This window comes from Pilosibacter sp. NGB245 (assembly GCF_057397225.1).
The window spans coordinates 722,501-780,171 of sequence record NZ_CM171584.1; the positions used below are offsets into that span (position 1 = coordinate 722,501).

Below are 57,671 nucleotides of genomic sequence, written 5' to 3' on the forward strand. Positions count from 1 at the left end.
ACCGAAGCTCAGGAATGTATTTATACATTGGTAGAGGAGCATTCTTAAAGGGGCGAAGCAGTACCGATAAGGAGCTGTGGACTTTTAAGAAGAGAGAATGCCGGAATGAGTAGCGAGATGGAGGTGGGAATCCTCCAGGCCGAATATCTAAGGTTTCCAGGGTAAAGCTGATCTGCCCTGGGTAAGTCGGGGCCTAAGGCAAGGCTGAGAAGCGTAGCTGATGGACAACAGGTTTAGATTCCTGTACCACATGATATCAGAACTGTGGGGACGCAGAGGGATAAGATGACCGGGGAACAGAACCCCGGGCAAGCGTAGGAGGTGTCAGGCAGGCAAATCCGCCTGATAAGCCAAAGACGTGACGCGGACCGAACTAAAGTAGGGAAGCATCCGATTCCAGCTGCCGAGAAAAGCCGCTATTGTGTATCATGTGCCCGTACCGTAAACCGACACAGGTGGATGAGGAGAGAATCCTAAGGCCGGCGGGAGAAGCATTGTTAAGGAACTCGGCAAAATGACCCCGTAACTTCGGGATAAGGGGTGCCAGAGAGATCTGGCCGCAGAGAATAGGCTCAAGCAACTGTTTAGCAAAAACACAGGTCTATGCGAAACCGTAAGGTGATGTATATGGGCTGACGCCTGCCCGGTGCTGGAAGGTTAAGAGGAGAGGTTAGAGCAATCGAAGCTTTGAATTGAAGCCCCAGTAAACGGCGGCCGTAACTATAACGGTCCTAAGGTAGCGAAATTCCTTGTCGGGTAAGTTCCGACCCGCACGAAAGGCGTAATGATTTGAGCGCTGTCTCGACAATGCACCCGGTGAAATTGAAATACCAGTGAAGATGCTGGTTACCTGCGCCAGGACGGAAAGACCCCATGGAGCTTTACTCCAGCTTGATACTGGGATTCGGTAATGCATGCACAGGATAGGTGGGAGGCTACGAGTACGGAACTCCGGTTTCGTATGAGCCGCTGTTGGGATACCACCCTTGCGTTACTGGGTTTCTAACCATGGTCCATGATCTGGATCGGGGACAATGTCAGGTGGGGAGTTTGACTGGGGCGGTCGCCTCCGAAAGGGTATCGGAGGCGCTCAAAGGTTCCCTCAGAATGGTTGGAAACCATTCGAAGAGTGCAAAGGCAGAAGGGAGCTTGACTGCGAGACCGACGGGTCGAGCAGGTAGGAAACTAGGACTTAGTGATCCGGTGGTATGAAAGTGGGATTGCCATCGCTCAACGGATAAAAGCTACCCTGGGGATAACAGGCTTATCACTCCCAAGAGTTCACATCGACGGAGTGGTTTGGCACCTCGATGTCGGCTCATCGCATCCTGGGGCTGAAGTAGGTCCCAAGGGTTGGGCTGTTCGCCCATTAAAGCGGTACGCGAGCTGGGTTCAGAACGTCGTGAGACAGTTCGGTCCCTATCCGGCGCAGGCGGAGGATATTTGAGAGGAGCTGTCCTTAGTACGAGAGGACCGGGATGGACGGACCGCTGGTGTACCGGTTGAGCTGCTAAGCTCATGGCCGGGTAGCCAAGTCTGGCAGGGATAAACGCTGAAGGCATCTAAGCGTGAAGCCCCCCTCAAGATGAGATATCCCATTCGTTAAGAAGTAAGACCCCTTGAAGACGACGAGGTAGATAGGGCAGAGGTGGAAGTGCAGTAATGTACGGAGCTGACTGTTACTAATCGGTCGAGGGCTTATCCAGGAAGGTCAAGTGGAGATTCAAAGGTTGATGATGTTCAATATGTGGTTTTGAAGGTATGTTACCTATGCACGAGTGGCTCAGTGGTGGAGTATCGCCTTGCCAAGGCGAGGGTCGCGGGTTCGAATCCCGTCTCGTGCTCTCAATGATACAAAAAAGGAGATATCCGTTGGATACCTCCTTTTTTGTATGTTCGAGCCCTGCCGGGTTCGAACGGTTCGAATGTCTACGCTCCGCTCCGGTCGTCGCAGTCGAACGTCCCCCGGACGTTCTGCGACGTCTCGTGCTCTCAAAGAGATAGAAAAAAGAGTCATCCATTGGATGACTCTTTTTTCTATGTTCGAGCCCTGCCGGGGTCGAACGGTTCGAATGTCTACGTTCCACTCCGGTCGTCGCAGACGAACGTCCCCCGGACGTTCTGCGACGTCTCGTGCTCTCAATAAGATGTGAAAAAGAGGAGATATCCGATGGATACCTCCTCTTTTTTTCGCATGTTCGAGCCCTGCCGGGCTCGAACGGTTCGAATGTCTACGTTCCACTCCGGTCGTCGCAACAATTTCAAATGCTTGTAAAACATAAGATTGCATGGTATGATAAAATATGTTCGGAAATGCTGGTTGATGGCATAAATCCAATTCTGTTAATGACACGCAGGAAGGTTGGATCATTGCTTACGAGCTGATTAAAGGAAAAACAGACATGAAGAATATATTTGAGACGGATCCGGAAAGTCACTATCGATTTTCATGGAATTTCAAGGTGAGTGTCAATGTCTCCTGGCGGCAGTTTGCACAGGAAAAGTTCGTGCAGGATGTGTGTGATATTCTGGAGGAAGAATATTTTCCTGCCTCCAATCTGATCCTGGAATTGACGGAGCATTGTCAGGCGTTGGATGAACAGATCCTGAAATGGCATATTGCGGAATTTCACAAATATGGAGTTGGGATTTCGGCAGATGATTTTGGAAGCGGATATTCTTCTTTCAATCTGATGAAAACTCTGGATTTTGACTGCATCAAGATCGATCAAAGCTTTATCCGAAATATTCTGGTGCAGCCTGCCGATCAGATCATGGTCCAGTCGATCATTAATTTTGCAAAGGCACTTGGCGTATCGGTTTGTGTAGAGGGAATCGAAAGCGAAGAAATTTTTCGGTTTATCCGTGAGGCGGATCCGGGGATGTATCAGGGATATCTGTTTGCGCAGCCGCTGACGATCACAGAACTGGAGAAGTTTAAAAAAAAAGAAGCTTTTAATATGAATCATGAGAAAGGGGCATAGCTGTTTTAAGGCAGTTGTAAGCGTATGGGAAAACATAGGGATGGCTTTAAGAGCCGGACAGGATTTGTGCTGGCCTGCATTGGGTCGGCAGTCGGTATGGGGAATATCTGGAGGTTCCCATATATGGTATCGGATTGGGGTGGAATGACATTTTTACTTCCATATGTTCTATTTGTAGTTCTAATTGCGTCTACCGGCGTGATCGAGGAAATGGCGCTTGGCCGCGCGGCAAAGAGCGGACCGATCAGGGCATTTGGCAAATGTACGGAGATCCGCACCGGAAATAAGCGGACGGGTGAGGTGATCGGTGTGATTCCGGTTCTTGGCTCTCTGGCGTTGGCGATCGGATATACGGTGGTCGTAGGATGGATCTTTAAATACGCGTTTCTTGCGATCACTGGCGGGCTGTTCCGGATGGGACAGGATATGGACGCAATCGGCGGACTCTTCGATGGAACGGCATCGTCCTTCGGAAATAACCTTTGGCAGGTGATCGCTATGATCGTGACGGGCGTGATCATGGCTTATGGAATCGCAGGCGGAATCGAAAAAGCGAATAAGGTCATGATGCCCCTACTGTTTGTATTGTTTCTGGGACTTGGCGCCTACATTTTCACACTGCCGGGTTCCGGACATGGATACCGGTATATTTTTACATTGAATCCACAGGGGCTGTTGAATCCGAGATTGTGGATCTATGCTTTCGGACAGGCATTTTTCTCCCTGTCCATCGCCGGAAACGGAACCGTTATCTACGGCTCCTATCTGAGTGACGAGGAAAATGTAGTGAGTTCCGCGAGAAATGTGGCAGTTTTCGATACCCTGGCGGCGCTGCTTGCGGCTCTCGTGATCATTCCGGGAATGGCAGCCGGCGGGGCAGAGCTTTCTTCCGGCGGACCGGGTCTCATGTTTATCTATCTTTTAAATGTATTTAACGGGATGCCGGGCGGACGCATCGTGGAGCTGGTATTTTATATCTGCGTCCTGTTTGCCGGTTTAAGCTCTCTGGTAAACCTCTATGAGGCACCGGTGGAGATGATGCAGGAGCGTTTTGGATTGAACAGAAGAAGTGCCGTGATCGTGATCGCCGTGTTCGGAGGCGCGATCGCGCTCATGATCCAGGGAATCGTTTCCGGCTGGATGGATGCAGTGTCGATCTATATTTGCCCGCTCGGTGCCATGCTGGCGGCGATCATGTTCTTCTGGGTTGCCGGAGAGGACTTTGCGCTTACCGCGGTCAATAAAGGAACCAATAAACCGATCGGCGGCTGGTTTATCCCGTTGGGGAGATTTGTACTGGTGCCGGCGGCTTTTATCGCTCTTGTGGCGGGGGCACTGCTTGGGGGAATTGGCTGATAAGAGATACTTCCGTGTTTCGTCAGGAGAAATCTGAGGACGATACGTGGAAATTTAATTGAGGAGGTAATTTACAAATATGAGCAGATTAAACGAATTGCTCCAACAGGCGGGCAATATTGGGCGGAATGAAGACGGTTCGATCACACGGCTGGGATTTTCAGAAAAATATTTCCAAGTGCTTGAGTTTTTAAAAGGACGCATGCAGGAGCTGGGAATGCAGGTGGAGACTGACCCGGTGGGAAATCTTCATGGCGTATTGCAGGGGAGTGACCCGGAAGCAAAATCCATCGTGCTCGGTTCCCACATGGATACAGTTATGCAGGGCGGTGTTTATGATGGAATGCTGGGTGTGACCGGTGCCCTGGAAGTTGCGGCCCGCTTAAAGGAAGAAGGACGTACCCTGCGCCATCCATTGGAGATCTGGGGCTTTAACATGGAAGAATCCAGTATTCTTGGCGGCACATTTGGAAGCAGATGTGTGACAGGGATGCTCGATCCGGACATTCCCGGATATGCGGAAAAATTAGCAAAGTTTGGCTGCAGTCCGGAAAAAGCAAAAGCAGCCAAGAGAGATATCAGCAAGTATGAGTGTTATCTGGAATATCATATCGAACAGGGCGATAAACTCGATCATACGGGAATCGATGTGGGAGTTGTCAGCGGAATCGTCAGCATCATCGACTATAAGGTAACGGCAAAAGGCATGAGCAACCATGCGGGCACAACGATGATGGCTAACAGAAAAGATGCGCTTGTCGGAATGGCAAAGCTGATCGTAGCAGCAGAAGAGCGGGCAAGAGAACTGAACGACACGCTTGTATTTACGGTCGGAAAGATCTCTGTATCACCCGGACAGGAAAATGTAATTCCGGGACAGGCTGTGGCGAACTTTGAGATGCGTCATATGGACAAAGCTGTAACAGATCAGTTCTATGCAGATATTCAGGCACTCGCAAAAGAGATTCCGAACTGTGAGTTTGAATTTGTAAATACCGGTGCCAAATATTCCACACCGTGTGATCCGAGATTGATCAAACTGATCGACGATGTCTGCACGGAAAAGGGAATCAGCCATATCATCATGCCCAGCGGTGCAGGCCATGACGCAAATTCGATGGCCCACGAAGGAGTTCCGATCGGTATGATCTTTGTCCCGAGTGTCAAGGGTATCAGCCATCAGGGTGACGAATATACAAAACCGGAACATATCGATATGGGGGCGGATGTTCTGTATCAGACTGTGTTAAAACTGGATGAAAATGGATTTTAATTTTATAGATGATTGAATGAATGGACAAATTTGGAAAACTATATAAATGAATGCGCTCACAGCTGCAAAAAATAAGCTGGAAGAGGGCGAGAAGATCGTACAGATCATGCAGATTACAGTTTATGTAAACTCTGAGCCGGATTTTACAAAGCAGCCGAAGATCGCGGATTTCGCGTCTGAGTATTTCTGCGAGGAGCTTGGTGAATCTGGTGTTGGAAGCCGCGCGGCTGTCGGTGTTGCGGTCCTTCCGGGAGAAGCGCCGGTGGAGATTGCGATCATTGCGGGGGTAGGAAGTATAAAATATTAGATTAAGAAGGAAAAGCTGCTGCCAGAAAGTTGTGCAGCAGCTTTTTAACAGAAAATTTATCTCACAATAAATATAGAAAAACACTGTTTACAGAGAACTTCTTGGGAAAGGAAAACTTTCAATCACATTAGCGACACACTGGACAGACCGCATTATTTCGATGGTGGAGAACAGGGAGACAGACATCGGAATTACCCCGCGTGTCTTTTATTCGAAGGCGGTGGAGGCTGTGCCGATCTTTAGGGAACCGTTATTTCTGCTTAGTTCAAAAAGCGTTTCTGATTACCCTGAGGTTGTGCAAGCACAGCAGTTAAAGCGTTTCAATGAAATCTATTTTGATTGGGGAACGGGGTTTGTGGAGTGGCATGAGAAGCAGATGAACCCGTTAGACCTGCCGCTTATGGTGACGGATACAACGGAGCTGATACCGGAACTTTTACGGATTCCTAATTCTTTCAGTATTATTCCTGCATGCATTTTTAAAGAAAAAGGAACTGATTGAGCAGTTTGAAAAGGAATGTAAAGAATATATACGGACGGTTGAGGACGTTATAAGTATTTAGCCGGAAAACATCTCTGCCGCCAGATTCGTAAATTCTTCCATAGCCTTTGATACATATCTCTTTTTCTTCCACATAACAGCGATGTCACGGCTTACATCATCGGAGTCCAGTTTGTAAAAAACGACGGGTTCATCGTGGTCAGACATGCGGACAACGGTGTCAGACAGGAGTGTGACACCGAGACCGGCACCGCAGGAGCGGTAGGCGGTGGCGAGCTGATCTAACTGCAGGCGGATATTTGGGGCAAAGCCATTCTGGGCACAGAGCCTTACGGCGCGCTCGTAGGCAATGGTCTCCGGGCGGAGCAGCAGAAAAGGGGCCTTTGCGAAGGAAGAGAGGGAGACGGAAGGCGCAGCCGGATCTAAATGAACACCGCGGCGAATCTCATCGGCGGTGAATGCCGCAGGAAGAAGGTCTTTTTTTATTCCCATAGAGGCAAAGAAATTTGGAGCATCTGGGACAGCGAGGAGAAAGTGGTCTTCGAAGAGGATGACGGAGTCGAAGGTGTCACCCTGCTGGTCCACCGGATCCACGAGGATATCGAGCGCCTCATTCGCGAGACGCTTTTGTAATTCAAGAGATGGCGCTTCCTGAACGTCCAGAGAGATTCCGGGATAGCGGCGGCTGTATTCGGCAACGACCGGGAGAACGATGCTGGAGAGAAAAAAACTGGAGGCGCCGATCCTCAGAGCCCCTGTTTTGAGGTTTGAGAGGTCGTTGCAGTAGACCTTCAGATCCTCTTCAATGCGGTGGAGCTTTTCCACGGCATCGATGTAGGCGCGGCCGGCGTCAGTTAAAAGAAGACGGGAGGAAGAACGCTCAAAGATGGGCTGGCCTAACTCCTGTTCTTCTTTTTTTACTGCAATGCTGATGGCGGGCTGGGTGATGTAGAGGTTTTTGGCCGCGGCGGAGAAGCTGCCGCAGCGGTAGATCTCGTAGATGTAGTCTTTTGACTGGAACATGTGTGGGACTCCTTTTATGCATAAATATATTTAATGAAAAATATCAATATTATAAATTTGATTATATAGGAGAAACGTGATATATTCAAGACGATCTTGAGAGAGACTAAAAGAATTTATGTGCCGGGAAGAGAGCTTTTGACGGATCAAAATAACAGCAAATACGAACAGCAGAACAGCGGAGACAGTTTCCCGGAGATGATGAAAGAACGCGGGCTGTGCAAAAAGGGAGAAGGAAATGAGTTACTTAAAAACATTGCTTATCATCTGCCCGATCTTCTTTATTTCGGGTATCATTGATTCCATAGGCGGAGGCGGAGGCTTGATCGCACTGCCGACATACTTAATGATCGGATTGCCGGTCCGCTCGGCTTACGGCTGCAACAAACTGCAGGCGGGTCTCGGAAATCTGGTCTCGGCGATCAAGTATTTTAAAAACAACATGGTCGATCTGAGGATCGCACTGGTCTCAGCCATCACGGCGATGACGGGGGCATGGATCGGAACAAAGATCATCTTTCTCCTTCCGGAGGAGAGCATCCAGAAGGCCATCACGGTGGCACTTCCGGTGATCGCCCTCATCATGGTTCTCAGAAAGACTGATGCGAGAAACGTGATCATGAGAAGCGAGATCTCAAAAAAAACAGTTGTTCAGGCATTGATCGTCGGCGTGATCATGGGATTTTACAACAGTCTTTTCGGACCGGGGATCGGTACCGTAGCGATCATCGCATTTACGATGATCATGCACTATGATGCGAGATGCGCGTCCGGTAACGGTAAGGTCCTCATTGTACTTACGAACGCCATCGCTCTTGTAAGCTATGTGAAAACGGGAAATGTCGCTTACGAGATCGCATGTCCGGCAGCACTCTGTGCCATTGCAGGAAACCTCGTCGGCGTCAATCTGGCGATCAGGAAGGGCGAGAAGATCATCAAACCGGTGATGTTAGTCGTAGTGATCCTCACTGTGATCAAATTTGCCTGGCAGAATCATCTGTGGGGTTAAAGGCATAAAATTCAATAAGGTTTACCTGTTTTTGTTTACCCATATAAAAGGGCTGGTCCTATTGTGGACCGGCTCTTTTTATGTAACAGGAAATTCCGGGGAATTCCCTGTTACACAAAAGGCACGAACGTGCCAAGGATGCGCACAGGGTAAGACTGCCGGTATATTTGCAGGGGCCGGATTTCTCAGGGCTTGTTTTTAAGGCAGGAATGAGATAAGATAGTGTTAAAAGAATTCAGGAAAGAAGTGGAAAAACTATGTATGATGAGTTAACAAAAAATGATATAAAGAAGATGGAAGAGGAGATCGAATACCGGAAGCTTGTAGTCCGGAAAGAGGCGATCGAGGCAGTAAAAGAGGCGAGAGCCCAGGGCGACTTAAGTGAAAATTTTGAATATTATGCAGCGAAGAAGGACAAGAACAAGAATGAGAGCCGGATCCGGTATCTGGAGAGAATGATCCGGACGGCGAAGGTGGTCTCTGATGAGTCAAAAGACGATGAGGTCGGCCTCTACAACACGGTGGACGTGTATTTTGAGGATGACGATGAGACGGAGACCTATAAGATCGTTACGACGATCCGCGGAAATTCCTTAAAGGGACTGATCAGTTCCGAGTCCCCGCTTGGAAGGGCACTTCTGGGGCATAAGGTCGGTGACCGGGTACATGTGCAGGTAAATGACAGAGCGGGATATGATGTGATCATCAAGCGTCTGGAGAAGACCGTGGATGATGGAAGCGACGCGATCCGGAGCTTTTAAAAAAGACATTTTTAAAGAAGACAGAGAGAGGTTGAGTATGAAGGATTTTAAAGTGGCGGGGTTTCCGCTGCCATTGTATGTCCTTATTCTGGCACTGACGGCGGCATGCATGTTTACGGGCTGTGTCCCGAAGAGTCTGGTTCCGGCGTTTTTAGTGTTGATGGTATTCGGTGAGGGCTTAAATGCGATTGGAAATAACGTACCGGTGGTGAAGACGTATCTCGGAGGATCTGTGATCTGTATTCTCGGTTCTGCGATCCTCACGGCAGGCGGACTGATTCCTGAGCAGACGATTGAGACGCTCGATTATTTTGTCAATGACAGTGGCTTCCTGATCTTTTATATCGCGGCGCTGATCTGCGGCAGTCTCTTTAATATCGACCGGAATCTTCTGCTCAGGGCTACCGTGAAGCTTCTGCCGGTGGCGGTGATCTCTCTTTCTATGGGAATTCTGCTTTCAGGAATTATGGGGATCATCCTTGGGGAAGGTTTCTGGGGTGGGATCCTCTATATCGGAGTGCCTATGACCAGCGGTGGAATGACAGCGGGTACAGTTCCTCTTTCTGCCATGTACTCCCAGGCGCTCGGCGTGGAAGCGGCGGATGTGCTGACAAAGATGGCACCGGCCACAGTGCTTGGAAACTGTGTGGCGATTATTTTTGGCGGTCTTTTAAACAACTTCGGAAAAAAACATCCGGAGACGACCGGAAACGGTGTATTGGTGAATGATGGAAAAACGGTGAAAAAGACACCGCCATTGAAGCCGACATTTGCGTCTTTATGCACCGGGATGATCATTGCGTTCGCCTTTTATCAGCTTGGCGCGATCTTGCACAGGTTTGTTCCTGTGATCCCGACGTATGCGTGGATGATCATTGCGGTCGTGCTTGTGAAGGGAACCGGCATCATGTCCGAAGAGCTGGAGGATGCGGCGAGAGAGTGGGGGCAGTTTGCCATTAAGAGCTGGACGGCGGCGGCACTTGCGGGGATCGGTTTTACGCTGATCGATCTGAATACAATTTTAAAGACTCTGACACCGTTATATCTGATCACGGTGGTACTCATCGTGGGGATCATTACGTTTACGGCGTCAGTTCTTGGAAAGCTGGTTGGCTTTTTCCCACTGGAATCTGCCATCGCAGCGGGGATGTGTACAACAAATATGGGCGGTTCCGGCAATGTGGCTGTTTTGAGCAGTGCACATAGAATGGAGCTTCTGCCGTTTGCACAGATCGTTACAAGATCCTGCGGAGCGCTGATGCTGACGATTGGAGGAATATTAGTGCAGATGGTGGGGTAGGATCTGGATTCTGTATTGTGAGCAGCAGGCTTTTGCACCTGCTGTGCTTGTTTTAGTAAAGTATGGGATTTTTGCCCGTAACTGTGAGGCACTGAACAGTTACATTATGCATTACAAACGGGGGAGTGGCAAAGATGGAACTATATCAGCTTCGATATTTTGTATATGCGGCGAAATATGAAAATATCACGATGGCGGCGCAGGAATTGAATGTATCCCAGCCTTCCATCAGTAAAGCGATCCAATCACTGGAGCGCGAATTAAAAACAGAGTTGCTACGGAAAAACGGAAGATCCTGTGTGCTTACCCGTGATGGATATTTATTGCAGGAAAGGGTAGTTCCTTTGCTTGAGGAAATAGAACGGCTTCCGTTGGAATTCCACAATAGACAGAAGAAGAAACTGATCCGTTTGAATGTTTTGACCGGAGGACTGCTTGTTCCGGAACTGATTCGCGAATTCCGGGAGGAAAATCCGGATGTTTTTTTTCAGGTATTAGATCGCAGAGAGGCAACCAAATGGGATGTCTGCATTCGAAGTACACTGCCTCAGTATGTGTTCAGCAATGCAGTAAAATTGATGGAAGAGCCATTGTGTCTCGCGTTTCATAAAGATTCGTGGTTGAGAAATGTGGAAAAAGTCAGGTTGTCGGATATCAGAAATGAAAAATTTGTTATGTTGAGAAGTGGAGGAAGTATCCGGACGATTTCAGACGCAATATTCGAAAAAGAAGGGATTATTCCGGATATTGCATTTGAATGTGATACTGTTAATATTTTGAGGCGCATGGTGCAGGAGGGGCTAGGAATCGCCATTTGGCCAAGGTATTCCTGGAGAGATCACCTGAGAAGCGAGACAGATTTTGAAAATGTCTGTTATCGGCCGATCGATAACAACGAATTCAAGCGATCTCTGTATCTGATCCTGCAGAAAGATCTGAAAATGACAGAAGAATTGACGGAGTTCTGCAAATACACAGAAAAATACTTTAATAATATTAAAGAAGAATAAATAAAATTGTGCCAAATTCATTCGAAATGAGAATGTAAGTTATTCATGAATAATATTTGAACAATAAATATAATTAATATATAATTAACCTATAAAAGAAAGCGCATCTTTTTAAGAATCAGCCATATGAAGCTATGGTGAAGGCCTGAAAGACCTTCTTAAAAAGGAGCGCTTTTGTCGTGTTTATATCATTTTTGTTACCAGTAGTTGTTGATCACAAAAGGAGGATGAAGCATGTATCAGGTATCAGAGCGGGTAAAAAAACAGTTTGAATATACAATGAGTATTCCGTGTGTAAAGGAAGCTATGAAATTTATACAGGAAGATGAGAGGAATACGATTGAAGAGCAGAAAGAACTGGTTCTCATAGAGGCTCCGACTGGGGAGGAAGAAAAACGCGCAGCGGTCATGATGGAAAAATTTAAAGCGCTCGGTCTTGAAAATGTTCACATTGACCGCGGTGGAAATGTTGTTGGCCTTCGAAGAGGAAGCGGCAAAGGACCGAAGGTATTGATCGAGGGTCATCTGGATACAGTCTTTCCATTTGGAACGGTACATGGTGTAGAGGAGAGAGACGGATTCCTCTACGCACCGGGAATCGGTGATGATACGAGAGCACTGGCAATGCTGCTGGGACTTTTAAGAGCATTGAATCAGAACGAGATCAAGACATTCGGAGACATTGTATTTGTGGCAACTACCCGCGAGGAAGGTATGGGCGGCCTCGGCGGAATGAAAGATTTCCTGAATGATAATGATGACATTGATATTTCACTCACAATTGATAACAATGACATGAGTGTATTGATCTTCGAGGCGACAAGCGGAGAGACCTACGAGGTCAACTTTTATGGTATCGGCGGTCATGCGTTTGGAGCGTTTGGCGAGATGGCACAGCCGATCCATGCAGCAGCCAGAGCAGTTGCGAAGATCGCTGATTTTACAGTTCCATCAGATCCGAAGACAAGCTTCTGTGTCTCAAATTTCCACGGTGGAACTGCGACCGGAGTGCATGCGATCGCATCGCAGGCAACCATCAAATTTAATTTCAGATCAAATTCACCGGAGGAGCTTACAAAGCTTCGCACAAAAATCTTTAACGCGATCGAAGAAGCATGCCGGGAAGAAACAGAAAAATGGGGAAAAGATGAGATCACATGGGATAAAAAACTGATCAGTCAGGTTCCGGGCGGAGTTCAGGATTCCCATACACCACTGGTAGAATCCGCGTGGCTTGGTTTGAAGTCTCTGGATATTGAACCGGTATTCCATAAAGGCGGCTGCACAAATGCGAACGTAGCGGTTTCGAAAGGAATTCCATCGATCTGTCTTGGACGTGCGTTTGCACCGGATGAAAATAGAAAGAATATAATGAATCATAGTGTTCATGAAAAGTTTCCGATCACCGACTCATATAAGGCAGTTCAGCAGGCATTTATGGTATTGATGATGGCAGCAGGAATCGACGGAGAGACTAATTCTGTTGTGGAGGAAAAATAGATTATGAAGAAAATGACACTGATCGCTACAGGAGATGCGTTTATCACAAGAAGATTTCCGGAAGGCGGTTATGAAGGATTTGAGCAGGTCAGAGACGTGATCAGTCAGTATGATGTGAAATTTTCGAATCTGGAGATGACATTCCACAATGAGGAAGGATATCCGGCAGCATTTTCCGGAGGAACCTGGGCAATGGCAGATCCAAGAACCCTTGATGATATGAAATCGTTTGGTTTTAATCTGTTTAATACGGCAAATAATCATTCCTGTGACTACAGTCATGGAGGCGTTCTTGCGACCATCCGGAATCTTGAAGAGAGAGACATGATCTTTGCCGGAACAGGAAAAAATCTTTCCGAGGCATCAAAACCATGCTATCTGGAGACGAAAAACGGACGTGTTGCAATGATTGCGGTCTCTTCAAGCTTCCATGAGTCAGGAATGGCTGGTGGACAGAGCGCGGAATTGATCGGAAGACCTGGATTAAATCCGCTTCGTTATGAAACGATTTACCATGTCACAAAAGAGAATTATAAGAAAGCAGAAGAACTGGCGGCGCTTACAAAGATCAACTCAACGATGGAGCGGTCTGTAAAAAACGGATATAAGAATCCGCCGGCTTCCGGAACACTGCCCTTTGGAACATACAAATTTGTTCTGGATGAAAAAGACTGGATCGAGAGCGTTCCGTTCCCGGCTGATATGGAACGTGTCGAGAAGGAGATCATTGAGGCAAAAAAACAGGCAGATATCGTTCTTGTAAGCTTTCATGGTCATGAGACAGATGGGGAAGACACAACGGTTCCATCCATGTTCCTTGAGACATTTTCAAGAAGATGTGTGGATGCAGGAGCTGATGCGGTAATCGGACACGGACCGCATGAACTTCGTGGAATTGAGATCTATCACGGAGCGCCTATCTTCTACAGTCTGGGAAATTTCCTCTTTGAGACAGAAACTGTGGAAAAGCAGCCTTACGATGCATACATAAATAAAAAAATGCCGCTGGATACCAAGGTTGGTGCTTATATGGATGCCCGTAGTAAAAATGGCACGGCCGGATACGGAGTGCTTCCGGAGATCTGGTTATCCGTGATGGCAGGCTGGACCATGGAAGATGGACATTTAACAGAAATCAAACTGTATCCGATTTCTCTTGGAATGACAGAAAAAAGGCCGCAAAAAGGAGTTCCGGTGTTGACCGGTGATGAGAACGTACTGTCATACCTGGCAGAGCTTTCAAAACCTTACGGAACTGAGATGGAAATTAAAGACGGCGTAGGAACGATCAGACTTTAAACCTGAGCAAAATTGACCGGGACAGGGAAGAACTTGAAGAAAACGATCGGAATCGATATAATCAATATAAAGACAGCGCACCTGTGTAAGAATCGGCTCATCATCAGGTGCGCACAGAAAAAAGGAGGGGAGTACCCATGAACAAAATCACAAATGCGTCAAGATTTCTTTTTGAGGAACTTGTATCCAGAATACAGGAACGTTCCAACGCAGTGGGAATCGCGGTTGCGATCGTTGACCGAAATGGAAATACACAGTATGAAAAGTTTTTTGGATACCGGGATCAGGAGAGAAAACTGCCGATCGATGAGGATACGATCTTCGGATTAGCGTCTGTCACGAAATCCTTTGTGGCTTTATCGATCATGCAGTTAGTCGAAGCCGGAAAAGTAAATCTGGATGATCCGGTGAGCAAATATATTCCGGAATTTACAAACCGTAATCAGAAACCGGTAAAGGTATGGCACTTTTTATGTCACACAGCGGGCTTTTATCCGATGCACCGCACAATCATCAATGAGATTGCGCAGAAGGCAGGACTGGATGAGAATGAGACAGGGGATTTTGCGTTCTGTGAGAAGATCGCATTGGAAGGAACAAAGGCAGTCGCTGAGCTGCTGGATGCCCAGACAAAGGAAAACGGCGGTCTGATCGGAGATCCGGGAAACTACATGAGCTATTGCAATGATGGCTTTGGACTTTTGTCAGAGATTGTGCGCCGTGTCGGCGGGGAGAACAGCTTTGCGGAATATGTGAAAAAACATATTCTTGAGCCTCTTCACATGGAGCGGAGCTGCGGAGAGTATGTAAGACCGGCAGCAGATGCGAATGCGGCAATTCTTTACAAAATGCAAAAAGGTGTCATGACCTCCGGCAGAGATTACCATGACAATGCATTTTCTCTTGGCGGAGCCGGTTCCCTGAAATCTACGCTTGCAGACATGAAAAAATACATCTGCATGTATCTGAATTACGGAAAGGGAATCGATGGAACAAGGATCCTCTCCCAGGAGGGTGTACGGACGATGTGCCGCCCAAGAATCGATTATCGCCCGGAGAGCCATTATTGCTTTGGCCTTTCGCAGAAGAAGCTGGATGACCTGACGGTTATGGAGCATGGCGGAAGCCTGCCGGGAGTTTCGTCAAATTTATCCTGGTCGTATGATGCCGGAGTGGGCGTTATGGTACTGTGCAACACGTCGGGCGTGCCGGTTAGCACGATCGCGGATGCAGCAATGCGGATGTATCATGGAAGAAATCCGATCGAGGACCGATTTGTTTATCAGGAGACGGAGTGGGATGCGGAAAAGAGAAAGGCGATGTGCGGCACCTTCCGTTCAGATGAAGATAACAATATCACGATCTTTGAAAAAGATGGAAATCTGGCAGTCAAAGAGGGAGAGACGCTTCTTCGATTTGTGCCGGTGCAGGAATTTTTAGGGATCGTGCGCAACCCGGATAAGGATGGCTACGTGAGATTCTTCGAAAATGAGAATGGTGAGATCTTTGCAATCGGATACGGTGGAAGAATGCTGCCGAGAGTGAAAGACTGATTGGATCAAAGTCTGAGTATGAAAAAATGCCGGGTGATCGGGAAGACCGATCATCCGGCATTTAGTGATTCTGATAAGAATATGTCAGCTTCGCTGACCAGAATCACGCGCAAAGTCTCACGGACGTTCGACTTGAATTTGACTGCCATGCTGGATCCATACAGTGTGTTTTATATGACGATCAATTAGTGGATAAAGCCTTCTGCCCATTTCTTAAAGTTTGCGAAGTCCTCTTCGTTCGGATGGGAGAGGCCTTCATTGTATGTGTCGCGAAGAAGCTTTGCCTTTGCGTCCTCCGGGTCCTTTTCGAGCATTGCGGCAAATTTATCGGCGACTGCCGGCTGCATTTTCCCCTGGCAGACGAAGCCTGTAAGAACAGTGTTGTTTACGGGAATATTTGCCTCGGCCTGCTTTAAGATCGAGTGGATGTAATCAGGAGCGGCATATCCGGCTGTGCCGAAAAGAGCGATCTTTGTATTCTGAAGGTTTTTTAAGAAGATCCGTGTCCTGTCATCACAGCTTCCTTTATCGGTCCAGAAACCGGCGAAGATAAGGTCCGCGCCAAGCTCTGGGGAGTAATGGGACGTATCACCGAAATAAACACAGTGCTCATGCGGAAGGATATCATGGAGACGATCTGCGAGTGCTGCAGTATTTCCGGTTTTACTGGAATAAACGATGGCATATTTCATTGGCATTTCCTCCATTTACTGTAATGATGCGGCAATTGCGTCTGCAAGTGCGTCAAGCTCAGCTTCCTGATCATTTTTCAGGGCTGATTTAATGGTTACATCTGCCTCGAGCACATGGATATTTTTCATTGTACCGAGGATTTCACCCATCTGCTTTGAGGTGGTTGCCGCCCAGGTTCCGTTCTGGATCAGGGCCGCGGTACGGTTTGTAAGACCGTGGGCTGCAAGCTGGTGGAGAAGCGTATCCATATTGCAGAAGATACCGCCATTGTAGGTGATAGATGCAAAGACCATTGCGGAGGTACGGAACGCGTCTGCAATGATGTAGGAAGGATGGGTCTTGGAGACGTCAAAGACGGAAATATGGCGGATGCCGCGGTCAGCAAGCTTTCCGGCAAGGATATCGGCAGCCTTTTCCGTATGGCCGTAAACAGAGCCGTAGGCGATCGTTACAGATTTCTCTTCCGGCGTATAGGAGCTCCATTTGAGGTATTTATCGATGAGCCATGGGAGATCTTCTCTCCAGATCACGCTGTGGAGCGGGCAGATCATCCGGATCTCGAGTCCGGCAGCCTTCTTTAAGAGACCCTGTACGGACATGCCGAATTTTCCAACGATATTTGTATAGTAGCGTCTCGCCTCAGAGAGCCAGGCACCCTTATCGTCGATCTCATCAGCAAAGATATTTCCGTCGACAGCGCCGAAGGAACCGAAGGCATCAGCGGAGAACAGGATCTTTTCTGTCTTTTCATAGGTAACCATAACCTCCGGCCAGTGTACCATCGGAGCCATCACGAAGGTAAGCTCATGGGAGCCGAGAGAGATGGTATCGCCCTCTTTTACCGGAATCGCGCGGCTGTCCACATCAAAATCAAAGAACTGTTTCATCATTCCCACAGCCTTTGCGGTGCATACGATCTTTGCCTCCGGGTAAGCGGCGATCACATCGGCGATGGATGCGCAGTGATCCGGCTCCATGTGGTTTACGATGAGATAGTCCAGAGTGCGGCCCTTTAAGGCAGCGGTCACATTTTCGAGAAAATCATGGGTGAAGGACGCGTCCACGGTATCGAAGAGTGCTGTCTTCTCGTCCAGAAGAACGTAAGAGTTATAGGACATTCCTGTAGGAACCGGATAAACATTTTCAAAGAGAGCAATGCGGCGGTCATTGACGCCGACCCAGAAGAGGGAATCTGTAAGCTTTCTTATGTTATTCATGTTAGAAACCTCCTGATAATAATATTGCTGTGGCGTTTTCGGAATCTGCCAGAACGGGAACGGTGAAATACCGGAAAGGTACTGGCTTCTGAAAGAGTCACAAAAGGTCGAAAAATAAAATCATCTGGACCTATATATCTATATTGTTGATGAATTTTGGAATTATAGAAATAAATTCAGACAAGACAGAAATATTGGCGCAGATATATTATCATTTTAAATGGAAAGTCGTCGGAAAGCAAGTAAAACCATCCTGTAAAATCTTAAAAAATTATTAAATACCAGTTGACAAGCGGGATATGAAGTCATATAATTCACTTGAAATTGATATTCGTTATCAATACAACTGTTCCCATAAATGGTTTGGTGAGAGGTGATGGAAATGCTTACAGATGTAATTGTTTTGTTGCTGGTTGCCATGGCCGTGATCGGTGTGATAAAGAGCATCCGAAAACAGAAGAAGAGCGGTTCCTGCGGAGGCTGCTGCGGTTCCTGCTCCGGTTGCAGCGGATGCGGCAGTGTCCATTACGATACAGCTCCGAAAGCTCATAAAGCCTGAGCGGATGGGAGTGTAAAGAGGAGGAAACATGATGCCAATGACATTTTTACGTGCCGGTGAGACCGGCATGATCCAGCGTGTCGGCGGAGCGGAGGATACAAAGAGATTCCTCGCGAATCTTGGCTTCGTGGATGGCGCAGCAGTGACAGTGATCTCTGAACTCAACGGAAATCTGATCGTAAACATCAAGGATTCCAGAGTTGCGATCAACAAGGAGATGGCAAAGCACGTTATGGTGCAGTAGCTGTGAAAAAAGATGGTAACTGTTCAGCAGTTTGCATTATCCCGCAGGGAAGTGCAGACTGGGAAGAATGGGCAGTTATGGATGATGAAAGTTCAAGTGGGAGTTTTCCCACTTTGCTTTTTCCCCATAGGTTAGCATGCACTAATTAGCAACAACTAATCGGAAACTTTTGGAAAAATTTCACAAAAGGCAGGGGGAATGGATCCGGACCGCAGGAGTGGTTCACAAGGATAGAAAGGAGAAGACATGACATTACGTGAAGTTCCGGTACATACAACGGTTAAAGTTGTAAAGATCAACGGAGAGGGCGCATTCCGCCGCAGAATCATGGACATGGGCATTACCAAAAACAGCGAGATCTACGTTCGTAAAGTAGCGCCGCTCGGTGATCCGGTCGAGATCACGGTCCGTGGATATGAACTGTCTTTGAGAAGAGACGATGCGGAAAGTGTCGAAGTCGTTACAGTCTGATGACGGGATAAATGTTTTACCTGATGTGTATGCAAAACATTGGCAAAACACGGTTGCTGTCCCCGCGGAGTGTGGACAGTGACAACACAAGTGCAGGAAAATAGGAGGATGAAAAATGGCTATTAAAATCGCATTAGCCGGCAACCCGAACTGTGGTAAGACGACCATGTTCAATGCCCTCACAGGCGCGAACCAGTACGTCGGAAACTGGCCGGGTGTAACAGTAGAGAAAAAAGAAGGTAAATTAAAATCTTCAAAGAGCGGTGAAGAGATCATCATCACAGACCTTCCGGGTGTTTACTCCCTTTCCCCGTACACACTGGAGGAAGTTGTAAGCCGTGATTATCTCGTTCACGAGAAACCGCAGGCGATCATCAATCTGGTAGACGCAACAAACATTGAGAGAAACTTATATTTGACGACTCAGATCCTCGAGATCGGTATTCCGGTTGTAATCGCGTTAAACATGGCTGATCTGCTTGCAAAGAGCGGGGATAAGATCGATGTGAAGAAGCTTTCCGAGATCTTCGGCTGTGAAGTTGTTGAGACTTCCGCGTTAAAGGGCACAGGCCTTAAGGAAGTTGTCGAGAAAGCGATCGAGGCAGCGAAGAAGAACGAGTGGAAGAACCCGGCCGGCATCTTCTCCGGAAGCGTAGAAAACGCGATTGAGAAGGTTGAGGAGGCTGTCGGTGACGCTGTGGACGCAGACCAGAAGAGATGGTTCGCGATCAAGCTTCTTGAGAAGGACAGCAAGGTCATCGAGCAGTTACATCTTCCGGCATCCGCTATGGCAGCGGTCAACACGGAGGTTACCCGTCTTGAGAAAGAGACTGATGACGATACAGAGAGCATCATCACAGACGAGCGTTATACATACATCGGAAGCGTGATCGATAAGGCCGTTAAGAAATCCGGCAAGAAGCTCTCCACCTCCGATAAGATCGATAAGATCGTTACAAACCGTATCTTAGGTATCCCGATCTTCGCGGCAGTAATGTGGTTCGTTTACTACATCTGCGTAAGTACACTTGGTACCATGGGTACAGACTGGGCAAATGATACATTCGGCGGCGGCATTCAGGAATGGGCAGGCGCAGCACTCGCAGCGGCAGGTGCAAGCGACTTCATCCAGAGCCTTGTTGTAGACGGTATCCTCGGCGGACTCTTCGCTGTATTCGGATTCCTGCCGCAGATGGCACTCTTATTCTTAATGCTTTCCATCCTTGAGGACTGCGGATACATGGTACGTATCGCATTCGTCATGGACCGTGTGTTCCGTCACTTCGGACTTTCCGGTAAGAGCTTCATTCCGCTCCTTATCGCATCCGGCTGCGGTATCCCGGGTATCATGGCCTCCAAGACCATTGAAAACGATAACGACAGACGTCTTACCATTATGACAGCCACATTTATTCCGTGCGGTGCGAAGCTTCCGGTTATCGCTCTTTTAGGCGGCATCATGGTCGGCTGGACATCCGGAGATTACTCCGATGCGGGAAATACAGCATTCTTAATGTATGCGTTAGGTATCGTCTGCGTTCTTGTAGCAGCGATCATGTTAAAGAAGACAAAACCGTTCTCCGGCGAGGCAGCTCCGTTCGTTATGGAGTTACCGGCATACCACATCCCGTCTGCTAAGACCGTTCTTATGCACACCTGGGAGCGTCTGTGGGGCTTCATTAAGAAAGCCGGAACGATCCTGTTCCTTGCCTGCGTGATCATGTGGATCCTCTCCACCTTCGGTTTCGAGAATGGTTCCTTCGGTATGGTAGAAGATACAGAGAACTGCCTCATGGCAATCCTCGGAAGCGCTCTTGCATGGATCTTCACTCCTCTCGGATGGGGCAAATGGCAGTGCGTTGCAGCGGCGATCTCCGGATTCTCCGCAAAAGAGGGTATCGTTTCCACAATGGGTGTCCTTGCAAATGTCAGCGAGGATCTCTCCGAGGAGACAGACGTTGTCGCAGCCGCGATCAGAGACTGGTTCCCGACAATGGCAGCAGCCTTCTCCTTCCTTGTATTCAACCTGTTAAACTCCCCGTGTCTGGCGGCTATTTCCACAATGGCCCAGCAGATGCAGTCCAGAAAGTGGTTCTGGTTTGCAATCATCTTCCAGAACGTATTCGCTTACTGTGTAGCACTGATGTTCTACCAGTTCGGACTTCTTATGGAAGGCGGTTCCTTCGGAATCGGCACAGCAGCAGCTGTTGTTGTTCTTCTCGGATTCCTCTATATGCTGTTCCGTCCGGATCCATATAAGAACCAGAAGAAGGCATCCCGCCGTTCTGTAGCAGCTTAATTTTAGCAGTATTACTTCATTATTCCATAGAAACTCTATAAAAGATCCAGGTCAGAGGCGGACGTCGCTTCGTGGCCTGGATCTTTTCGGTTGGAAACCGCATAGCTTATAGAAGGAAGATTGCGAGAGCCGTGCCGGGGCCCGGACGACCTTCGCGGATCAAAGGAGACAAAAAACGATGGAAAATATCGGAAATATTATTCTTGGGATCATGATCCCGTTTGCGGGGACGACACTTGGAGCTGCGTGCGTATATTTTATGAAGAAGGGAATCCGTCAGAATGTGGAAAAAGGTCTTCTGGGCTTTGCGGCCGGTGTCATGGTGGCGGCATCCGTGTGGTCACTTCTGATCCCGTCCATGAATCTTTCCGCGGATCTGGGACGTCTGGCGTTTCTGCCTGCGGTGACCGGATTCTTCTGCGGCATCCTGTTCCTGCTGTTCCTTGACGGGCATGTGCCTCATCTTCACATCGGGTGCGATGAACCGGAAGGTCCGTCCTGCACGTTAAAAAAAAATACGATGCTTGTCCTTGCGGTGACCCTTCATAATATTCCGGAAGGAATGGCGGTTGGTGTCATGTTCGCGGGACTTCTTACGGCAAACAGCGGGATCACCTTAGCCGGTGCGTTTGCCCTGTCCGTCGGGATCGCGATCCAGAACTTCCCGGAGGGCGCGATCATTTCCCTGCCGCTCAAGGGTGAGGGAATGAGCAGCAACCGGGCATTCTTGTATGGAACGCTTTCCGGTGTTGTAGAGCCTGTGGCGGCAATCCTCACCGTTTTGATGTACAGGGTCCTCGCTCCGGTCCTGCCGTATCTTCTCGCCTTCGCTGCAGGTGCCATGATGTACGTGGTCGTGGAGGAGCTGATCCCGGAGACTGCGGAGGGAGAGCACTCGAATATCGGAACCATCGGGTTTGCGGTCGGGTTTGCATTGATGATGATGCTTGACGTGGCACTTGGATGATACAATATGGACGATTGAGTGTCATCTGTCTGCCCGCTGTTCGGTGGAAAAAAGACAGAAAAACAAAAAGAAAAGTGGATATCCAGAGTCCATGATGTGACTCTGGGATATCCACTTTTTATTTCCGGCAATCAGATTTTTCAACACGGATCAGTCAAATTGTCAAAATTACATCTATTATCGGGAATGTGTGCTTAATTAGAATCTCTTCCAGGTACCACGATAGAAAAGCAGCAGCAGCGGGAAGAGCTCCAGACGTCCGGCAAGCATATCAAAGGTCAGAACCAGCTTGGAGAAGTTGGAGAAGAGCCCGAAGTTCTGGGCCGGGCCTACAAGTTCCAATCCCGGTCCGATGTTGTTTAAGGTAGCCGCGACAGCGGTAAAGTTTGTCACAAGATCGTAGTTGTCGATGCCGATGAGCAGCACGGAGATCGCGAAGATCAGGATGTATGCCGCAATGAAGACATTTACGGAGCGGAGAACCACATGCTCCACCGCGCGTCCCTCAAAATGGATCTTGCGGACCTGATTCGGATGGAGACTCTGGGAGAGCTCTTTTGTCAGGGACCGGAATAACAGCACGACACGGGACACCTTAATGCCGCCGCCGGTACTTCCCGCGCAGGCACCGATAAACATTAAGAGCACCAGGATCGTTTTCGGGATCGTTGGCCAGAGGTTAAAATCCACGGTGGCGAAGCCGGTGGTCGTGATGATGGAAGCAACCTGAAACGCAACATGGTGGAACGCGAGGAACAGGCTGTCGAAGAAATCCCGGACGAAAAACGTGATGACAAGGATCGACGCGGCAATGATCCCGAGGTACCATCGCGCCTCCTCGCAGCGCAGTGCTTCCTTCGGCTTTTTCATATAGAAGAGGAAGTACACGTTAAAGTTGATGCCAAAAAGGATCATAAACACGGTAACTACGCCCTGCAGGTAGGTGGAATAGCTTCCGAAGCTGTCATTCTTGATACCGAAACCTCCGGTTCCCGCGGTGCCGAAAACGGTACACAGGGAATCAAACACCGGCATCTGTCCCACAAGCAGGAGAACAAACTCCATAACCGTCAGGAACAGATAGAGCCCATAGAGGATCTTTGCGGTGGACTGCACCTTCGGGACCAGCTTTGTGACAGAGGGGCCCGGGCTCTCTGCTTTCATGAGGTTCATATGATAGCCGCTTCCGGTAAGCGGAAGCAGGCAGAGAAGGAACACGAGAACTCCCATACCGCCGATCCAGTGTGTAAAGCTCCTCCAGAACAGGATGCCGTGCTGAAGTGGTTCCACGGCGGGAAGAATACTGGCACCGGTCGTCGTAAATCCGGACACAGTCTCAAACAGGGCATCCACCGGATTTGTGATGGATCCGCTTAAGAGGAACGGGATGGAACCCATGATACTCATGACGATCCAGCTTAAGGCAACCGTCACGGAACCTTCCCTTGCGTAGAATACCTTGTTTTTCGGCTGCTTGCGGACAAGGATCACACCCGGAATCAGGCAGAGGACGATCGTGATGAAGAATGCCAGTGCGCAGCTTTCATGGTAGATCAGGGAGACTGCCAGGGATGGCACAAGAAGCGCCGCCTCCACGTCCAGAATCCAGCCGATAATATAAAAGATCATCGAATAATTCATGGAATCGCTCCTTTATGATTTTAAGATATCCCGGATATCACCGAGACCGCGGTTTGTGGTCACGAGAATCACGGTATCCCCGACCTTGATTATATTCTGACCGCGGGGGGTAAGGATCTGACCATTTCGGTTGATGCAGCAGATCAGAAGGTTGTCCTTTAAGTTTAAGTCCATAAGCGGCACATTCGTGACAGCGGAATCCTCTTTGATGGAGAACTCCAGTGCTTCGGCACGGCCGTCCAGGATCTTATACAGTGTTTCCACGTTGCAGCCGATGGTGTTCTGGCGGGCACGGACGTACTGTAGGATATAATCTGCCGTCAGGTACTTCGGGTAGATGATGCTGTCGATACCGAAGCTGTCGATCACGTCATCGAAGGCGATCTTATTGACCTTTGCGATGAGCTTTGCGTTGGAGTGGAGCTTTCCGTAGAGGGCGAGGAAGATATTCTCCTCGTCAAGTCCGGTGAGGGCCACAAGGGAATCAGCGTAGGTCAGGCCTTCTTCCAGAAGAAGATCCCGATCACTTCCGTCCCCGTTTATGATGTCAGCGCCGGGAATCACTTCGCTTAAGTAATCACAGCGCTCTTTTCGCTGCTCGATGATCCGGACACGGAACCCGATCTTTAAGAGGTCCTGGGCCAGATAGTGGGCGATGGTGCCGCCGCCGATGATCAGGGAATTTTTTACGGATTTTGAGCGGAGACCGATCTTTTCAAAAAACTGAGCCGTATTTTCAAGAGATCCCACGATAGAGAGGATATCCGTATCCTGAAGGACAAAGCTTCCGTTCGGGATCACGACCTCGGATCCGCGCTCAACGGCACAGATCAGGACATCGCATTTTAACTGTCTCATGATATCCATGATAGTTTTTCCGCCGAACCCGATCTCAGGTTTTAAGCGGAAACGGAGAAGCTCGACACGTCCCTTTGCGAAGGTGTCGATCTTGATGGCGGACGGGAATTTTAAGAGCTTTAAGATCTCTCTGGCCGCCGTCAGCTCCGGGTTGATGATCATGGAGAGTCCGAGCTTTTCCTGAATGAAGCGGATCTCCTTATTATAGAGCGGGTTTCTTACGCGGGCAATGGTGTCACAGTGTCCGGTCTTCTTCGCCATCAGGCAGCAGAGGAGGTTTAGTTCGTCCTCGCCGGTGACAGCGATAAAGAGGTCCGCGCTTTCCACTCCGGCCTCCTGCTGGATATTGAAGCTGGCGCCGTTTCCAACGATTCCCAGGGCGTCAAACTGGTTGGAAAGATGTTCCACTTTCTGCGGATTCATATCGACCATAACGAGATCGTGGCCCTCGGCGCTTAAGCGCTCCGCAAGGCTCACGCCGACTTTTCCGCAGCCGACAATGATGATCTTCATATGTTTACCGATCCTTTCAGTTAATTATGCTTCCCAGCGTCCGGAAGCGCCGCACGGGAGTACGAGTTTGGAACTTGTAACCGGAAGTCCGATCTCATCGGATCTTACAGTTCCGCCGAACTGCGGGACAACGGCTGTTCCGAGCATATAAGTCAGCACGGCCGGAGCAAGTCCGGTTGTGTAGGAGTTGATCAGGTAGAATAACGGCTTGTCGGAGAGGAGCTTTGCACACAGCTTTACTAACGGGTAGATCGCGTCCTCGATCTTCCAGATCTCGCCCTTCGGGCCTCTTCCGTAGGAGGGCGGGTCCATGATGATCGCGTCGTAGTGGTTTCCACGGCGGATCTCACGCTCTACAAATTTTACGCAGTCATCTACGATCCAGCGGATCGGCGCGTCCTCAAGGCCGCTGGACTTCGCGTTCTCCTTTGCCCAGGCGACCATGCCCTTGGAGGCGTCAACATGGGTCACGGAAGCTCCGGCTTTCGCGGCTGCCAGCGTTGCTCCGCCGGTGTAGGCGAAGAGGTTTAAGACCTTGACCGGGCGTCCCGCGTTTTTGATCTTTTCGCCAAACCAGTCCCAGTTTGCCGCCTGTTCCGGGAAAAGACCGGTGTGCTTAAAGCTGAAGGGCTTTAACTGGAAGGTCAGGCCTTTGTAGTTGATGCTCCACTGCTCCGGGAGACTGAAGAATTCCCACTCGCCGCCGCCTTTTGAGCTTCTGTGGTAGTGGCCGTTCATCTTTCTCCACTGTGGTGCCTTTTTATCGGTATCCCAGATAACCTGGGGATCCGGACGGACCAGAATATATTTTCCCCAACGCTCCAGCTTTTCACCGCCGGAACAGTCGATGACTTCATAGTCCTTCCATCCATCTGCTATCCACATAATTGTATTCCATCTCTTTCTTTAGACTTTTTTTGCGTAAAAACGGATCAGGGGCATAAAATGCCTATGATATACCAGTATAATAGATTCGGGGGATACTGTCAAATAGGAGTGGGGATGGAATGCGGGATGTTGGCGGAAATATGGGGAACATGAACGGAAAATGTGTCTTTCTGTGGCGGGAATGCGGCAGAACTGTGGTGGGGACTTAAGAGAATTGACAGGTATTTTCTGTTGAATAATCAGGGAGTTACTGGTAAAATAAAATCAGATGTATTGCGAAATGAAAAATACGGCCGGAAGGCAGAAATCCCATCGGCGGAGCTGATCCGGAATGGATGTTGGCGATAGTTATGCGCCTTTTGGGGTACAGGAAGGAGACGGAGCGAGTGAAGAAAAAAGGGTTAAGAATACTGGCAGCAGCGGCGGTCCTGACTTTCGGATGTCTGACGATGAACGCCTACGCAGCGGAAGGCTGGGCGCTTTCCAATAATATATGGACGTATCTTGATAAAAACGGAAACCGCGTGACGAATGAGTGGAAAAAGGGCGCGGACAATCTCTGGAGATATTTAAACAACAGCGGTGAAATGGCGGTCAACAGCTGGGCCGACAACGATTACTATGTGGATGCTAACGGAATCATGGTGGCGAATAAGTGGATGCAGATCGCGTCCCCGTACAGCAGAGACAGTCAGACCTACTGGTTCTACTTCGGTTCCAGCGGAAAAGTCACAAAGGACACCTGGAAGAAGATCGATGGAAAAAGTTATTACTTTGACGCTGACGGAATCATGCAGACCGGCTGGACCGAAGATGGGGATTACTATTTAAGCTCCAGCGGAGCGATGGTGACAGGATGGAGATATCTGGAGCCGAAGGATGAGGACAGCAGCCTTTACGGAACGGAAAGCGATGATGGAAAGTACTGGTTCTATTTTTCCGCAAGCGGAAAGAAGCAGAGCCCGTCGACCAGCGATGACGGCGGAGAGTATAAGGTAACAAAGATCGATGGAAAATACTATTGCTTTGACGCAGACGGACGGATGCGCACCGGCTGGGTGTATTTAGAAGGTGATCCGGAAAATTCAAGTAAGAGTTCGATTGCGGATTGGAGATATTTCGCGGAGAGCGGGATCCAGAACGCTACAGTCGGCGCGGCGATCTCAGGCTGGCTTTCCTTAAACCCGCCGGAACAGCTTCAGGACAATGTGGATGAGCCGGTGGTATGGTATTATTTTGATAAAAACGGTGAGCCAAAGACCGGACCGGAAGACGGAAAAGCGTCCACGAGCGATTTTGTCCGCATCAATGGAAAGACGTATCTCTTCGACCAGAAAGGAAATCCGGTCAAAGGATTAAAGAAGGTACGGATCGGATCGACCAGCGAATATACGTCCTACTACTTTGATAAGTCATCCAGAACCTCAGTAAAAGGAAAAATGACCGTCGAGGAAGGCGATGGAAATAAGACCACGTTTTATTTCAATGAAGGGACCTATGCAGGCCGCGGAACAAACGGCGTGAAGAACGGATACCTTTATTATATGGGAAAACTTCAGCAGGCAGACAGCTCCAGCCGCTATGCGCTGATCAGCATTCCGAATGGAAACGGCAGTTATCAGACGTATGTGGTAAACAGCTCCGGACGTATCTCCAAGAATACGACGGTAAAGGACCGCGATGGAAACAAATATAAAGTGAATTCCAGCGGGATTCTGACGCATATCAATGACGAGGCAGCAAGCTCCACGGAAGATTACGGTGAGCCGACTGAGCCGGTATTTGAGAATGACTGATATGGATCCAGGATAAATGATAAAGGATTTTTTGAAGGACCAGGGGCAGAGATGTTCCTGGTCTTTTCTTTTGCATTTCGTGCAGAATTTTGACATCTTGTGTCGAACCGATTGACACGCCTTGTTTTCTAATGATATTCTGGCGACAGAGACTTGACGATAAGAGGGAGGCGGATCGCATGAGATATAATTTTAGAAGATGGATGGCAGGATTATTGACGGCAGTGATGGTGGGATCCACGATCATATCACCAGTGTATGCGGAATCAGCTATGATTCGACCGGATACTGATTTTGAAGTATATACGGCGAGTGATGCAGTGAAGGAGAAAGCGACACAGTCAGACACGGTGAGAAAACCGCAGAGGGCGAAAAAAGATGAATTATTGAAGCTTAAGGCATCGGACTCCAATGCGCTTCTCAGGACATTGAGTGCCGCAAAGGAGTATGATCTGAAGAATGGGGAAGTGATCATTGATCGGGATGGCGATTACACGATCAGCGGCACATATAAAAAGACGACTGGAACGGATCATGTGATCACGGTGAAGGAGGGTGTTTCTGCGACGATCACTTTAAAGGGTGTGTCAATTGAAACCGCAAATGCGAATACAGTTCAAATGTCCTGTATTGAACTTGAAAAGGGAGCGGATGTGACGCTGGTTCTCTCCGGAAGGAATAACCTGTATACAGTCAGCAACTCCGGCGCGGCGATCCATGTGCCGGAAGGAAGCAGCCTGACGATCCGGGCAGGATCTGATCAGGATGTCCTGTATTCGTTTGCGCGCGCTTATGGAGCGGGAATCGGGGGAAACAGCAGAGAGGGACATGGCAAGATCACGATCGAAAGCGGAACGGTGGCAGCTTGTTCCGGAATGAGATTGACAGATAACGGTCCGGAAAAAGGAACGGAATCGGACAGTGGAGCCGGAATCGGATCTGGTTCGGCGGGAATTGGCGGTGATACGATTACAATCGCTGGTGGATCCGTTTATGCCGCAGCATCTGTTGGAGCTGGAATCGGTGGTGGATATAAGGGAACATCGGGAACTGTTGTGATTTCCGGTGGAGATGTAGAGGCACGGGGCGGAGAGTATAACAGTATAGTGAAGGCTGTTGCAATCGGTCCAGAGACGGTCGATGGTACGGAAAATAGTTTTACATTGAAAGCCAGCGAAAAAGAAAAAGCAACGGCAGAATTTCTTGGAGTTGATCCAACCAAAACATACACGGTCAATATTGGAAATGAGCAGACCATCAAGTATCAGGGAAGACGTGTGAAGATCAGCTATGGAGAACAGACACGAAATGGGAAGCTTACCGTTACTCCGGAAGAAGGCGTTACCTATTTTGGAAACGGAAGAGTTGAGATCGCCGGAACTGGTCCATATACAGTTACAATGAAAGATTCTGGGACAGCGACAAGTGAATTTATTGAGATCAAGAGCAGCTGTACCGTTACTTTGAAACAGCTCAATATTTATCCGAAGGCACCGAAGGTTCCTGCAATTGATATCGATGCGGGACTTGAAAAAGTGACCTTAGAGCTGGAGGGCAGAAATATTCTTAAGGGCGCTGAGCTTGCGGCGGCGATCGATAATCATGGGACTCCGCTGGAGATAACAGGAAGCGGAAGTCTGGATGCCACAGCCGGCTCCGGGTCTGCGGCGATCGGTGGCAGCTGCTATGTAAATTCTGTGCCGGTAGGAAAAAATATTACGATCTCCGGCGGTGATCTGACCCTGCGGTCAAATGGAGATGGAACCTGTCTGGGAGCTGGTGCTGCCGGCAACGCAAGTACAGGGAGTGCAGATAACCTGGTCATTTCCGGCGGAAATGTAAATCTGATCAAGAGCGGTGGCGGTTATTGTATTGGATCGACAGACCTTTATGTTAATCCGGTGCCGAATATCCGGATCACAGGAGGAAATGTCACAGCGACGGTGTCCGGAGACACAGGAAAAATCTGTCAGAGTCCTATCACGATAGCGCCTGAAAATGGAAAAACAGCGACACTGTATACAGGAAACTCAGCTCCGGGAAGCGCGGCTCTCGGGCTGCGCGGGGAAGGAAAATATGAGCCCGCGTCAGAGACGTATATGCGTGTAAAGTTTGGAACACCGCATAATCTTACTGTTACGGGAGGAACGATCGTTTCAACAGAGTCCAATTTTGCGGAGGGTGAGAAAGTGCCGATCAGTGCGAGTGCCAAGATCGAGGATGGAGCCGGAGGAACCTTGTATTTTGCAGGATGGACGGTTGAAAATGGAAGCGGAACGTTTGGTGATCCTCTGTCTTCCGGAACAACATTTACGATGTCCGATGTGGATACAGAGATCAAGGCGAACTATACAGGTGGATATTCTGTTACAGTTGCTGACGGAACCATCACCCCGGAACAGGCAAACTATGCGCCGGGAAGTACTGTCACGATCACAGCGAAAGATAAATCTTCGGATAAATTATGTTTCGATCGCTGGGAGATCACGAACGGAAACGGAGAATTCTTAAACGGAACGGCCAGTCAGAAAACGGCACAGCTTAAAGTAAACAGCAGCCTGTCCGTAAAGGCGGTCTATGTTTCCGGGCACAGCCTCACGGTAAATAATGGAACTGGAAGCGGAGCATATAGAACTGGAGATGTAATCGAGATCACGGCATTTCTACCGGCGGGATCAGAATTTTCATCATGGACGCTGGATTCTGGCTCAGGAACCTTTGAAAACTGCTACAGCAGCACGACAAAATTCACGATCGGATCAGAAGATGCTGTGGTCACAGCCCAGTATAAGGGCGAAGGACTCACCGGTGACTTCATCGTGAGCGGCGGAATCCTGGGAACAGATTATAAATATGAGAACGAAACACTGACCATAACGGGCAGCGGAAAATACGAGATCTCCCTGAAAGAGGGCATTGAGACGACTGGAAACCAGATCACGGTTCAGGGCGGAACACCTGTAATTACGCTCCATAGCGTAAAAGTGAATGGAGACTATGCGCTCAGGATCAGGAATGAAGCAAATGTGACGTTGATCCTGGATGGGGAAAACTCCATGTGTTCCAAAAAATCGAACTGTGTGTATGTGCAGGACAATTCTTATCTCACGATCACGAGCATTCAGGGGGATGGAAGCTCTGCGGGAACACTGCGTGCAGAAGGAAATAAGTCTGGCGAGATCAATCATGCCGGAATCAGAGGAGGTTCCATTACTGTAAAAGGCGGAACAGTTATCGCTAAAGGTGAATATGAAGCGGCAGGAATCGGCGGAGACGCGCGTGTACAAAACAAAAATTTCTCCATTTCGATCGAAGGAGGTACCGTGGAAGCTGACGGCGGCTGGGGAGGTGCCGGCATCGGAAGCGCAAGCCAGGCAGGCGGAAATGTCAATATCAGTATTTCCGGCGGAACCGTAAAGGCTGTCGGAGGCCAGGGCTCTGCCGGTATCGGAATCGGATATAATAGCTGGGCGAAGAGCAGGATAACGATCACCGGCGGAAGGACAGACGCAAAGGGAGGAAGCAGGAGCTCTGGCGAAAATACGACCAGCGGTGTCGGGGCAGGCTCAAAAAATGATGATGTGGAGTTTTCTATTGATCAGAAAGCGCTGATCATGCACGGACTGAGTTCCGCAGATGAGAAGGTTACAGCGCAGGAGATCAATCAGAAGACCACAAGGATGGGACGCTGCGCGGTCATTTATTTTCAGGCCGATGAGAGCGGAGAGACCGCTTCGATCTCACTGACGCCGGAGACGGAGGTAATGTATCCTGGAAGTTCAAAACAGTTTACCGCAGCTGTTAAAAAAGCAAAAGATCCGACGGTGGACTGGCGTGTATCCGGAAATACCAGCAGCGATACAAAGATCAGTTCGCTGGGAATCCTGACGGTGGGTGCGGATGAGAAAGCGGAAACGCTCAGCGTGACAGCGAGCTTAAGGTCATATAATAAAACTGCATCCGCCAAGGTAACAGTGAAACAGATCCAGACAGGTCTTGCGGTTACTTCAGAAGAAATTGAAGTTGGAGATTCTGTTTTGGCTGTGATGACGGTTCCGGAAGGAATGAGTGGACAGATCCGGTTTTATGTAGATAAAGCCGCGGTGGGAAGTCCGATCACATCAACGGGAGGCGAAACATCGTTTAAGATCGAAAAAGAACTTCTCCCGTTGGGAACACATGAGATCTATGCGGAATATTACGGAAACGGATTCCGGGTCAAGAGTGGACAGATCTCAGTGGCTGTAAAAAAACGTAATCCACAGATTGTAAAATGGCCGGAAGCTATAAGGGAGATCCATTATGGTCAACGGGCATCAAATGCCGGACTGCAGGGCGGAGAATATGGAGCTATACCTGGCGACTTTGGTTTTGATGTCGCATGGCCGGAAGTGGGAACAGATGAAGCTCTGTGCCACTTTACGCCAAAGCCAGAGTACCGCGATACGTATGAGACGATCTACAATAAAATTAAGATTAAAGTTTTGCCGGCAACTCCGAGAGTCGAGGAGGATCCTGTGGTAAATATTCAGTATGGACAGTCCCTGAAAGATGCGGTGATCTCTGGAGGAAAGGTGATCAATCCAAATTATATATCAGGGCAGAAGCAGATGATCGTGGATGGAAAATGGAGCTTTAAGGATCCAGATTCTGTACTTTATCCAGATACATCCTGCGCAGTAGTATTTACCCCGGAGGATACGAAAAACTACACGGGAGCGACTGAAAAAGAAGTTTCGGTTACTGTTTCGGCGGCAAAACCAGATCTCACTATGGAGCTTGACCGGGAGACGCAGGTTGCAGGAAAGCGGATAACTGTTTCGGCAAAAGCGAAAAATGCGTTTTCTCCTGCACTTGAGGATGTACCGGAGATCCGAATTTCTTATCAGATCGGGGATGGAGCTGAGCAGACTGCTTCAGGAAATGAGATCCAGATCCCTATTGGGACCGCTGTCGGGACGATCATCACGATCACGGCGAAAACAGCTGCTGTTGATGGCAGATATATTGAAACTTCCGAGACAAAAACGGTGACAGTGGCAGACAAAACGATCGTGGATAAGCAGATATCTGTGACGGTACCTGATGTGGAATATGGCAGCTCACCAGTTCCGAAGGGAACATTTGCGGGAAATGTGGATGGAGATGAGACATGGGCTTACACGTACAGTGTGGATGGTGGAAATACATGGGGTACGGAAGCACCGAAAACAGTGGGAAGTTATCTTGTAAAAGCTTTTTATGAGGATGACTCACAGAAAGGAGAGAATATTTCTTCCTGGAATATTATTCCCAAAACGGTGATTGTGGCGGGCATTGTACTGGAGGAAAAAATCTATGACGGAAGAACTGACGTGAATGTGAGATCAGTAAGCTTTGGCGGTCTTGCAAACGGAGATACTCTGGAGTCAAAGGATTATTCTGCAGCAGCAGAATTTGAAGATGCAAATGCGGGAACAGATAAAAAAGCTTTTGTAGAGGTTTCCTTATCCGATACGGAAAATGCAAAGAATTACGTTCTGGATCAAGCAGGAAAGTTCATTCTTGATGGACAGAGCATCAAAAAAGCCGAAGCGCCCTCTGTTCCGGAGATCTCTGAGGCGTACAGCTATGGAATAAGCGGAGAGCAGGAGATCGTTCTTTCCGGATTCCCGGAAGACTGTGGAGAGATTTCTGGCGGAAATGCCGATATTATATCTGATGAGTCCGGCATCCTGGAAGAGAAAATTGCCGTAGAGGGGACGCAGTTAAAATTCGCGCTGAAGAAGAATGACAGATCACAGATCGGAGCATCAGCAGTGATCCGGGTCAGTGGCGTTCTTACGGAAAACTATGAGATACCGGATATTCAGGTCGTAATCTCTCTGAATGACAAGAATGAGCAGCATCCGATTGCGGGAACGATTACGTTCCAGCTGAATGATGATGAAAAAACATTCACAGCTGAGATCGGGGCTGTTGAGGGCGCAGAGTACAGTTTTGACGGTACCACCTGGTCAGACAACAACCGGAAAGATGACTGCCAGCCGGATACCCTGTATCACGGATGGATCCGTCTGAAGGAGACGGAGACAGAAAATGCGGGACCTGCGGCGGAGGTTTCCGGAAGAACTCCGAAACTGGCAGAAAAGCCGCCTGTGGACGGACCGGAGAAGCCCGGAGATGGCGGGAATACTGGAGGAGACAACGGCACAAAGCCTGGAGATGGCGGAAATGCTGGAGAAGATAACGGCACAAAGCCTGGAGATGGTGGAAATTCCGGAGAAAACAATGGCTCAAGACCAGGAAGTGGAACTGGTTCATCCAGTTCAGACTCTTCCAAACCGGAGATCAGTGAAAGAAAGCCGGATATCAGCCGTGACAGTAAAAAGGGATATATTGATCCTGTAAAGGGAATTATCCCGGGCGCTGCGAACAAAGCGGTAAACGATGGACACAGCCATTGGATGAAGGATAAGAATGGCTGGTGGCTGAGATACAGCGATGGCAGTTATGCGGCAGGAAAGATGATCGTGGGAGAGCACGATAATATGCAGACGGTTGAGCATCAGTGGGAACTGATCAACGGAAGCTGGTATACATTTGATGAGCAGGGATATCTGCGTGTTGGACTTTTCTATGATGCCGGTTATAGGGGCTGGTTCTATATGGACGAAAATTCCGGAATGCAGACTGGCTGGGTACTCATCAATGAAAGATGGTATTTCTTCAATCCGGTTTCTGATGGAACAAGAGGAATGATGTTTATCGGAAGAAAAACGCCGGATGAGTATTTTGTGACGGAAGATGGCAGCTGGGACGGAAAGACAAAATAATAAATAAGAGAACAGCCAGGTGAAGTGAGAAAACTCCCTCTTTGCAGTTTATGGGATAAACGCGCAGAGAGGGAGTTTTTATCATTTATGAATCTAAAAATTCAGAGAAATAATCAATGAAAGGCAGTCTCATTAAACTTCTTCACCATTGATCAAAACATGCTGGATCACACCTGTCACATCAAACGGGCAGCCGTCAACAATGACAACATCGGCGTCTTTTCCTTCTTCCAGAGAACCGACGCGGTCAGCGATGCCGATATGCTCGGCCGGGTTGATGGTTACGGCGCGGAGTGCCTCATACTCGTCCATACCGGCTTTGATAGCGAGCCCTGCGCAGAGCGGCAGGTAGTGGAGCGGAGTTACCGGCGCATCTGTGATGATGGAAACATGACATCCGGCTTTCGCGAGAATGCCAGGTGTCTCCCAGGTCTTATTCTGGAGCTCAAATTTGGAGGCATGTCCGAAGGTCGGACCTACCGCGAGCGGGAGATTTTCCTTCGCGAGTTCATCCACGATCATATGGCCCTCTGTCACGTGCTCCAGAGTCAGGCCGACACCGAATTCTTTCGCGATACGGATCGCAGTGAAGATATCGTTTGCCTGATGGGCATGAGCTTTTAACGGGATCTCATGGTTTAATACCGGGATCAGAGCTTCGGACTTCTGGTCGTAAGCCGGAAGCTTGGAAGCATCATCACCGGCCGCCTCGATCTTTGCCTTGTAAACCTTCGCTTTATTTAAAGCCTCGCGGATCTTTGCGGCATTTGTCATACGGCTGGAGATTCCCTGTTTCTGGTAGCAGCGTTTCGGGTTTTCACCGAAAGCGCATTTCATAGCGATCGGAAATTTTACGATCATATTGTCAACACGGGTTCCAACCGTTTTGATAGCAGCGAAGGTTCCGCCAATGGAGTTGGAGCTGCCTGGACCGGTTGCGAAGCAGGTAACACCGGCTTTCGCGGCCATCTTCATACACGGGTCAAACGGGTTGATTCCGTCGATCGCCTGTACCTGTGGAGTTACCGGGTCATTCAGTTCGTTGTAGTCATGCCCCTCGTAGCCGATCCCGTAGCCGTCAAGACCGATATGGCAGTGGGCCTCAACAAATCCCGGATAAACCTGGAGTCCGGTGGCGTCTATAACCTCAGCACCGTCAGCAGAGAGATCTTTTCCGATCTTCACGATCTTTCCGCCGTCGATCAGGATGTCAGCGATAAAAGTTTCCTTTGATACCGCTGTGTGAAGTGTTCCGTTCTTGATACAAATCATGGGAATTCCTCCTCTTTTCAAATCATAGCTCCATCATACATGAATTGCGAGAATATTTCAAGGATTCTTTCTGTACAGTAGTTAAAAAAAGTTACGATTCACGCTTTGCGCAAACAGTAATAAAAAAAAGGAACTATTTCATCTTAAAAGATGAAAAGTTCCTTATATTTGAGTTATGAAACTACATTTACCGGTGTTCCCTCAAGGAATCCCTTTACATTTCCGGCAAGGATGGAAACAAGGCGCTGTCTTGTCTCAAGCCCCTTCCAGCCCATATGCGGGGTGAGGATCACGTTGTCGAGGGTGTAGAGCGGGTTGTTGGCTTTCGGCGGCTCAGTTTCCTGGACGTCGAGGCCTGCGCCTGCGATCTGGTGCTTTTCAAGCGCTTCGATCAGAGCCGGTTCATCGATGAGAGCACCGCGGGAGGTATTGATCAGGAATGCGGTCGGCTTCATGAGCGCAAGAGTCTCTTTATTGATCATATGCTTTGTCTGCGGAGTTAACGGGCAGTGCAGGGAAACATAGTCACTGTTCTTTAAGACTGTCTCAAGATCCACATAGCGGATGCCGTCTTCGTCGGCTCTCGGTGTTCTTGTATACACGAGAATATTCATATCAAGAGCTTTTGCAATCTTCATTACAGTCTTTCCGATATGTCCGGCACCGATGATTCCTAAAGTCTTTCCGTTTACCTCAACGTGCGGAACCTGGAGATTTTTCGTAAAGTTATCATGGTTTCCGTTTGCCAGCATTTTCATCTGGACCTGCATGGTGGAGCTTAAATTTAAGATCATCATGATCGCTGTGTGGGCTACGCGCTCGGAGCTGTATGCCGGGATATTGCAGACGGTGATCCCCTTCTCCCTTGCGGCATCAAGATCCAGATTGTTGTATCCGGTACCGGCCTCACAGATCAGCTTTACGGAAGCTGGAAATTTGCGGATAAGGTCACCGTTTACCGGCATCTCCTTTGTGACGATAATATCAGCGCCCTCAATGCGCTCCAAGAGCTGTTCCGGTGTGGTATCATCGTAGACGGTCACGTCGGAAGAGAGAACAGAAAAGTCGAGCTTTCCGTCAAAGTTCATTTTTTTTGCGTTTAATACGACGGTCTTGTCGCTCATGGGTAAATCCTCCTGTGAAAATGATAATAAGAAAATTGTGCGTGCTTTGGCGCTATATCCATTATATATCGGTTTTTGAAATGTGACAATAAAGAGTTTGTGGTTATAGGTTATGTGAATCGTTTTAGTATTGTCGTGGTCTGATGGGGATTCCGAAGGTTTTATCCGTCTGAAACTTGTGTGTCAGGGAGCGATACTTCCGGAAAAACTTAAATGGGCCTGTGAGACAGTAAATGGGAAATATGCCACTGCCTAAGTGCTGGAAATTAGCGTGAAGCTACTTGCGCTGTCCGGATTTCGGAAGTATACTTATGCCATAATATTTGAAATGGATGGAATCATATGCTTGGATTAAAACCGGTAAAACTGATGCCTGCGAGGGAGCGGGTTGCTTCGGCGCTCAGAAAGGCGATCATATCGAGACAGATTAAGGAAGGCGAGACGCTGGCGCTCGAGGCGACGGCTCAGGAGCTTGGGGTGTCGATCACTCCAGTGCGGGAGGCATTTCAGATCCTCGCGAGGGATGGGCTTTTAGAGCTGAAACAGAATAAAGGAGCCACCGTTTTAGGGGTTACGGAAAAGACGCTGCAGGATCACTATCAGATCCGGGCTGTGCTTGAAGGGTACGCCTGTGTGCTCTGCGTGGAAACCGGGGCAGATCTCTCTGCCCTGCAAAACTGTCTGAAGGTATCGGAGGAGATGATCGCTTCCGGAGACAGCAGCAGATATTCGGATATGAACCAGTCGTTCCATTACGAGATCTGGAATGCGTCGGGGAATGAGAAGCTTGTGACAATGCTCTCAGAACTCTGGAATGGACTTTCCATGGGAGTCCAGACGACGGAGAGGGAGTACGCGAAGAAATCGTTTGCGGAACATAAGAAAATTTATGAGGCGATTGCGGCGAAGGACGCGGAGACCGCGAGAACTCAGATGGAGAAACATATCAGGAGAAGCCTGGAGGATATGCTGACACGGTACAGAGAATAAATACAATTTATCTATAATGCACAAAAACATAAGCTACAAATTAGACAGTATGATGAAAAAGTAAAATTGGTATTGACTTTTTCATCATACTGTTTTATTTTAAATGCATAAATTGTATACATGATAAAAAATAAAATATCAAATACAAGAAATCAACATGCAGACGAAAAGCAAATGGCTGCCGGAAGTCAAAATTAAAGCACGGACAGTCAAAAAATTTTAAGGAGGTTATATGATGAACAGAGAGGAGCAGGTGGAGAAACTTACCACATATATCGCCCATTTTACGGACTATATCGGAAAGCATCTCCCGGACGATGTAAAGGCAAAAATTTCAGAATTAGCAGAGGCGGAGACAAACCCGCTTGCAAAGTCCATCTATGAGACAATGAACTTAAACCAGAGATTAGCCTCTGAGTTAAACAGACCGAGCTGTCAGGATACCGGCGTGATCCAGTTCTGGGTAAAATGCGGAACAAAGTTCCCGCTGATCGATGATCTGGAAGTCCTTTTAAAGGAAGCGGTTGTCCGTGCGACTGTGGATGCCCCGCTCCGCCACAACAGTGTCGAGACTTTTGATGAGTACAACACCGGAAAGAACGTCGGAAAAGGAACACCGACCGTATTCTGGGATATCGTCCCGAACAGCGACCAGTGTGAGATCTATGTCTACATGGCAGGCGGCGGATGCACACTTCCTGGAAAGGCGATGGTTTTAATGCCAGGTGCCGGATATGAGGGCGTCGCGAAATTCGTCCTTGACGTTATGACAAGCTATGGCTTAAATGCATGTCCTCCGCTTCTTGTTGGCGTCGGCGTCGCAACATCTGTCGAGACCGCAGCACTTCTTTCCAAGAAAGCACTGATGCGTCCGATCGGAAGCCACAATGAGAATGAGCGCGCCGCAAAGATGGAAGCACTTCTTGAAAAAGGTATCAATGATATCGGTCTCGGACCGCAGGGAATGGGCGGAAAAGCATCTGTTATGGGTGTTAATATCGAGAATACCGCAAGACATCCATCTGCCATTGGTGTAGCAGTAAATGTTGGATGCTGGTCCCACCGCCGCGGACACATTATCTTTGATAAAGACTTAAATTACACGATCACAACACATTCGGAGGTGACTTTATAATGGTTGAGGTAAAGAACGGAAAAAAAATTCTGACAACACCGATCAGCGCTGAGGATCTGGAAGGAATCCATGTCGGTGATATCGTATATTTAAACGGAAGCATGACGACCTGCCGTGATGTGGCACACCGCCGTCTCGTGGAAGAGCACAGGGAACTCCCGGTCGATGTAAAGGATGCAGCGATCTTCCATGCCGGACCGATCATCCGGCCGCTTGAAAATGACCAGTTTGAGATGGTTTCCATCGGACCGACGACAAGTATGAGAATGGAAAAGTTTGAAAAAGAGTTTGTGGAACAGACCGGGGTTCGCGTGATCATCGGAAAAGGCGGAATGGGACCGAATACGGAATGTGCATGTAAGAATTTCAAAGCGATCCACTGTGTATTCCCGGCCGGATGCGCGGTTGTGGCTGCGACTCATGTAGAGAGGATCGTGGAGGCACAGTGGAGGGATCTCGGAATGCCGGAAACGCTGTGGCACTGTGAGGTAAACGAACTGGGACCGCTCATCGTTTCGATCGATCCGGACGGAAGAAATCTCTTCGAGGAAAATAAGGTTACATTTAATGAGAAAAAAGACAAGGCGTTAGAGGAAATCTATCCGCAGGTAAGTTTCATCAAATAACTGGAAGAAAGCAGCAGATCAAAGAGATGCTTCCATAGATCGCTGCAGGTTCAGATAATACGGGGGAGTACAAGATGGATAACAAACTGGTCATCTGTATGGTCATTTTTGCACTGACACTTTTGAGCTATATCATCAACAAGATCCCGATGTGGGTCACGGCACTTTTATCACTCAGCGCACTTTACATTACCGGGTGTGTGGATGCGAACGGAGCACTTGGGGGATTCGCAAATGTCAACACGATCCTGATGGGCGCCTGTTTCATGGTGGCGTCGGGATTCCGCCGCACATCTCTTGTAAAACTGATGTGTGACTGGCTCCTGAAGCTGACAAATGGTTCTTTTATGAAGGTATATTTCGGATATCTCCTGCTGGGAGTGCTCCTGACAAACTTTATGAACAGCCCGATGGTGGTCTACGCGATCATTGGTCCGCTCCTCTGCGCATTATGTGACAGGACGGGATACAGCCGTTCAAAATACATTTTCCCGCTGATGGTGATCGTGGTTGCCTGCTGTTTTGCACTTCCGCTTCCGACTTCGATCCAGAAAGCGGGAGAGTTTAACGGATATCTCGAGACATATCAGTTCACCGGGCTGGAATTTACCCCGATCAGCTTTTTCTTCGCGAGATTCCCGGTGATCATCCTCTGCCTGATCTGGGCGATGACGATCGGACCGAAGATGTGTCCGCAGCAGGCGGTCTCCGATCTGGCCGAGATCGAGGAGCAGAAAGATATCTCCAGCAAATTATCGCCGACCGTTGACAGGATCGGAATCGTGATCTTCATCGTCACCATGCTCGGTCTGATCTTCTCCACACAGCTTCACATTGCGTCCTGGTGGATCGCACTCGCGGGAAGCATCCTCATGGCAATGTTCGGAGTTGTAGATCAGAAAAAAGCACTGTCAGAGATCCCGTGGGAAATGCTGATCCTCTACGCAGGAGCGCTCGCCCTGGGAAATGGTCTTGTGAACACCGGAGCAGGCGAGGCGATCGGGGGATGGCTTGCTGCAGCAGTCGGAGGAACCCACAACAATTACCTTCTCGGAGCACTGTTCTTTGTAATTCCGTTCCTGATGACCCAGTTTATGTTAAACCGTTCTGTCCAGGCAGTATTTATCCCGATCTGTCTTCTGACCTGCCAGTCCCTGGGGGCTGCGCCGATGGGACTCGTCATGTGCGTGGCATCCGCTTGTCAGACTGCTTTCATGACTCCGATGGCGACTCCGGCTGTTGCCATGTGCATGGGAGAAGGCGGATATGACCTGAAGGCACTCTTTAAGAGCGGCTGGCTGATCTGTATTTTGCTCGCAGTCGTGAACATTTTCTACACAATGACGGTATATCCGGCGTTCTAAGTCTGTCAGGAGGAAAAACAATGAAGATCACAGATGTGAAACTGATTTTTGCGAAGCATTATCTTTTCGTCCAGGTTTACACGGATGAAGGGATCGTCGGGCTCGGTGAGGCGGGCAACTGGGGTTACCTGATGGCGACAGCTGCGGCGATCGAAAAGTTCAAAGAATATTTAATAGGAAAAGATCCATTCCGGATCGAAGATTTCAATCAGAATTTTTACCGGTCTGTTTATTTCCGGGGATCTGTCGTGATGAGTGCGATCTCAGCGATCGATATCGCGCTGTGGGATATCAAAGGAAAGGCACTCGGCGTTCCGGTCTATGAGCTGCTTGGCGGTCTCACAAGAGACAAGGTCCGCGTCTATGCATCCCCGATGGTGCGGGACAAAGATCCGAAGGAGCTTGCAAAGTGGTATATCGACCTGAAAAAACAGGGATTTACAGCTGCGAAGATCTTTGTAAACGGAAACGACAAGTCATTAAGAGACGGTCATGATGAGTATTTCTCCGGCCGGATCGGGATGGAGCTTGAAAAAGTAAAGATCTGCAGGGAAGCAGTGGGATATGATTTCGACTTTATCCTGGAAGCACACCGCGGAATGACACTTCCGGAGGCAGTTGCATTCGGACGCGCTGTGGAGCCGTACCGCCCGATGGTATTGGAGGATCCGGTGACGCCGGATAATTATGATACAATGGCAGAAGTCGCAGCGAAGATCGGTGTGCCGATCGCAACAGGGGAACGCTTCACGAGTCTCAGGGAATTTGAGGTCCTGATGAGCCGCCATGCAGCACAGTATGTCCGACCGGATGTATGCGCGATCGGCGGGATCACCACTGCAAAGAAGGTGGCGGCGATCGCGGAGGCGCATGATGTTCTCGTGATCCCGCACAATCCGCTGGGACCGGTATCCACGGCAGCCTGCCTGCAGATCTGCGCGAGCATCCCAAACCTTGGAATTCAGGAGCTCCCGGGATTCTGCCTGAATGGTCAGGAAGATGCAATGGTGAAGGAACCGTTAAAATTCAAGGATGGTTATCTGGAAATCCCATCCAAACCTGGTATCGGTGTGGAACTTTCGGAGAACGCATCGGAGCTTTATCCGCTTCATGAGCGTGGAAGCAACTCCGCAAAACGGTACTTTGACGGTTCTGTCAAAGATATGTGATTTAGCCCCCTCATTATATAATTTTTCATATACCCCTTATTTTTAGTAACTGCTTAGAATTGTAGGCGGTTGCAATCGACAGCCGTCCCTGATCTCAGAGGCGGCTGTTGTCTTATTCTAAGACACAGAGACAGGGTAAGCGGGGAATCAATCAGCCACAAAGGGCAATTGCAGGAAGGAGATCATCTATGAGATATAGTTATGATAATCTGGAAATGACAGTAACATATAGAAAAGATAAAGAAATAGAAATCCAGGTCGCAAATCATAACACGTTCCGTGTCGGGAATATTACGGTAACAACAGAATACGCTGGAAAAAAACGGACAGAGTTTATCGGGAGAATCGAGGCGCATGAAACATGGAAGAGCGGAGATCGTACAGAAAATATCCCTCCGTTTCATGCGGCTTCCTTTTATGAAGGAAAAGAACAGATCATAGATCCGGGACTGTATGATGAAAAATCGGGAATTTATTGTGGAGAACCCTTTCATGCGCTTGTATGGAGAGATGAAGAAAAAAGGAAAACATGGCAGCGGTCCCATACCTGGGTGTCTGAGGATCCGGCAGCAGAAGTAACATTAAGTTATATTGCGGACGGACCGAGAGTGGCTTTCACCGGAAACAGCTTTACGGGACTCTGGGACAGTACATATGAATATTTTCGTCAGATGGCGGAGGCGGACGGATACCATGCGCAGGTGGCATACAGCTACTGGGGAGGAACGGGACTTGCCCAGTATGCGGGACTGATCCCGGAGAGCATGGAACGTGCTGAGCAGTGCCAAAAGGTATTAGACGCGAATGAGGAATATGATTTTTGCTTTTTTGCGGGAAACAGTGATGAGGCTTTGTCAACCCATAGCGGAAAGCCGGGAGCAGAGGACTATTCTCTGCGGGAAAATATGGAGAAGGCAGTCAGAATCCTGAAGAAAAGGGCAGAAGAAAAACACGCGAAGATGGTTCTGTGGGCACCTCATGCTTATCAGTATGGATTTTTCCGGGATAAGACAGCGAAACCATGGAAAATAGGAAATGTGGGAGACTGGTATGAACGGGATGGATGGAGATATCAGCTGACCCTGTCGGAGCAGGAGATGGTGGAGAGAAATATGGAGTGGTACCGACATCTCTGTGAAGAACCGGAAAATAAGGGAATCCTGCTGGCACCGGTGGTGAGAGCATATCATGAAGTCGTGAAGTGTGGAATCGGAGATCCATATCTCGCAGAAGAGAAAACAGGAGATTTTGGACACCAGAATAATCTTGGAAATTATATTTCTGCCTGCGTCTGCTTTGAAATTGTTTTCGGAGAGATGCCGAAAGCAGACTTTGTGCCTGTCTCCCACACCTGGGGAATGGGAGGTGGAACACTTACGCCGCATCAGGCGGCGATGATCCGCAAGAAGGTCCATGAGGTGATGGAAGAGGAGCGGACTCGCTAAATACGATAAACCAGCCCCCCGCCTTGGAAAGACCAGGGAGGGGGCTATATAATGAATATTGAGGAAGCAAAATTATAAAGAAAGTTTTCTTTTACAAGCTCATCTACAATGAGATGACCTTCAGTGACATGCTCCAGAGTGATATCAAGACCAAACTCTTTTGCGACACGGATCGCATTGAAAATATCGTTTGCCTGGTGTGCATGAGCCTTTAATGGGATTTTATGTTCAAGGACCGGCATCAATAAGAATATCAGCCAAAACCAGTTCTTTTGAAACTGCGGTATGAAGGGTACCATTTTTAATACACAGCATGGCGAATCTCCTTTTCGTTTAAGATATCTCCAGTTTAATGATTTCAGAGAAGAAAGTCAAAATCCCAATAGTTTCTTTAAAAGAAACTTTTTGCAAAAATTTTACATTTGGAATAGAATTTAAAGTAGTATTGTGCTAAAATAAAGGGAAAAGGAAAGAAAACAGTCATATTTTATCAAAATCTGGATTTTAACGACACTTGCAATAACACAGAAAGAGATGAAGAGCAGGGACCGCTGGCGGTACTATTACGGGAAAGGAAGGGAAGACAATGTCGGAATTAAACCGGGAGATCGGAGGACTTATAAGAAACTACAGAAAAGCGAAGAATCTTACGCAGGACGAACTTTCGGAAAAGATCTGCAAAAGTAAATCAACGATCTCGAAATATGAAAAAGGAGAGATTGCCGTGGACGTTGAAACGCTCTACGAGATCGCGGACGCGATCGGTGTCCATGTAGAGCAGCTTCTCTCACAGCGATCATTTGAACGAAAGGAAATGCAGAACGAGTTTTGTCCGGCATTCTTTCGGGGAAGAAACCGTTTTTATGGATATATATTTGATGGAAGGAGCAATCAGTTAATACGCTGTGTATTTGACCTTCTCTCAAAAGACGAAAGAAACCGTGATAAAGTTATGATGTATATGAATTTTAAGGATTACGCGCACTACCAGAAATGTGAAAATACATACTGGGGATACATGGAACATTATAACGCAGTTACTAATATCCACCTTGTAAATCAGGACTCTCCGATGGAGAAGGCAAGCGCCCAGTTACTGGCGTCATATCTTGATTCAGATACAAAATGGGGACTGTTTAATGGGTTTTCATCCAGACCTATGATGCCGATCGCAGCAAAGATGCTGTTCTCAAAAGAAAAACTGAAAGAGGATGATGCACTTTTATCCTCTTTAAAAATATCAAAAGAGGACATCCGGGTGATGAAACTTTACAATATGATGGCGATCACCTGACGGAAAAAACAATGCCGGATAGTATGAAAAATGTAACTGGCAGGTTTCCTAAAAATCATATTCTAAAAAGAATTAGGGGATTTTTTGGTGAGAAGGATATAATTTTGGAGGATCGGTCAAAAAAGTTTATTTTCATTCAAAAATAAATATAAAAAATCCATTCTGAGGAAACAATAGGCGTTTTGACAGAGGGGATGCTGATTGGTACAATGTGTTCATAGCAAAGCATATTGCACAAAAAGAGATCAGCATCCCCTCTTTTTTGTGCAAAAAACGACAAGAGGAAAGGAGAAAACGAATGACAAAGCTTTCCATGAAAACGATACGTTTCCATATGATCACAGGAGTCTGTATTGGTATGATCTGGATGATATTTTCCCACGACCGGATCGGAGTTATGTACTTTGGAAAGCTTGTAGAGATGGCAAATGCGGATGAGCTGTTCCGCTACCCGCTGCATCCGTATACCCGGTCGCTTTTATAGGCGATTCCGGAACCGGATCCGATCAAGGAGAAGAAAAGGGTAAAAATCCATTATGACCCGTCGATTCACAATTACAGTGATGAGAACAGACCATCTTACCACGAAGTAAGCCCGGGTCACATGATCTACTGCTCAGACAGTGAGTTTGAAGAGTATAAAAAGATCAGACAGGCTGTAACAATCCAGTAGATAAATAGGAATCATTACAGTAAAAATAATGAAATTGCGAGGAAAACGATATGTATAATTTTGATGAGATCATTGACAGACGTCATACGAATGCAATGAACACGGATGGTTTCCGTGACTATATCTTCCATGCGGATGAGACCATGAAATTTCCGTATCAGGATGAAGAGTTTATCCGTATGTGGGTGGCGGATATGGAGTTTGCCACACCGGATGTTGTCATCGACGGAATTAAAAAGAGACTGGAAAAGCGTATTTTCGGTTACACAAGAGTTTTTGAGAAGAGCTATTATGACGCATTCGCGGCATGGTGCAAGAGCAAATACGACTGGACATTCGACCGCAAAGAACTGGTAATGTCCAACGGTATTATCCCGGCTCTGTTTGAGATGGTTGAGTATATCTGCAAACCGGATGAAAAGGTTCTTTTCCTGACCCCATCCTATGCATATTTTAAATATGCGGCAGATGCCAGCCACCGCGAGTCTGTTTGCTCCGATCTGATCAACACAGATGGATACTATACCATTGACTATGAGGATCTTGAAAAGAAAGCGGCAGATGAGAAAACAACGCTCTTTATCCTCTGCAATCCTCACAACCCAAGTGGACGTGTATGGAAGGAAGAGGAGTTAAAGAAAATCGGTGAGATCATTGAAAAGAACGATATGTGGGTGATTTCTGATGAGATCCACTGTGATCTGCTCCGGCTTGATCAGAAGCATATTCCGCTGGGAAAGGTTATGCCGGACTATAAAAAGCTTGTAACATGCATGGCGCCGAGTAAGACATTCAACCTTGCAGGTCTCATGATCTCCAATGTCATGATCCGTGATGAGGGATTAAAAAACATTTGGCTTTCCAAACATTATAACTTTGATAACCCATTGAGCATTGCAGCTGCCCAGGCCGCATACGAGGGCGGAGATGCATGGCTTCAGGAGTTACGTGCTTATCTTGATGGAAACTTTGAATTTACGCAGGAATACTTAAAAGAGCATCTTCCAAAAGCAACCTTCCGTATTTCTGAGGCAACGTATCTTGCCTGGGTAGATCTCAGCAAATATTTTGAACCGGATGAAGTTCTTCCGCTGTTCTTTGCATACAAGGCAGGCGTTCTTCTCGAAGGCGGAAATATGTTTGTACAGCATTCAGATGGATTTATCCGCCTGAACCTTGCATGCCCACGCGCAACTCTTGAGGAAGGTTTAAAGAGGATCTGCGAGGCAGTCAATACGAAACATACAGAGAAGTATCATGGAGAAGAGAAGTAGTTAATACATAAATACAAAAAGCGGTTCTTCCCGCAATGGGACGAGCCGCTTTTTGTGTGATGGGTTTCTATCTGAAATTAAGGATTGTTGATGGGCTGTTTTACTGCGCTTTCCGCTGCATTTTCGCAACGAGGGCGCTGGTCCTCTGACGGTAGTCGTCGAGTTCGGTGACGATTCCCATGAAAGAGGAGATAAGATCTAAGGAGGCGCGCAGAGAACTCTGCTCACCCTGTACGACTGCGCGTTTTGTGAGGCGCATAGCCTGCTGCGGCGCTGCCAGAAGCTTCTCCATATACTGCTCCACAAATGCGTCAAGCTCTGCATCCGGGACGCAGTGGGTAACGAGACCCATATCTGCGGCTTCTTTTCCCTTTAATGTGCGGGCTGTCCAGAACAGGTCTAAAGCTTTGTCCCGGCCGACGAGACGGGGCAGGAAATATGCTCCGCCGTCACCAGGTACAATTCCGGCATTAAAATAGCTTTCCGACATGGAAGCGTTCTCCCCGGCGATCCGCACATCGCACATGAGAGCCATGTCAAGACCGGCACCGACTGCGGCACCATGGATCTTGGCAACCACCGGTTTATCGATTTCTTCTAAAAGAAGCGGAATTCTTTGGATTCCCTTCCAGAGTGAATTCTTTCTTGCGAGGGCTGTGGAGGAGATATCTTCATGACTTTCGAAGAATCCGTCACCGGCTGCCATTGCCTTGACGTCACCGCCTGCGCAGAACGCTTTTCCGCTTCCGGAAAGCAGAAGTGCATATACATCATCGTTGTCACGGACATCTTCCAACGCTTCTGTCCAGAGACGGATCATCTCCTCGCTGAAACAGTTGAGCTGCTTCGGACGATTCAGTGTGATGCGTGCAAGGTGGTTGTGTACTTCGTAGATCAAGTCTGCCATAGAATATCTCCTCCCCTATTTACTCTCTCAACATACCATATTGTGGAACTGATTTCATTATATGGAATTTCACGCAGAATGTCAAGCCCTTGAAACTGGTTTTAACGTAAAATTTGCAAAAAAATATTGTCCAGAATCGAAAAATCCTGAACAATATCACAAAGCGAAAAAGTATTGCATTCTATATCACAATATGAAATTCTGTTACAGACGTAATGATTTAACCATCCGCACACTTGATTTACAGAGAGAGCAGCATCCACCCCGCCGCGCACATAATTATGAGAAATATGAGATTGTAAAGGGTGAATACCATCATGTACGTTCCGGACTTTGCTTCCGGAATCTCAGCGTAGGCCCGGTAGGAGATCACGCTTGCCATGGATGCGATCAGGGTCCCAAGACCGCCGACATTCACACCAAAAAGCAGAGGACGCACTGCACCGGTAAAGCCGGAGAGCAGGATTGCCGCGGGGACATTGCTGATGCACTGGCTTAAGAGAACACCTGCCGGAAATTCATGACCGGAGATCAGCTTCGTGAGAAGTCCGGAGATCGCAGGGATCCGTTCCATATTGCCGATAAAGATAAAGAAGCAGACGAATGTCAGGAGCAGAAAGTAGTCGACCCGGATAAACAACGAGCGGTCCTTTATGAGAACAGCGGCCAGGATGATGAAAAACATGACCGGCCAGGAATAGATCCGAACGACGCAGCCCAGACAGACGAGAAAAAGCGCCAGATAGAAGATCAGAGAAGTCTTCGTGGGACAGCCGTCCTGGTGAAGGGAGGTCCGGCTGAGGGTGATTACTTTATTTTTCAGCAGGAAAACGGCAGCTACAAGCAGCAGGGCTGAGAGTACCGTTAACGGCAGCATGTATCCCACAAGCTCACCGGCAGAGAGGCCAAAGGAAGAGTAGAGATACAGGTTCTGTGGATTCCCAATGGGTGTTGCCATGCTGCCGAGGTTCGCGGCGATGGTCTGCAGGACGATCACGGGGATCATGAGCTCCGGAAGTCCTGCCATATGTAAGATCAGTATGGAAAACGGGACAAATGTGATCAGGGACACGTCGTTCGTGATCAGCATGCTGGAGAAAAAGCAGAGTGCTGTCAGGGTGAAGGCAAGCTGGCGTGTGGAATGCATTCCGGCGAGCAGGGATGATCCGAGATAACGGAACAGACCGATCTCCTTCAGCCCGGCGACCACCGTCATCAGGGAGAAGAGGAGTGCCAGAGTGCGGAAGTCAATGTAAGACAGATACTCCGGTGACGGAGCGACAAAAAACATGGAGAGGACCGCCAGAACCGCTGCCGCGGAAAGGACTGGTTCTTTTTTTATGAATGACATGGATCAATTTCCTTCCTTATATAAATATCATGCATGCGGCAAAAGACAGAAAAAACTGTATACAAAGTGCCGCCCTGCAATTCAAGTCGAACATCCGAGAGACTTGGTGCGTGATTCTGGTCAGCGAAGCTGACAAATCCGATCAGAGTCACTGCCTATCCTGCGGGATGGGAACAACTGCAAAACTTCTGTAATTATTATAAACAGTGACTTTACGAATGTAAAGAAGAAGAGTATACTGTACATGTTTGGTCATTGCACACAGGTAGGAATTTTCTGACCTGAAAATTCCGTACAATACAGTGGTGGCAGCGCATAAACAGGACAGGATGTTTGCTGTTTCTGTTTGAGGGAGGAATATTATGGGGAACAACAAGTTTTCAATCGCCAGTGTTGGAAACCGGCGGGCATTCCGGGATGGAGCCCGGGACGGGGTGCCGATTGCGCTCGGGTATTTTGCGGTATCTTTTTCACTGGGAATCGTGGCGCGGAATGTCGGGATGACACCGATTCAGGGAATGATCACAAGCGCACTCTGCAACGCGTCCGCAGGGGAATACGCGGGCTTTACGATGATCGCTGCGGGGGCTGCGTATATCGAGATGGCGATCGTGACACTGATCGCGAATGCGAGATATTTACTGATGAGCTGTGCCATGAGCCAGAGAATGGATCCGGATATGCCGTTTTTCCACAGGCTTCTCATGGCTTTTGATATTACCGATGAGCTGTTCGGAATTACGATCGCAAGACCGGGCTACTTAAATCCATGGTATATGTACGGGGCAATCGCATTAGCGCTTCCCGGCTGGGCTGTCGGAACAGCCCTCGGTGCGCTGGCAGGTAATCTGATGCCGTGGCGTCTTGTGAGCGCATTCAGTGTTGCACTCTATGGAATGTTCCTTGCGATCATCATTCCGCCGGCGAGAAAGAGCCGGATCCTTGCAGGACTCATCGCGATCAGCTTTGCGGCGAGTTATCTTGCGGAGAATCTTCCGGTGATCTCATCGATCTCCAGCGGTACGAGAACGATCATCCTGACTGTTGTGCTCTCATCCGCAGCAGCGATTCTCTTCCCGCATCCGGCAGAGGACAGTGAGATCGAGGTTCAAGAAGAAAACCAGGAAGGAAAAAATAATTCTTCTGCAGGTGCAGCAAAACAGGGAGCTTAACTGTATATATAGTAGAAAGCAGTTCTACTTGTAAGAAAAAGAAGTATTTACGAAAACTGTATCGTTAAATTAAGAGGAAATACATAAAAAACATGGAAAAGAATATTTATCTCTATATTGCGGTGATGGCGGGCGTTTCATATCTGATCCGTGTCCTGCCGCTCACATTGATCCGGAAACCGATTAAAAATCAGTTTATCCAGTCATTCTTATATTACGTCCCATATGTGACGTTAGCTGTTATGACGTTCCCGGCGATCCTCTCCGCCACAAACAGTACGGTGTCGGCGGCGCTGGCGCTGGTCATCGGAATCATCGCGGCGTGGTGCGGAAGAAGTCTCCTGTCCGTTGCGGTGATCTGCTGCGCGATGGTATTCATTACGGAATTTTTCTTAGTGTAGTAAAAATACATAAAACACATATATTTAATAAAACAAAAGCAGTTTCGGTACCTGATCATCCATCAAAGAACCGTGCTGCTTTTTTAGAATACCATTTACGGCATTCTTGCAGGGCGTGAAAACCCGCGAAAAAAGCAGTACATGGCGCAGAATAACGGAATGCGGCGGTCTGCCAGGCCAATGTTTTAACGTTGTAAAATAAATGAGATAAAATCCCATTGTCTGAAATTTCACAATACGAAATATATTCCATTTTAGCAAAAGTGCTGATTTTCTAAGCGGAAATTTGGCAATTATTTGGAAGAATCGTACTTGTATTTGTGCGGGAAAGTTGTTATAATCAGTAGCCGTGTTGAGCGAAAAAAAGAGTAATGGCTCATAAAAGCTGATTACATGGAGGTTTACCCATGAAGAAATTATTTGCATTCTGCGCAGGACTTCTGGCGGTCTTAAACCAGACTGCAGTTACAGCGCTTGCGGCAGAACCAGAGGCTGCCGGGGCGGCAGCACAGACGCCGTTATGGCTTTGTATTCCATTTGCAGGACTCCTGCTCTGCATTGCGGTTCTTCCGCTTGTGAAAGCAGAGTGGTGGGAGGCGCACCAGCCGCACGCGGTCGTGTTCTGGTCCCTGCTGTTCCTGATCCCGTTCGCCGTGAAGTACGGTGTGCCGAAGGCGGCGGAGACGACACTGGAATGTATCATAAACGACTACCTGACATTCATCGTCCTTCTTTTCGGATTGTTCTGTGTGTCCGGTAATATTACCCTGTCCGGTGATCTCGCTGGTTCCCCGAGGATCAATGTGGGACTTCTGGCACTCGGAACCCTGTTATCCAGCTGGATCGGAACCACCGGAGCCAGTATGTTAATGATCCGTCCGATCATCAAGATGAACGCGTGGAGAAAGAGAAGACGTCATATCGTGATCTTCTTTATCTTTATGGTATCAAATATGGGCGGCTGCCTGACTCCGATCGGAGATCCGCCGCTGCTCATGGGATTCATGCGGGGTGTCCCGTTTTTCTGGAGCTTAAAGCTTTTACCGATCCTGATCTTCAATATGATCATCCTGCTGTTCATCTTCTATCATTTTGATATGAAGGCATACAGAAAAGATATTGCGGCAGGCTTAAAACCGGATATCAGCAAACCGGGTACTGAAGTGAAGATCCGCGGCGGCCACAACCTGATCTTTATCATTATGATCGTGATCGCCGTTATCTTAAGCGGTACCCTGCCGTCCATGCCGATGTTTCAGGATGCCGCAGGAAATGTCCTCGGGATTCATGTGTTCGGAGAAGTTACATTATCCTATCCGGCGATCATTGAGTGCGTGATCATCCTTGTATCCGCATTCCTGTCCTTTAAGACGACGGATGGATCGATCCGCCGAGAGAACCACTTTACCTGGGGCGCGATCCACGAGGTCGCAGTTCTGTTCGTCGGTATCTTTATTACGATGCAGCCGGCGCTTATGATCTTAAAGGCAAACGGAGCGGAGCTTGGGATCACAGAACCGTTTGAGATGTTCTGGGCGACCGGTCTGTTATCCAGCTTCCTCGACAATACGCCGACCTATCTGGTATTCCTGACAACAGCAGGCGCATTAGGATTGTCACAGGGCATGGTGACGGCCCTCGGAACCGTTCCGGTCAAGATGCTGGAAGCGATCTCCTGCGGTGCCGTATTTATGGGCGCGAATACATATATCGGCAACGCGCCGAACTTTATGGTCAAATCCATTGCGGATGAGAACGGTATCCGGATGCCTTCGTTCTTCGGATATCTGATCTGGTCCCTTGGAATTCTTGTTCCGGTATTCATTGTGGATACTCTGGTATTCTTTTTATAGGAAGGGGGAGGAAATATGGCTGCAACGAAAGAAGAAATCAAAGAACTGGCAGAACATATCTACGATCTGGACGCGGAGGTCTATGTCCACCTTGGTTCCTCCCTGGGACGTGTATTCAACCGTGACAGAGAGCGCTGCGTCAACGAACTTACAGAGTTACTCACAACAAGACCGCAGGGACATTTGGTCCGCAGCGAGCTTGGGCTGATCGCGAACATGGCCCGCACCATCGAGGATAAAGAAGAACGCGCGATGTGTATGACCGAGTACAACCGCATCCTCAATGAGGTCATGAGTCTTCCGACAAGCTTCGCCAGCGGCGATGTGATCGACCCGATCCTCGCGAAGTTAAACAGTTTCAACGTAGCGAACCGTTTCTCCAACGACGACCACCTGATTATCTGCATCAGCTGGACATACGGAAGCGGCGGAATCGATGTCGGCTTCAAACTTGCGGATAAGCTTCATATTAACTATTACGATGCCGATATTTTCGAGGCAGTATTAAAACGCCTCGACGCGGAGAAGGATAAGACGATCCGTGACGCGGCGGGATATGCCCACGTCTCTGAGGAACTGCAGCAGAGTCCGGCGAGCGAGTTTGAGGCAGTGACCCATATGTCCCTGAAGGATCATATCAAATATTTCAGCCGTTACCACGGCCTGAACCGTCAGGATGCCGTCTTCTTCAACCAGAGCGACCTGATCTGTGATATGGCGAAAAAGGAAGACTTTATTATCATGGGCCGCTGTGCCGATGCGATCTTAACGAACAACGGTATTCCGCATATCAGTATCTATATCACTGCACCGATCGAGCAGAGGATCCAGCGCGCGATCGAGGTAAACTCCGAATTAGACCGGAAAAAAGCGCGCCATTTCCTGAAAAAACTTGACAAAAAACATGCGCATTATTACAATTTCTATACCGGAAGAAGCTGGGGAAACGCGAACAACTACGATCTCTGTATCAACAGCGCAAGCTACGGAATTGACGGTACCGTTGATTTCATTCTGCGAATGATCGGGCGTGACCATGAAAAAAAGAACGATAAGAAATCAGAATAGTGACCTGAGCAAAACACCGCCGGTGAATCGACCGGAGGCGGAAAATACAGGTTCCATGCCTGGCTTTCACAGAGCCAGGCATATTCTTTTTACGCGAACAACGAGCCAAAGTCCGCGCTTACGCGAGAACTTGGCGACTGTCGCCTGCAGAAATTTCCAACTGTATGCGTAGGCATGATCTGGCGGAAATAGTATCAGATAAAACCGGAAATGTAACTATGATTAAGAGGAAAGGACCAACAACCATGCAGCTTGATATGACAAAGGGAAGACCATTGCCGGTGATCCTGCGGTTTACGATCCCGCTGGTCATCGGAAATGTTTTCCAGCAGCTTTACAATATGGCGGACACGATCATCGTGGGCAGATATGTCGGCGCGGGAGCGCTGGCGGCGGTCGGCTCAACCGGAACGATCATGTTCCTGACAACGGGATTTGCACAGGGGATCACGGCAGGATTCTCGATCCTGACTGCGCAGAGATATGGTGCCAATGATGCCAGAGGCGTGAAACGCAGTGTGGCAAACGGAATTCTCCTGTCTGTGATCGCAGCGATCATCATGACGGTGTTCTGCGTGTGCATTATGAATCCGCTGCTCCATCTGATGAACACACCGGCAGATATTTTTCGTGATGCCTATACCTATATTATGGGGATCAGCATTGGACTTACGGCGAATATTTTCTATAACCTGTTTTCTTCGTACCTGCGTGCGGTCGGAAACAGTCAGGTCCCGCTGTTTTTCCTGATATTTTCCGCCTGTCTGAACGTGGGACTGGATCTGCTTTTTATCATCCGAGGCGGTATGGGCGTAGCGGGGGCTGCCTGGGCGACGAATCTGTCCCAGGCGATCTCGGCGGTGCTCTGCGTGGGATATATCTGGGTTAAGGTTCCATCCTTAAAGCCTGATAGGGAACACTGGAAGATCCACGGAAATGACACGAGAAACCAGCTTGCGGCCGGGATCCCGATGGCGTTCCAGTTCGCGATCACTGCATCGGGGACTATGATCATGCAGTCCGCCATCAACCTCTTCGGCTCCGTGGCGGTTGCGGCCTATACGGCTGCGGCGAAGCTCCAGAGTCTTGTGATCCAGGGCATGATCGCCATGGGACAGACGATGGCGACCTACGGTGGTCAGAATTATGGAAGCGGAGATGTCAAGCGGATCAAGTCAGGCGTGCGATCTGCGCTCCTCGCGGAATTTGTCTACTCCGTTGCCGCAGCGGCACTGATGTGCGCACTCTTAAAGCCGTGTCTCGGGCTCTTCTTTACAGGAGACGTAGACCTTGGGGCTATGATGCCGTGGGCAAAAACATACTGCTACATGACGGCGGTCTTTTTCCTGCCGCTCTGCACGATCTTTATTTTCCGCAACATTATGCAGGGCTGCGGTTACGGATTTCTCCCGATGATGGGCGGTGTGTCGGAACTGATCGCGAGACTGCTGGTCTCAATGGCGGCGATCCAGCTTCTGAGTTATCCGCTGGCGTGCTTCGCAGATCCGGCGGCATGGATCGCAGCAGCTTTATTTACAGGAATTTCTTATTTATTTGTTATAAAGAAGATCGAAAAAGAACTTTCGTGACAGCTACAGTTTTGAAGAAATTAAGAAGACCGGATCCGGATGCTCCAAAGACGGGAGATGAAACACACCGGAATTTCTGGTTCCTGATGATGGGGATCTCGGCTGCGGGAATCCTCTTTATGACCAGGAAAAAAGAACAGGAGTGAGGAGTCTGCAGGGCCGTGGATATCCAGGACTGCAGGCGGATCAGAACATGGGGAGCTAAGAAATGAAAAGAAAGAAAAATCCGTTGTGGTATCGGATCGGAGTCCTTATTTTCGGCGGGATCTTCTGTTTCTCCGCCTATATGGCAGGTCGTGATATCTTCGAGGCACGAAAGGAGGCGGCGGCATTCAGGAAACTGAGTGAAGCCGCTTCTGACTATATGGAGACTGCGGAACAGAAGGACTCCATCGTGGATCCGGCGGATGATCACACGACAGAAGTGGAAAATACGGCGGAGGCAGAAGAAAAACAGGAACTCCTGAGGGAGGCTGCCGGTTATGCGTCTCTGGCGGAGCAGAACCCGGACTATGTCGGATGGCTGAAAATCCCGGGAACGCGGATCGATTATCCGGTAATGAGCAGAGCATCCGATCCGGAATATTACCTGCATAGAGCGTTTGACGGATCCCGCTCGTCGGGTGGAACCCCGTTCCTTGGGCAGTTGTCGGATAAGGACAGCACCTGTATGATCGTGTATGGACACAACATGAAAAATGGTTCCATGTTTGGGACCCTGGATGACTACAAGTCGGAGAAATGGCAGACGGAACATCCGGTCATTGAGTTTTTTGTGGATGGTGAAGTGCGGGAGTATGAGGTGTTTGCAGCTGCGGAGAGCAGAGTCCTCTACGAAGATGAGGAAGGATTCCGCTATTACCGGTCCGGAGGGGATCTTTCAGAGGAGGAATACGGGAAGCTGATCACATGGCTTCAGGAAAATTCTGACTATGAAACGGGGATCATCCCGGAATACGGGGAGCAGATCCTGATGTTGTCCACATGCAGTTATCACACGAAGGATGGTCGGTTTGTGGTGGCAGCCAGGAGAATCAGTGAACCGTGAGAAATCTCCATAATAGTAGATTGGAAGAAAGAAAATGCTTTTTGGGAGAATGCCCGGAAAGCATTTTTTGATCAGGGGATCGTCGGGAGAAAATGGCTTGACATGCCGGGTGATCTGGGGTATCCTCGGAATCAGATAGATCCGGATTCGGAGAAAGGAAAGGGAGTTATGGCAGAAAAAATTTTGATCGTTGTGGACATGCAGAAGGATTTTGTGAATGGAAGTCTCGGCAGTAAGGATGCGGAGGCAATCGTTCCGGCTGTTGTCAAAAAGGCGGAAACGTTTGACGGGGAAGTGATCTTTACGAAGGATACACATTTCGAGAACTATATGGATACTCAGGAGGGACATTTTCTTCCGGTTCCTCACTGTATTAAGGGGACAGACGGCTGGGACCTGATCCCGGAGCTTGAGAAGATCGCCATAGAGCGTGACGCGGCGACTTACGAGAAAATTACCTTCGGATGTCCGGAGCTGGCGGAAGATCTTCTTGAGAGAAATAAGAAGACACCGATCGAGTCCATCGAGCTTGTGGGACTCTGCACGGATATCTGTGTGGTTTCAAACGCGCTCCTGATCAAAGCGTTCCTTCCGGAGACACCGGTCTTTGTGGATTCCGCATGTGCGGCAGGCGTTACGAGGGAAAGACATGAAGCGGCTCTGGAGACTATGAGAAGCTGCCAGATCGTTGTGAAGTAAGAAGAAAGAATAATACAGACGGAAAAGGTATGTGCAGATCTGAGTTCTTTACGGAAAGTTCTCAGGTCTGCACTTTTGTTGTTTATCCTGTATTTCTCGCTGCCCGCGTATAAATTTTCACATCAGGTAATAAGATGGTAAAAATATCATCGAGGGGCAACCCCTATGAAGGAATATATTGAAGAGCGGGCGATTCAGATCGCGAACTATATTATTGATGAGAATGCGACGGTGAGACAGACAGCAAAACGGTTTGGAATTTCGAAAAGTACGGTGCACAAGGATGTGACTGACCGGCTGATCCATATCGATCCCTCTCTGGCAGCGCAGGCGCGGGTGGTTCTGGATATCAATAAGGCGGAACGGCATATCCGCGGAG

General features: G+C 48.5%; 46 protein-coding genes, 1 tRNA gene, 1 rRNA gene and 1 pseudogene (2 of these 49 running past the window's edge). 39 read left to right on the plus strand and 10 right to left on the minus strand.

What is annotated here, in order from left to right:
• From ACXMYH_RS03235 to ACXMYH_RS03265, 7 genes are all read left to right on the plus strand, one after another.
• A 23S ribosomal RNA gene (locus ACXMYH_RS03235) occupies nt 1–1,706 on the plus strand (it extends 1,182 nt beyond the left edge of the window).
• A gap of 66 nt (nt 1,707–1,772) precedes the next feature.
• Nucleotides 1,773–1,844 (plus strand) — tRNA-Gly (locus ACXMYH_RS03240).
• A 558-nt stretch (nt 1,845–2,402) separates the two neighbouring features.
• A complete protein-coding gene (locus tag ACXMYH_RS03245; RefSeq protein ID WP_486555524.1) occupies nt 2,403–2,984 on the plus strand; it encodes an EAL domain-containing protein in 582 nt (193 codons plus the stop codon).
• A gap of 24 nt (nt 2,985–3,008) precedes the next feature.
• Complete coding sequence (locus ACXMYH_RS03250; protein ID WP_118532417.1) at nt 3,009–4,340, plus strand: sodium-dependent transporter; 1,332 nt, start codon at nt 3,009–3,011, stop codon at nt 4,338–4,340.
• Between the two features lie 79 nt (nt 4,341–4,419).
• Entirely contained in the window at nt 4,420–5,613 is a 1,194-nt protein-coding gene (locus tag ACXMYH_RS03255; protein ID WP_118532415.1) for a Zn-dependent hydrolase, read from the plus strand.
• 46 nt (nt 5,614–5,659) lie between these two features.
• Nucleotides 5,660–5,920, plus strand: a complete 261-nt coding sequence (locus tag ACXMYH_RS03260) for a RidA family protein (RefSeq protein WP_486555525.1) — start codon at nt 5,660–5,662, stop codon at nt 5,918–5,920.
• Between the two features lie 160 nt (nt 5,921–6,080).
• Nucleotides 6,081–6,422, plus strand: coding sequence for a hypothetical protein (locus tag ACXMYH_RS03265; protein WP_486555526.1), 342 nt, complete (start codon nt 6,081–6,083; stop codon nt 6,420–6,422).
• 57 nt (nt 6,423–6,479) lie between these two features.
• Here the strand turns inward: ACXMYH_RS03265 and ACXMYH_RS03270 are convergent, their stop codons facing one another.
• Nucleotides 6,480–7,445 (minus strand): LysR family transcriptional regulator, encoded by a 966-nt coding sequence (locus ACXMYH_RS03270; protein ID WP_118532411.1) that lies wholly within the window; start codon nt 7,443–7,445, stop codon nt 6,480–6,482.
• Nucleotides 7,446–7,683: 238 nt separating this feature from the next.
• Between ACXMYH_RS03270 and ACXMYH_RS03275 the strand changes: the two genes are divergently transcribed.
• From ACXMYH_RS03275 to ACXMYH_RS03305, 7 genes are all read left to right on the plus strand, one after another.
• Nucleotides 7,684–8,454 (plus strand): sulfite exporter TauE/SafE family protein, encoded by a 771-nt coding sequence (locus tag ACXMYH_RS03275; protein ID WP_021905198.1) that lies wholly within the window; start codon nt 7,684–7,686, stop codon nt 8,452–8,454.
• Nucleotides 8,455–8,711: 257 nt separating this feature from the next.
• Nucleotides 8,712–9,215, plus strand: coding sequence for a transcription elongation factor GreA (gene greA / locus ACXMYH_RS03280; RefSeq protein WP_015552730.1), 504 nt, complete (start codon nt 8,712–8,714; stop codon nt 9,213–9,215).
• A gap of 37 nt (nt 9,216–9,252) precedes the next feature.
• Nucleotides 9,253–10,515: a 2-hydroxycarboxylate transporter family protein gene (locus ACXMYH_RS03285; RefSeq protein ID WP_118651810.1), complete on the plus strand. Its 1,263-nt coding sequence runs from the start codon at nt 9,253–9,255 to the stop codon at nt 10,513–10,515.
• Nucleotides 10,516–10,649: 134 nt separating this feature from the next.
• The gene (locus tag ACXMYH_RS03290; RefSeq protein WP_486555848.1) at nt 10,650–11,525 is read left to right on the plus strand and encodes a LysR family transcriptional regulator; all 876 of its coding nucleotides are present in this window, start codon (nt 10,650–10,652) and stop codon (nt 11,523–11,525) included.
• A gap of 234 nt (nt 11,526–11,759) precedes the next feature.
• Nucleotides 11,760–13,025 carry a M20/M25/M40 family metallo-hydrolase gene (locus ACXMYH_RS03295; protein ID WP_486555527.1) on the plus strand — a complete coding sequence of 422 codons (1,266 nt, stop codon included), beginning with the start codon at nt 11,760–11,762 and terminating at the stop codon, nt 13,023–13,025.
• 3 nt (nt 13,026–13,028) lie between these two features.
• Nucleotides 13,029–14,324, plus strand: coding sequence for a CapA family protein (locus tag ACXMYH_RS03300; protein ID WP_486555528.1), 1,296 nt, complete (start codon nt 13,029–13,031; stop codon nt 14,322–14,324).
• A gap of 137 nt (nt 14,325–14,461) precedes the next feature.
• Entirely contained in the window at nt 14,462–15,877 is a 1,416-nt protein-coding gene (locus tag ACXMYH_RS03305; RefSeq protein ID WP_486555529.1) for a serine hydrolase domain-containing protein, read from the plus strand.
• A gap of 185 nt (nt 15,878–16,062) precedes the next feature.
• On the opposite strand, the gene bilS is transcribed toward ACXMYH_RS03305, so the two are convergent.
• A complete protein-coding gene (bilS, locus tag ACXMYH_RS03310) occupies nt 16,063–16,569 on the minus strand; it encodes a flavodoxin family protein BilS (protein WP_182426591.1) in 507 nt (168 codons plus the stop codon).
• 15 nt (nt 16,570–16,584) lie between these two features.
• Nucleotides 16,585–17,787: an FprA family A-type flavoprotein gene (locus ACXMYH_RS03315; RefSeq protein ID WP_486555530.1), complete on the minus strand. Its 1,203-nt coding sequence runs from the start codon at nt 17,785–17,787 to the stop codon at nt 16,585–16,587.
• A 382-nt stretch (nt 17,788–18,169) separates the two neighbouring features.
• Here ACXMYH_RS03315 and ACXMYH_RS03320 point away from each other — a divergent pair, with 382 nt between their 5' ends.
• The 5 genes from ACXMYH_RS03320 to ACXMYH_RS03340 all read left to right on the plus strand — a co-directional run bounded on the left by ACXMYH_RS03320 (nt 18,170) and on the right by ACXMYH_RS03340 (nt 22,327).
• Nucleotides 18,170–18,346 (plus strand): FeoB-associated Cys-rich membrane protein, encoded by a 177-nt coding sequence (locus ACXMYH_RS03320; protein WP_015552721.1) that lies wholly within the window; start codon nt 18,170–18,172, stop codon nt 18,344–18,346.
• A gap of 28 nt (nt 18,347–18,374) precedes the next feature.
• Nucleotides 18,375–18,590: a FeoA family protein gene (locus ACXMYH_RS03325; protein ID WP_117470097.1), complete on the plus strand. Its 216-nt coding sequence runs from the start codon at nt 18,375–18,377 to the stop codon at nt 18,588–18,590.
• 246 nt (nt 18,591–18,836) lie between these two features.
• Nucleotides 18,837–19,061 (plus strand): FeoA family protein, encoded by a 225-nt coding sequence (locus ACXMYH_RS03330; protein ID WP_015552719.1) that lies wholly within the window; start codon nt 18,837–18,839, stop codon nt 19,059–19,061.
• A gap of 115 nt (nt 19,062–19,176) precedes the next feature.
• Nucleotides 19,177–21,360 carry a ferrous iron transport protein B gene (gene feoB / locus ACXMYH_RS03335; RefSeq protein WP_215703505.1) on the plus strand — a complete coding sequence of 728 codons (2,184 nt, stop codon included), beginning with the start codon at nt 19,177–19,179 and terminating at the stop codon, nt 21,358–21,360.
• A gap of 178 nt (nt 21,361–21,538) precedes the next feature.
• Nucleotides 21,539–22,327, plus strand: a complete 789-nt coding sequence (locus ACXMYH_RS03340; protein ID WP_215703506.1) for a ZIP family metal transporter — start codon at nt 21,539–21,541, stop codon at nt 22,325–22,327.
• Nucleotides 22,328–22,525: 198 nt separating this feature from the next.
• Here ACXMYH_RS03340 and ACXMYH_RS03345 read toward each other — a convergent pair whose 3' ends face one another.
• The 3 genes from ACXMYH_RS03345 to ACXMYH_RS03355 are packed head-to-tail and all read right to left on the minus strand — an operon-like array spanning nt 22,526 to nt 26,224.
• Entirely contained in the window at nt 22,526–23,968 is a 1,443-nt protein-coding gene (locus ACXMYH_RS03345; protein WP_486555531.1) for a TrkH family potassium uptake protein, read from the minus strand.
• A 12-nt stretch (nt 23,969–23,980) separates the two neighbouring features.
• On the minus strand, nt 23,981–25,339 hold the full coding sequence (gene trkA / locus ACXMYH_RS03350) for a Trk system potassium transporter TrkA (protein WP_021905211.1): 1,359 nt from the start codon (nt 25,337–25,339) through the stop codon (nt 23,981–23,983).
• A 24-nt stretch (nt 25,340–25,363) separates the two neighbouring features.
• Nucleotides 25,364–26,224, minus strand: coding sequence for a class I SAM-dependent methyltransferase (locus ACXMYH_RS03355; protein WP_486555532.1), 861 nt, complete (start codon nt 26,222–26,224; stop codon nt 25,364–25,366).
• Nucleotides 26,225–26,613: 389 nt separating this feature from the next.
• On the opposite strand from ACXMYH_RS03355, the gene ACXMYH_RS03360 reads away from it, so the two are divergent.
• Together ACXMYH_RS03360 and ACXMYH_RS03365 are read left to right on the plus strand one after the other, a co-directional pair.
• A complete protein-coding gene (locus ACXMYH_RS03360) occupies nt 26,614–28,023 on the plus strand; it encodes a cell wall-binding protein (RefSeq protein WP_405579547.1) in 1,410 nt (469 codons plus the stop codon).
• Between the two features lie 179 nt (nt 28,024–28,202).
• Complete coding sequence (locus tag ACXMYH_RS03365) at nt 28,203–34,838, plus strand: InlB B-repeat-containing protein (protein WP_486555533.1); 6,636 nt, start codon at nt 28,203–28,205, stop codon at nt 34,836–34,838.
• 132 nt (nt 34,839–34,970) lie between these two features.
• On the opposite strand, the gene ACXMYH_RS03370 is transcribed toward ACXMYH_RS03365, so the two are convergent.
• The gene (locus tag ACXMYH_RS03370; RefSeq protein WP_486555534.1) at nt 34,971–36,110 is read right to left on the minus strand and encodes an amidohydrolase; all 1,140 of its coding nucleotides are present in this window, start codon (nt 36,108–36,110) and stop codon (nt 34,971–34,973) included.
• A 173-nt stretch (nt 36,111–36,283) separates the two neighbouring features.
• A complete protein-coding gene (locus ACXMYH_RS03375) occupies nt 36,284–37,234 on the minus strand; it encodes a 2-hydroxyacid dehydrogenase (protein ID WP_486555535.1) in 951 nt (316 codons plus the stop codon).
• Between the two features lie 342 nt (nt 37,235–37,576).
• Here ACXMYH_RS03375 and ACXMYH_RS03380 point away from each other — a divergent pair, with 342 nt between their 5' ends.
• From ACXMYH_RS03380 to ACXMYH_RS03420, 9 genes and pseudogenes are all read left to right on the plus strand, one after another.
• Nucleotides 37,577–38,224 carry a GntR family transcriptional regulator gene (locus ACXMYH_RS03380; RefSeq protein ID WP_486555536.1) on the plus strand — a complete coding sequence of 216 codons (648 nt, stop codon included), beginning with the start codon at nt 37,577–37,579 and terminating at the stop codon, nt 38,222–38,224.
• 232 nt (nt 38,225–38,456) lie between these two features.
• Nucleotides 38,457–39,359: a L(+)-tartrate dehydratase subunit alpha gene (gene ttdA / locus ACXMYH_RS03385; protein ID WP_345941794.1), complete on the plus strand. Its 903-nt coding sequence runs from the start codon at nt 38,457–38,459 to the stop codon at nt 39,357–39,359.
• Nucleotides 39,359–39,985 carry a L(+)-tartrate dehydratase subunit beta gene (gene ttdB, locus ACXMYH_RS03390; RefSeq protein WP_118532379.1) on the plus strand — a complete coding sequence of 209 codons (627 nt, stop codon included), beginning with the start codon at nt 39,359–39,361 and terminating at the stop codon, nt 39,983–39,985. The genes ttdA and ttdB overlap by 1 nt, the downstream gene beginning before the upstream one ends.
• Before the next feature lie 74 nt (nt 39,986–40,059).
• Nucleotides 40,060–41,349, plus strand: a complete 1,290-nt coding sequence (locus tag ACXMYH_RS03395; RefSeq protein ID WP_118532377.1) for an SLC13 family permease — start codon at nt 40,060–40,062, stop codon at nt 41,347–41,349.
• Nucleotides 41,350–41,369: 20 nt separating this feature from the next.
• A complete protein-coding gene (locus ACXMYH_RS03400) occupies nt 41,370–42,518 on the plus strand; it encodes a mandelate racemase/muconate lactonizing enzyme family protein (RefSeq protein WP_486555537.1) in 1,149 nt (382 codons plus the stop codon).
• Between the two features lie 188 nt (nt 42,519–42,706).
• The gene (locus ACXMYH_RS03405; protein WP_486555538.1) at nt 42,707–43,963 is read left to right on the plus strand and encodes a hypothetical protein; all 1,257 of its coding nucleotides are present in this window, start codon (nt 42,707–42,709) and stop codon (nt 43,961–43,963) included.
• Between the two features lie 586 nt (nt 43,964–44,549).
• Entirely contained in the window at nt 44,550–45,257 is a 708-nt protein-coding gene (locus ACXMYH_RS03410) for a helix-turn-helix domain-containing protein (protein WP_118532369.1), read from the plus strand.
• Nucleotides 45,258–45,636: 379 nt separating this feature from the next.
• A pseudogene (locus ACXMYH_RS03415) lies at nt 45,637–45,738 on the plus strand (peptide ABC transporter ATP-binding protein); the annotation flags it as partial.
• 242 nt (nt 45,739–45,980) lie between these two features.
• Nucleotides 45,981–47,204: a MalY/PatB family protein gene (locus ACXMYH_RS03420; RefSeq protein WP_118532367.1), complete on the plus strand. Its 1,224-nt coding sequence runs from the start codon at nt 45,981–45,983 to the stop codon at nt 47,202–47,204.
• Between the two features lie 100 nt (nt 47,205–47,304).
• Here the strand turns inward: ACXMYH_RS03420 and ACXMYH_RS03425 are convergent, their stop codons facing one another.
• Entirely contained in the window at nt 47,305–48,111 is an 807-nt protein-coding gene (locus ACXMYH_RS03425) for an enoyl-CoA hydratase/isomerase family protein (RefSeq protein ID WP_486555539.1), read from the minus strand.
• Nucleotides 48,112–48,352: 241 nt separating this feature from the next.
• On the minus strand, nt 48,353–49,462 hold the full coding sequence (locus tag ACXMYH_RS03430) for an SLC13 family permease (protein WP_486555540.1): 1,110 nt from the start codon (nt 49,460–49,462) through the stop codon (nt 48,353–48,355).
• Nucleotides 49,463–49,824: 362 nt separating this feature from the next.
• Between ACXMYH_RS03430 and ACXMYH_RS03435 the strand changes: the two genes are divergently transcribed.
• From ACXMYH_RS03435 to spoIIID, 9 genes are all read left to right on the plus strand, one after another.
• On the plus strand, nt 49,825–50,634 hold the full coding sequence (locus tag ACXMYH_RS03435) for an AzlC family ABC transporter permease (RefSeq protein WP_215703515.1): 810 nt from the start codon (nt 49,825–49,827) through the stop codon (nt 50,632–50,634).
• A gap of 92 nt (nt 50,635–50,726) precedes the next feature.
• Nucleotides 50,727–51,035, plus strand: coding sequence for an AzlD domain-containing protein (locus ACXMYH_RS03440; protein ID WP_015552658.1), 309 nt, complete (start codon nt 50,727–50,729; stop codon nt 51,033–51,035).
• 407 nt (nt 51,036–51,442) lie between these two features.
• Complete coding sequence (locus ACXMYH_RS03445) at nt 51,443–52,888, plus strand: sodium:proton antiporter (RefSeq protein WP_118532361.1); 1,446 nt, start codon at nt 51,443–51,445, stop codon at nt 52,886–52,888.
• Between the two features lie 15 nt (nt 52,889–52,903).
• On the plus strand, nt 52,904–53,956 hold the full coding sequence (locus tag ACXMYH_RS03450) for a cytidylate kinase-like family protein (RefSeq protein WP_118532359.1): 1,053 nt from the start codon (nt 52,904–52,906) through the stop codon (nt 53,954–53,956).
• Nucleotides 53,957–54,174: 218 nt separating this feature from the next.
• Nucleotides 54,175–55,545 (plus strand): MATE family efflux transporter, encoded by a 1,371-nt coding sequence (locus ACXMYH_RS03455; protein WP_346011293.1) that lies wholly within the window; start codon nt 54,175–54,177, stop codon nt 55,543–55,545.
• On the plus strand, nt 55,542–55,691 hold the full coding sequence (locus ACXMYH_RS03460; RefSeq protein ID WP_118532355.1) for an LPXTG cell wall anchor domain-containing protein: 150 nt from the start codon (nt 55,542–55,544) through the stop codon (nt 55,689–55,691). The genes ACXMYH_RS03455 and ACXMYH_RS03460 overlap by 4 nt, the downstream gene beginning before the upstream one ends.
• 62 nt (nt 55,692–55,753) lie before the next feature.
• Nucleotides 55,754–56,593, plus strand: coding sequence for a class B sortase (locus ACXMYH_RS03465; RefSeq protein WP_329752340.1), 840 nt, complete (start codon nt 55,754–55,756; stop codon nt 56,591–56,593).
• A 168-nt stretch (nt 56,594–56,761) separates the two neighbouring features.
• On the plus strand, nt 56,762–57,292 hold the full coding sequence (locus ACXMYH_RS03470) for a cysteine hydrolase family protein (RefSeq protein ID WP_142412440.1): 531 nt from the start codon (nt 56,762–56,764) through the stop codon (nt 57,290–57,292).
• Nucleotides 57,293–57,457: 165 nt separating this feature from the next.
• Nucleotides 57,458–57,671, plus strand: the 5' portion of a protein-coding gene (spoIIID, locus tag ACXMYH_RS03475; RefSeq protein ID WP_117484718.1) for a sporulation transcriptional regulator SpoIIID. Its footprint extends 68 nt past the window's final position; 214 of the gene's 282 nt are visible here — the first part of the coding sequence; the start codon lies at nt 57,458–57,460; its stop codon lies beyond the right edge, outside the window.

What these genes read in the sequence shown, in the direction of transcription:
- ACXMYH_RS03325 (WP_117470097.1), top strand. Translation starts at nt 18,375, where the DNA reads ATGATGCCAATGACATTTTTACGTGCCGGTGAGACCGGCATGATCCAG.
- ACXMYH_RS03410 (WP_118532369.1), top strand. Translation starts at nt 44,550, where the DNA reads ATGTCGGAATTAAACCGGGAGATCGGAGGACTTATAAGAAACTACAGA.
- ACXMYH_RS03355 (WP_486555532.1), bottom strand. Translation starts at nt 26,224, where the DNA reads ATGTGGATAGCAGATGGATGGAAGGACTATGAAGTCATCGACTGTTCC.
- ACXMYH_RS03245 (WP_486555524.1), top strand. Translation starts at nt 2,403, where the DNA reads ATGAAGAATATATTTGAGACGGATCCGGAAAGTCACTATCGATTTTCA.
- ACXMYH_RS03395 (WP_118532377.1), top strand. Translation starts at nt 40,060, where the DNA reads ATGGATAACAAACTGGTCATCTGTATGGTCATTTTTGCACTGACACTT.
- ACXMYH_RS03425 (WP_486555539.1), bottom strand. Translation starts at nt 48,111, where the DNA reads ATGGCAGACTTGATCTACGAAGTACACAACCACCTTGCACGCATCACA.
- ACXMYH_RS03365 (WP_486555533.1), top strand. Translation starts at nt 28,203, where the DNA reads ATGAGATATAATTTTAGAAGATGGATGGCAGGATTATTGACGGCAGTG.
- ttdB (WP_118532379.1), top strand. Translation starts at nt 39,359, where the DNA reads ATGGTTGAGGTAAAGAACGGAAAAAAAATTCTGACAACACCGATCAGC.
- ttdA (WP_345941794.1), top strand. Translation starts at nt 38,457, where the DNA reads ATGATGAACAGAGAGGAGCAGGTGGAGAAACTTACCACATATATCGCC.
- trkA (WP_021905211.1), bottom strand. Translation starts at nt 25,339, where the DNA reads ATGAAGATCATCATTGTCGGCTGCGGAAAAGTCGGCGTGAGCCTTGCG.
- ACXMYH_RS03295 (WP_486555527.1), top strand. Translation starts at nt 11,760, where the DNA reads ATGTATCAGGTATCAGAGCGGGTAAAAAAACAGTTTGAATATACAATG.
- ACXMYH_RS03330 (WP_015552719.1), top strand. Translation starts at nt 18,837, where the DNA reads ATGACATTACGTGAAGTTCCGGTACATACAACGGTTAAAGTTGTAAAG.
- ACXMYH_RS03265 (WP_486555526.1), top strand. Translation starts at nt 6,081, where the DNA reads ATGGTGGAGAACAGGGAGACAGACATCGGAATTACCCCGCGTGTCTTT.
- ACXMYH_RS03250 (WP_118532417.1), top strand. Translation starts at nt 3,009, where the DNA reads ATGGGAAAACATAGGGATGGCTTTAAGAGCCGGACAGGATTTGTGCTG.
- ACXMYH_RS03320 (WP_015552721.1), top strand. Translation starts at nt 18,170, where the DNA reads ATGCTTACAGATGTAATTGTTTTGTTGCTGGTTGCCATGGCCGTGATC.
- ACXMYH_RS03450 (WP_118532359.1), top strand. Translation starts at nt 52,904, where the DNA reads ATGGCTGCAACGAAAGAAGAAATCAAAGAACTGGCAGAACATATCTAC.
- bilS (WP_182426591.1), bottom strand. Translation starts at nt 16,569, where the DNA reads ATGAAATATGCCATCGTTTATTCCAGTAAAACCGGAAATACTGCAGCA.
- ACXMYH_RS03300 (WP_486555528.1), top strand. Translation starts at nt 13,029, where the DNA reads ATGAAGAAAATGACACTGATCGCTACAGGAGATGCGTTTATCACAAGA.
- ACXMYH_RS03290 (WP_486555848.1), top strand. Translation starts at nt 10,650, where the DNA reads ATGGAACTATATCAGCTTCGATATTTTGTATATGCGGCGAAATATGAA.
- ACXMYH_RS03455 (WP_346011293.1), top strand. Translation starts at nt 54,175, where the DNA reads ATGATTAAGAGGAAAGGACCAACAACCATGCAGCTTGATATGACAAAG.
- ACXMYH_RS03470 (WP_142412440.1), top strand. Translation starts at nt 56,762, where the DNA reads ATGGCAGAAAAAATTTTGATCGTTGTGGACATGCAGAAGGATTTTGTG.
- feoB (WP_215703505.1), top strand. Translation starts at nt 19,177, where the DNA reads ATGGCTATTAAAATCGCATTAGCCGGCAACCCGAACTGTGGTAAGACG.
- ACXMYH_RS03370 (WP_486555534.1), bottom strand. Translation starts at nt 36,110, where the DNA reads ATGATTTGTATCAAGAACGGAACACTTCACACAGCGGTATCAAAGGAA.
- ACXMYH_RS03440 (WP_015552658.1), top strand. Translation starts at nt 50,727, where the DNA reads ATGGAAAAGAATATTTATCTCTATATTGCGGTGATGGCGGGCGTTTCA.
- ACXMYH_RS03270 (WP_118532411.1), bottom strand. Translation starts at nt 7,445, where the DNA reads ATGTTCCAGTCAAAAGACTACATCTACGAGATCTACCGCTGCGGCAGC.
- ACXMYH_RS03340 (WP_215703506.1), top strand. Translation starts at nt 21,539, where the DNA reads ATGGAAAATATCGGAAATATTATTCTTGGGATCATGATCCCGTTTGCG.
- ACXMYH_RS03445 (WP_118532361.1), top strand. Translation starts at nt 51,443, where the DNA reads ATGAAGAAATTATTTGCATTCTGCGCAGGACTTCTGGCGGTCTTAAAC.
- ACXMYH_RS03260 (WP_486555525.1), top strand. Translation starts at nt 5,660, where the DNA reads ATGAATGCGCTCACAGCTGCAAAAAATAAGCTGGAAGAGGGCGAGAAG.
- ACXMYH_RS03375 (WP_486555535.1), bottom strand. Translation starts at nt 37,234, where the DNA reads ATGAGCGACAAGACCGTCGTATTAAACGCAAAAAAAATGAACTTTGAC.
- ACXMYH_RS03430 (WP_486555540.1), bottom strand. Translation starts at nt 49,462, where the DNA reads ATGTCATTCATAAAAAAAGAACCAGTCCTTTCCGCGGCAGCGGTTCTG.
- ACXMYH_RS03380 (WP_486555536.1), top strand. Translation starts at nt 37,577, where the DNA reads ATGCTTGGATTAAAACCGGTAAAACTGATGCCTGCGAGGGAGCGGGTT.
- ACXMYH_RS03255 (WP_118532415.1), top strand. Translation starts at nt 4,420, where the DNA reads ATGAGCAGATTAAACGAATTGCTCCAACAGGCGGGCAATATTGGGCGG.
- ACXMYH_RS03275 (WP_021905198.1), top strand. Translation starts at nt 7,684, where the DNA reads ATGAGTTACTTAAAAACATTGCTTATCATCTGCCCGATCTTCTTTATT.
- ACXMYH_RS03305 (WP_486555529.1), top strand. Translation starts at nt 14,462, where the DNA reads ATGAACAAAATCACAAATGCGTCAAGATTTCTTTTTGAGGAACTTGTA.
- ACXMYH_RS03285 (WP_118651810.1), top strand. Translation starts at nt 9,253, where the DNA reads ATGAAGGATTTTAAAGTGGCGGGGTTTCCGCTGCCATTGTATGTCCTT.
- ACXMYH_RS03405 (WP_486555538.1), top strand. Translation starts at nt 42,707, where the DNA reads ATGAGATATAGTTATGATAATCTGGAAATGACAGTAACATATAGAAAA.
- ACXMYH_RS03400 (WP_486555537.1), top strand. Translation starts at nt 41,370, where the DNA reads ATGAAGATCACAGATGTGAAACTGATTTTTGCGAAGCATTATCTTTTC.
- ACXMYH_RS03345 (WP_486555531.1), bottom strand. Translation starts at nt 23,968, where the DNA reads ATGAATTATTCGATGATCTTTTATATTATCGGCTGGATTCTGGACGTG.
- ACXMYH_RS03435 (WP_215703515.1), top strand. Translation starts at nt 49,825, where the DNA reads ATGGGGAACAACAAGTTTTCAATCGCCAGTGTTGGAAACCGGCGGGCA.
- ACXMYH_RS03315 (WP_486555530.1), bottom strand. Translation starts at nt 17,787, where the DNA reads ATGAATAACATAAGAAAGCTTACAGATTCCCTCTTCTGGGTCGGCGTC.
- ACXMYH_RS03420 (WP_118532367.1), top strand. Translation starts at nt 45,981, where the DNA reads ATGTATAATTTTGATGAGATCATTGACAGACGTCATACGAATGCAATG.
- ACXMYH_RS03465 (WP_329752340.1), top strand. Translation starts at nt 55,754, where the DNA reads ATGAAAAGAAAGAAAAATCCGTTGTGGTATCGGATCGGAGTCCTTATT.
- greA (WP_015552730.1), top strand. Translation starts at nt 8,712, where the DNA reads ATGTATGATGAGTTAACAAAAAATGATATAAAGAAGATGGAAGAGGAG.